General features: G+C 48.4%; 46 protein-coding genes and 18 tRNA genes. 9 read left to right on the forward strand and 55 right to left on the reverse strand.

Translation table 11 applies throughout. The annotated features are described in order from the left end of the window. Nucleotides 1–165 precede the first annotated feature (165 nt). The 27 genes from rpmF to EKM75_RS10845 form a co-directional block, all read right to left on the reverse strand. Complete coding sequence (gene rpmF, locus EKM75_RS10720) at nucleotides 166–354, reverse strand: 50S ribosomal protein L32 (RefSeq protein ID WP_048731903.1); 189 nt, start codon at nucleotides 352–354, stop codon at nucleotides 166–168. A 66-nt stretch (nucleotides 355–420) separates the two neighbouring features. Further along, on the reverse strand, nucleotides 421–972 hold the full coding sequence (locus tag EKM75_RS10725; protein ID WP_125694497.1) for a YceD family protein: 552 nt from the start codon (nucleotides 970–972) through the stop codon (nucleotides 421–423). Nucleotides 973–1,024: 52 nt separating this feature from the next. Beyond that, nucleotides 1,025–2,191: a nucleotidyltransferase gene (locus EKM75_RS10730; protein WP_125694499.1), complete on the reverse strand. Its 1,167-nt coding sequence runs from the start codon at nucleotides 2,189–2,191 to the stop codon at nucleotides 1,025–1,027. A gap of 1 nt (nucleotide 2,192) precedes the next feature. Next, complete coding sequence (locus tag EKM75_RS10735) at nucleotides 2,193–2,936, reverse strand: class I SAM-dependent DNA methyltransferase (RefSeq protein WP_125694501.1); 744 nt, start codon at nucleotides 2,934–2,936, stop codon at nucleotides 2,193–2,195. Continuing rightward, a complete protein-coding gene (gene rsfS, locus EKM75_RS10740) occupies nucleotides 2,933–3,289 on the reverse strand; it encodes a ribosome silencing factor (RefSeq protein ID WP_125683290.1) in 357 nt (118 codons plus the stop codon). Before rsfS ends, EKM75_RS10735 begins: the two co-directional genes overlap by 4 nt. Nucleotides 3,290–3,302: 13 nt before the next feature. Next, a complete protein-coding gene (yqeK, locus tag EKM75_RS10745) occupies nucleotides 3,303–3,911 on the reverse strand; it encodes a bis(5'-nucleosyl)-tetraphosphatase (symmetrical) YqeK (RefSeq protein ID WP_125694503.1) in 609 nt (202 codons plus the stop codon). Continuing rightward, a complete protein-coding gene (locus EKM75_RS10750; protein WP_125694505.1) occupies nucleotides 3,901–4,533 on the reverse strand; it encodes a nicotinate-nucleotide adenylyltransferase in 633 nt (210 codons plus the stop codon). Before EKM75_RS10750 ends, yqeK begins: the two co-directional genes overlap by 11 nt. 15 nt (nucleotides 4,534–4,548) lie before the next feature. Further along, complete coding sequence (locus EKM75_RS10755) at nucleotides 4,549–4,872, reverse strand: YhbY family RNA-binding protein (RefSeq protein WP_125694507.1); 324 nt, start codon at nucleotides 4,870–4,872, stop codon at nucleotides 4,549–4,551. Between the two features lie 2 nt (nucleotides 4,873–4,874). After that, nucleotides 4,875–6,017, reverse strand: coding sequence for a ribosome biogenesis GTPase YqeH (yqeH, locus tag EKM75_RS10760; RefSeq protein WP_125694509.1), 1,143 nt, complete (start codon nucleotides 6,015–6,017; stop codon nucleotides 4,875–4,877). Further along, complete coding sequence (locus EKM75_RS10765) at nucleotides 5,998–6,540, reverse strand: YqeG family HAD IIIA-type phosphatase (RefSeq protein ID WP_382338570.1); 543 nt, start codon at nucleotides 6,538–6,540, stop codon at nucleotides 5,998–6,000. The genes yqeH and EKM75_RS10765 overlap by 20 nt, the downstream gene beginning before the upstream one ends. Before the next feature lie 191 nt (nucleotides 6,541–6,731). Then, a complete protein-coding gene (gene rplT / locus EKM75_RS10770; protein ID WP_125575242.1) occupies nucleotides 6,732–7,091 on the reverse strand; it encodes a 50S ribosomal protein L20 in 360 nt (119 codons plus the stop codon). Nucleotides 7,092–7,160: 69 nt separating this feature from the next. After that, nucleotides 7,161–7,355, reverse strand: a complete 195-nt coding sequence (gene rpmI / locus EKM75_RS10775) for a 50S ribosomal protein L35 (RefSeq protein WP_045806761.1) — start codon at nucleotides 7,353–7,355, stop codon at nucleotides 7,161–7,163. A gap of 50 nt (nucleotides 7,356–7,405) precedes the next feature. Next, complete coding sequence (infC, locus tag EKM75_RS10780; RefSeq protein ID WP_125683392.1) at nucleotides 7,406–7,909, reverse strand: translation initiation factor IF-3; 504 nt, start codon at nucleotides 7,907–7,909, stop codon at nucleotides 7,406–7,408. Nucleotides 7,910–8,221: 312 nt separating this feature from the next. Then, entirely contained in the window at nucleotides 8,222–8,350 is a 129-nt protein-coding gene (locus EKM75_RS13030; RefSeq protein ID WP_263853499.1) for a hypothetical protein, read from the reverse strand. A 201-nt stretch (nucleotides 8,351–8,551) separates the two neighbouring features. After that, nucleotides 8,552–10,531, reverse strand: coding sequence for a threonine--tRNA ligase (gene thrS, locus EKM75_RS10785; RefSeq protein ID WP_125694513.1), 1,980 nt, complete (start codon nucleotides 10,529–10,531; stop codon nucleotides 8,552–8,554). A gap of 430 nt (nucleotides 10,532–10,961) precedes the next feature. Further along, nucleotides 10,962–11,888: a primosomal protein DnaI gene (dnaI, locus tag EKM75_RS10790; protein ID WP_125694515.1), complete on the reverse strand. Its 927-nt coding sequence runs from the start codon at nucleotides 11,886–11,888 to the stop codon at nucleotides 10,962–10,964. A 3-nt stretch (nucleotides 11,889–11,891) separates the two neighbouring features. Beyond that, on the reverse strand, nucleotides 11,892–13,265 hold the full coding sequence (locus tag EKM75_RS10795; RefSeq protein WP_125694517.1) for a replication initiation and membrane attachment family protein: 1,374 nt from the start codon (nucleotides 13,263–13,265) through the stop codon (nucleotides 11,892–11,894). 3 nt (nucleotides 13,266–13,268) lie between these two features. Further along, nucleotides 13,269–13,790, reverse strand: a complete 522-nt coding sequence (gene nrdR / locus EKM75_RS10800) for a transcriptional regulator NrdR (protein ID WP_125694519.1) — start codon at nucleotides 13,788–13,790, stop codon at nucleotides 13,269–13,271. Beyond that, nucleotides 13,790–14,419, reverse strand: coding sequence for a dephospho-CoA kinase (gene coaE, locus EKM75_RS10805; RefSeq protein WP_125694521.1), 630 nt, complete (start codon nucleotides 14,417–14,419; stop codon nucleotides 13,790–13,792). Before coaE ends, nrdR begins: the two co-directional genes overlap by 1 nt. Then, on the reverse strand, nucleotides 14,412–15,272 hold the full coding sequence (gene mutM / locus EKM75_RS10810; RefSeq protein WP_125694523.1) for a bifunctional DNA-formamidopyrimidine glycosylase/DNA-(apurinic or apyrimidinic site) lyase: 861 nt from the start codon (nucleotides 15,270–15,272) through the stop codon (nucleotides 14,412–14,414). Before mutM ends, coaE begins: the two co-directional genes overlap by 8 nt. A gap of 21 nt (nucleotides 15,273–15,293) precedes the next feature. Next, nucleotides 15,294–17,960, reverse strand: coding sequence for a DNA polymerase I (polA, locus tag EKM75_RS10815; RefSeq protein WP_125694525.1), 2,667 nt, complete (start codon nucleotides 17,958–17,960; stop codon nucleotides 15,294–15,296). Nucleotides 17,961–18,388: 428 nt separating this feature from the next. Next, nucleotides 18,389–19,093 (reverse strand): Bax inhibitor-1/YccA family protein, encoded by a 705-nt coding sequence (locus EKM75_RS10820; RefSeq protein ID WP_125694527.1) that lies wholly within the window; start codon nucleotides 19,091–19,093, stop codon nucleotides 18,389–18,391. A gap of 165 nt (nucleotides 19,094–19,258) precedes the next feature. Continuing rightward, nucleotides 19,259–19,984 carry a nicotinamide riboside transporter PnuC gene (gene pnuC, locus EKM75_RS10825; protein ID WP_125694529.1) on the reverse strand — a complete coding sequence of 242 codons (726 nt, stop codon included), beginning with the start codon at nucleotides 19,982–19,984 and terminating at the stop codon, nucleotides 19,259–19,261. Nucleotides 19,985–20,126: 142 nt separating this feature from the next. Next, nucleotides 20,127–21,458, reverse strand: a complete 1,332-nt coding sequence (murC, locus tag EKM75_RS10830; protein WP_125694530.1) for a UDP-N-acetylmuramate--L-alanine ligase — start codon at nucleotides 21,456–21,458, stop codon at nucleotides 20,127–20,129. A gap of 139 nt (nucleotides 21,459–21,597) precedes the next feature. After that, the gene (locus EKM75_RS10835; protein ID WP_125694532.1) at nucleotides 21,598–24,519 is read right to left on the reverse strand and encodes a DNA translocase FtsK; all 2,922 of its coding nucleotides are present in this window, start codon (nucleotides 24,517–24,519) and stop codon (nucleotides 21,598–21,600) included. A gap of 225 nt (nucleotides 24,520–24,744) precedes the next feature. Beyond that, complete coding sequence (ytpR, locus tag EKM75_RS10840) at nucleotides 24,745–25,383, reverse strand: YtpR family tRNA-binding protein (RefSeq protein WP_125694534.1); 639 nt, start codon at nucleotides 25,381–25,383, stop codon at nucleotides 24,745–24,747. 27 nt (nucleotides 25,384–25,410) lie between these two features. Then, complete coding sequence (locus EKM75_RS10845) at nucleotides 25,411–25,740, reverse strand: thioredoxin family protein (RefSeq protein ID WP_125694536.1); 330 nt, start codon at nucleotides 25,738–25,740, stop codon at nucleotides 25,411–25,413. A 177-nt stretch (nucleotides 25,741–25,917) separates the two neighbouring features. Here EKM75_RS10845 and EKM75_RS10850 point away from each other — a divergent pair, with 177 nt between their 5' ends. Beyond that, nucleotides 25,918–26,244, forward strand: a complete 327-nt coding sequence (locus tag EKM75_RS10850; protein WP_125683251.1) for a hypothetical protein — start codon at nucleotides 25,918–25,920, stop codon at nucleotides 26,242–26,244. A gap of 644 nt (nucleotides 26,245–26,888) precedes the next feature. On the opposite strand, the gene EKM75_RS10855 is transcribed toward EKM75_RS10850, so the two are convergent. After that, a complete protein-coding gene (locus EKM75_RS10855; RefSeq protein ID WP_125694538.1) occupies nucleotides 26,889–27,395 on the reverse strand; it encodes a universal stress protein in 507 nt (168 codons plus the stop codon). A 33-nt stretch (nucleotides 27,396–27,428) separates the two neighbouring features. Next, on the reverse strand, nucleotides 27,429–28,829 hold the full coding sequence (gene pepV, locus EKM75_RS10860; RefSeq protein WP_125694540.1) for a dipeptidase PepV: 1,401 nt from the start codon (nucleotides 28,827–28,829) through the stop codon (nucleotides 27,429–27,431). Between the two features lie 140 nt (nucleotides 28,830–28,969). Between pepV and EKM75_RS10865 the strand changes: the two genes are divergently transcribed. Next, a complete protein-coding gene (locus EKM75_RS10865) occupies nucleotides 28,970–29,803 on the forward strand; it encodes an NAD(P)H-hydrate dehydratase (RefSeq protein ID WP_125694542.1) in 834 nt (277 codons plus the stop codon). A gap of 82 nt (nucleotides 29,804–29,885) precedes the next feature. Here EKM75_RS10865 and EKM75_RS10870 read toward each other — a convergent pair whose 3' ends face one another. Next, nucleotides 29,886–30,566: a pseudouridine synthase domain-containing protein gene (locus EKM75_RS10870; RefSeq protein ID WP_125694544.1), complete on the reverse strand. Its 681-nt coding sequence runs from the start codon at nucleotides 30,564–30,566 to the stop codon at nucleotides 29,886–29,888. A gap of 10 nt (nucleotides 30,567–30,576) precedes the next feature. Next, nucleotides 30,577–32,217 (reverse strand): putative polysaccharide biosynthesis protein, encoded by a 1,641-nt coding sequence (locus EKM75_RS10875; protein WP_125694546.1) that lies wholly within the window; start codon nucleotides 32,215–32,217, stop codon nucleotides 30,577–30,579. Nucleotides 32,218–32,550: 333 nt separating this feature from the next. On the opposite strand from EKM75_RS10875, the gene EKM75_RS10880 reads away from it, so the two are divergent. Both EKM75_RS10880 and EKM75_RS10885 read left to right on the forward strand, forming a co-directional pair. Continuing rightward, nucleotides 32,551–32,871: a hypothetical protein gene (locus EKM75_RS10880; RefSeq protein WP_125694548.1), complete on the forward strand. Its 321-nt coding sequence runs from the start codon at nucleotides 32,551–32,553 to the stop codon at nucleotides 32,869–32,871. Between the two features lie 123 nt (nucleotides 32,872–32,994). Continuing rightward, nucleotides 32,995–33,759 (forward strand): flavodoxin family protein, encoded by a 765-nt coding sequence (locus EKM75_RS10885; RefSeq protein WP_125694551.1) that lies wholly within the window; start codon nucleotides 32,995–32,997, stop codon nucleotides 33,757–33,759. Nucleotides 33,760–33,876: 117 nt separating this feature from the next. Here EKM75_RS10885 and EKM75_RS10890 read toward each other — a convergent pair whose 3' ends face one another. From EKM75_RS10890 to leuS, 3 genes are all read right to left on the reverse strand, one after another. Continuing rightward, complete coding sequence (locus tag EKM75_RS10890) at nucleotides 33,877–34,548, reverse strand: AAA family ATPase (protein WP_125694553.1); 672 nt, start codon at nucleotides 34,546–34,548, stop codon at nucleotides 33,877–33,879. A 12-nt stretch (nucleotides 34,549–34,560) separates the two neighbouring features. Further along, nucleotides 34,561–35,319, reverse strand: a complete 759-nt coding sequence (locus EKM75_RS10895) for a hypothetical protein (protein ID WP_125694555.1) — start codon at nucleotides 35,317–35,319, stop codon at nucleotides 34,561–34,563. A 644-nt stretch (nucleotides 35,320–35,963) separates the two neighbouring features. Beyond that, entirely contained in the window at nucleotides 35,964–38,393 is a 2,430-nt protein-coding gene (leuS, locus tag EKM75_RS10900) for a leucine--tRNA ligase (protein WP_125694557.1), read from the reverse strand. Between the two features lie 394 nt (nucleotides 38,394–38,787). Between leuS and EKM75_RS10905 the strand changes: the two genes are divergently transcribed. The 3 genes from EKM75_RS10905 to EKM75_RS10915 are packed head-to-tail and all read left to right on the forward strand — an operon-like array spanning nucleotide 38,788 to nucleotide 40,361. Continuing rightward, a complete protein-coding gene (locus tag EKM75_RS10905; RefSeq protein ID WP_125694559.1) occupies nucleotides 38,788–39,426 on the forward strand; it encodes a phosphatase PAP2 family protein in 639 nt (212 codons plus the stop codon). Then, nucleotides 39,427–39,993 (forward strand): class I SAM-dependent methyltransferase, encoded by a 567-nt coding sequence (locus EKM75_RS10910; RefSeq protein WP_125694561.1) that lies wholly within the window; start codon nucleotides 39,427–39,429, stop codon nucleotides 39,991–39,993. Nucleotides 39,994–40,022: 29 nt separating this feature from the next. Continuing rightward, the gene (locus tag EKM75_RS10915) at nucleotides 40,023–40,361 is read left to right on the forward strand and encodes a hypothetical protein (RefSeq protein WP_125694563.1); all 339 of its coding nucleotides are present in this window, start codon (nucleotides 40,023–40,025) and stop codon (nucleotides 40,359–40,361) included. A 54-nt stretch (nucleotides 40,362–40,415) separates the two neighbouring features. Here the strand turns inward: EKM75_RS10915 and EKM75_RS10920 are convergent, their stop codons facing one another. From EKM75_RS10920 to EKM75_RS10930, 3 genes are all read right to left on the reverse strand, one after another. Next, the gene (locus tag EKM75_RS10920; protein ID WP_125694565.1) at nucleotides 40,416–41,135 is read right to left on the reverse strand and encodes an adaptor protein MecA; all 720 of its coding nucleotides are present in this window, start codon (nucleotides 41,133–41,135) and stop codon (nucleotides 40,416–40,418) included. 198 nt (nucleotides 41,136–41,333) lie between these two features. Further along, on the reverse strand, nucleotides 41,334–41,741 hold the full coding sequence (spxA, locus tag EKM75_RS10925; RefSeq protein ID WP_125694566.1) for a transcriptional regulator SpxA: 408 nt from the start codon (nucleotides 41,739–41,741) through the stop codon (nucleotides 41,334–41,336). Between the two features lie 207 nt (nucleotides 41,742–41,948). Then, nucleotides 41,949–42,689 carry an MBL fold metallo-hydrolase gene (locus tag EKM75_RS10930; RefSeq protein ID WP_125694568.1) on the reverse strand — a complete coding sequence of 247 codons (741 nt, stop codon included), beginning with the start codon at nucleotides 42,687–42,689 and terminating at the stop codon, nucleotides 41,949–41,951. A 126-nt stretch (nucleotides 42,690–42,815) separates the two neighbouring features. Between EKM75_RS10930 and EKM75_RS10935 the strand changes: the two genes are divergently transcribed. Continuing rightward, nucleotides 42,816–43,328 (forward strand): antibiotic biosynthesis monooxygenase, encoded by a 513-nt coding sequence (locus EKM75_RS10935; protein ID WP_125694570.1) that lies wholly within the window; start codon nucleotides 42,816–42,818, stop codon nucleotides 43,326–43,328. 140 nt (nucleotides 43,329–43,468) lie between these two features. Next, nucleotides 43,469–44,680, forward strand: coding sequence for a DUF2075 domain-containing protein (locus tag EKM75_RS10940; protein WP_225426711.1), 1,212 nt, complete (start codon nucleotides 43,469–43,471; stop codon nucleotides 44,678–44,680). A 172-nt stretch (nucleotides 44,681–44,852) separates the two neighbouring features. Here the strand turns inward: EKM75_RS10940 and EKM75_RS10945 are convergent. The 18 genes from EKM75_RS10945 to EKM75_RS11030 form a co-directional block, all read right to left on the reverse strand. Then, nucleotides 44,853–44,926, reverse strand: a tRNA-Asp gene (locus EKM75_RS10945). 2 nt (nucleotides 44,927–44,928) lie between these two features. Next, nucleotides 44,929–45,002: transfer RNA gene (locus tag EKM75_RS10950), tRNA-Met, on the reverse strand. A 25-nt stretch (nucleotides 45,003–45,027) separates the two neighbouring features. Next, nucleotides 45,028–45,100: transfer RNA gene (locus EKM75_RS10955), tRNA-Glu, on the reverse strand. An 11-nt stretch (nucleotides 45,101–45,111) separates the two neighbouring features. Next, nucleotides 45,112–45,199, reverse strand: a tRNA-Ser gene (locus EKM75_RS10960). 4 nt (nucleotides 45,200–45,203) lie between these two features. Next, nucleotides 45,204–45,278: transfer RNA gene (locus EKM75_RS10965), tRNA-Ile, on the reverse strand. 6 nt (nucleotides 45,279–45,284) lie between these two features. After that, nucleotides 45,285–45,355: transfer RNA gene (locus EKM75_RS10970), tRNA-Gly, on the reverse strand. A gap of 19 nt (nucleotides 45,356–45,374) precedes the next feature. Next, nucleotides 45,375–45,447, reverse strand: a tRNA-Phe gene (locus EKM75_RS10975). Nucleotides 45,448–45,501: 54 nt separating this feature from the next. Beyond that, nucleotides 45,502–45,575, reverse strand: a tRNA-Asp gene (locus tag EKM75_RS10980). Between the two features lie 2 nt (nucleotides 45,576–45,577). Further along, nucleotides 45,578–45,651: transfer RNA gene (locus tag EKM75_RS10985), tRNA-Met, on the reverse strand. 9 nt (nucleotides 45,652–45,660) lie between these two features. Continuing rightward, a tRNA-Ser gene (locus tag EKM75_RS10990) sits at nucleotides 45,661–45,750 on the reverse strand. Between the two features lie 33 nt (nucleotides 45,751–45,783). Then, nucleotides 45,784–45,857, reverse strand: a tRNA-Ile gene (locus EKM75_RS10995). Between the two features lie 14 nt (nucleotides 45,858–45,871). Beyond that, nucleotides 45,872–45,945: transfer RNA gene (locus EKM75_RS11000), tRNA-Met, on the reverse strand. A 27-nt stretch (nucleotides 45,946–45,972) separates the two neighbouring features. After that, nucleotides 45,973–46,046, reverse strand: a tRNA-Pro gene (locus tag EKM75_RS11005). 6 nt (nucleotides 46,047–46,052) lie between these two features. Further along, nucleotides 46,053–46,126: transfer RNA gene (locus EKM75_RS11010), tRNA-Arg, on the reverse strand. Nucleotides 46,127–46,164: 38 nt separating this feature from the next. Then, nucleotides 46,165–46,236 (reverse strand) — tRNA-Gly (locus tag EKM75_RS11015). 4 nt (nucleotides 46,237–46,240) lie between these two features. Further along, nucleotides 46,241–46,313: transfer RNA gene (locus EKM75_RS11020), tRNA-Thr, on the reverse strand. 51 nt (nucleotides 46,314–46,364) lie between these two features. Continuing rightward, nucleotides 46,365–46,437 (reverse strand) — tRNA-Lys (locus tag EKM75_RS11025). A gap of 3 nt (nucleotides 46,438–46,440) precedes the next feature. Then, nucleotides 46,441–46,513: transfer RNA gene (locus EKM75_RS11030), tRNA-Val, on the reverse strand. Between the last annotated feature and the right edge of the window lie 4 nt (nucleotides 46,514–46,517).

Here is a 46,517-nt window from a genome sequence, read left to right on the forward strand (position 1 = left end):
TCAAAATCAGAATACAAAAAAGAGGTCCAATTCGAAAGTGAATTGAACCTCTGAAAATCCCTTCATCAACACCGGTTGACAAAGAGCCACTTTTGTTTTCGATTTGAAACCACAAAAAAACTCCCAGAAGCCGCGGACTTCATGGGAGTTTTTTTAACTAATAAATTAGTTGTTTGCGTTCTTAACCGCAACGACCTGACGGCCATCGTAGAAACCACAACTTGGGCAAACCATGTGTGACTTACGTAATTCACCACAGTTAGGGCAAGCAGTTAAATTAGGCATAGTCAACTTGATGTGACCACGACGCATAGCCTTTTTCGTCTTAGACGTTTTCCGCTTAGGTACAGCCAAAGAAAACACCTCCTTCAAATAAAATTATATCCACTAGTGAAAAAATTTTAAGGCTTACAAAGAGGATTATTGATCATCCTGATCAGGGAAGAAATCCTTTAACTTTGCAAGACGTGGATCAACTGATTGATTTTCCTTCTCAACCTTTTCAAGGTCCTCTTCCGCGACGACTTCCCAGTCTTTACCGGTCGGCATCTCGGCACCTTGTTGCTCAGCTTTTGAAAGAATGTGCATCGGAATCTGTAAAAGAATGTTATCCCCGATAGCCTTATCGAAATCGATTTGGTCATCCTTAACTACCATCACAACGTCGGTCTTCTCAAACCGTTGCGTTGCGGCGGGGTCGGAAACATAAAATTCCGTCATTTTGAAATCTACAGGCAGGTCCACCGGTGTTAGTGACCGGCTGGATGGGACCGTTAAGTCCGCCTGAACCTGTGCATCTACAACGACGTCACCATCCACGACGGAAGCAATTCCCTTTACGTGGACGGGGCTTAAATCAAGCACATCATCGCCATAGCGTTCCATTAAGTCCGCCTTTAAATCCAATGTTTCTTCAAAAGAAAGCGGCTCGTTTCGGTAATTCTTGCGGAGCTCGGTCAACGACCATTTCATCGCAATCCCTCCAATGCAACGTGATAAATTATACCTGTCAAAAAATGTGATGTCAAGGTAATTTCCTTGATAGTCTATCTGAATCCGTTATTTTTACGGGAATTCGGCCATAATCTTGTGGAATTCCCGTTAGCATGGTCCGCAATTTACCTAACCGGTCATCAAATTCGCCCGGACCCTTTTGCCAATCACGATCAGCGCGACTGATCAACGGCAAAGTAACCTGCTTCTTAATTTGATGTAGGTAGGACTGACCTGCTGCCGAATACCCCAACACCCGCAAATACGTCGGTTCTGGATTCATTTCGGCCGGTTGCGCCTGAACCAAAAGGTAAGCTGCTTGCCGCTGCAAGCGCGTGTAAGTGTAGCGTTTGGTCTTCACCGTGTGCATGAATGCCTCAAAGCTATCACTGGTCAACGCCGCCCGTTTCAAGCGGTACTCAACTCCCTCTGTGATCTGGTAATTGCGCCGCAAATCGGCCACGTGCCCACTAAGCAACAGGTAGCGTAGAGCTGGCCAATAATGCTCCCAGGTCACTAATGGGCCTTGCTGAACCAATGCCAGTGTCCGGGGAGGCACCACGGATTGGACCTGCGCCCAATCTTGACGCAACACTGCCCGCCTAACCGCCGTAGCACTCGCGTACGCGTCATCTAGGGCAATCTTGGTATCGGCATGCTGACTCCCTTTTCGTGCCAGAGGAAGCAATTCTAGGGGGCCTCCTAGCCGCTGGTTCGCCAGGGCGTAGAAGAATCCTAGAATGTCATTTCCCAGATTCAAAGTAATACCCGTTTGTTCCCGGAGATACCCCTGAAACAAGGACGCGTAAGTCTGGTCAAATTGCTTAAAGGTCGTCGGATCATCCGGTAAGTGAGCCATCAGTCGCTGGTAATCCATATTCGGATGTTCCGTCCCAAAGGCTAGCCAGTGACACTGCATTGCCGTTAACAAGGCGACGCCCCCCTGTGCAAACAGGTGAGCTGGCTGCATTGCCGCGGCACCTGGTAATTCAATCACCAAGTCGACGCCACCGGCAACTGCTGCTTCTGCTCGCTGCCATTTGTCCAAAAGAGCCGGTTCGCCCCGCTGGACCCAGTTACCGCTCATTGCCGCCACAACCACGTCAGCACCCGTCTGGCGTTTGGCCGTGGCTACCTGATAAGCGTGCCCATTATGAAATGGATTATATTCCGCAATGATTCCAACAGCCTGTAGCATTCTATGCCTCCCGTGTGACCTCGAAGAACCACCGGGTGGTATCTGCGGCCACTTCATGTTCACCAAAATCAGCACTGACTCGTTGCAACGTTAACCCAGCATCCGCTAAGGCCGTCTGGTAATCAGTCAACTCATAGGTCCGCTCATGGTGCAATTCCGTCACCTTACGATACTGTCCAGTCTCATGGTCCAGCGTAAAGAAAGCCAGCTCATGTTCGGCAGCGTGAGCTTCATCTTCAATACCATAACTAGTCCAGACAAAAGCCCGTGTGTCATCGACGTAATTGTACATGTATCCAGGGTACACATCGTCCGTTTGATGCGGTGTAATCACATCAAATAAGAACTTCCCGCCAACGGCCAAATGGTCATGAACCTCGCGAAAGGCCTTGGTCACAGCTGCTAAATCAGGTAAATAACAAAATGAGTCCGCAAAACACGTAATCGTCTGATACGTCTCAATTTCGCTCAAGTCTAACATGTTTCCCGCCATCAATGGCATAGTCACATTGGCCTCTTCTGCGTGTTCAGCAGCCAGTGCAAGCATTTCCTCTGAGAGGTCTAAGCCACTCACATCATAGCCCTGTTCAGCCAATAAAACGCCTAGACGACCACTTCCACAGGCGAGATCCAATACAGCCCCACTCTGCGGTTGTACACGTTCAGCGACAAAATCCAGCCACTGATCGTACATGGCTGGATCAAAAAGTTCGTCGTAAAGCTCAGCAAAGGATTGATAAATCATGCTTCAACCCATTCGCCCAGGTCCATAGTTGGCGCATCAGACCACAGCTTCTCCAAGTTGTAATGGCTCCGTTGATCCTTCTGAAAGACGTGAACGACCACATCACCCAAGTCAATCAGGATCCAGCTAGCGGCATCCTTACCTTCAACGTCACGAACTTCAACGTTGTTAGCAGCCATTTGGTCCGTAATTTCATCTGCAATGGCTTGGACTTGCCGAGTCGAATTGGCTTCCATAATTAAGAAGTAATCAGCTAACAAGCTAACCTTGGTCATATCTAAGGCGGTTAATTCCTCTGCCCGTTTGTTTTCTGCGGCTTTAACCGCAATTTCTAAAATTTGTTTACTTTCCATGCCTTTTCTCCTCTCAAACGTTTGGATATTGGGGTACCCACGCATTGTAGGTATCTAGAGATTTTGGATAAATTGGTTGATTATTGTCAATCAGGTAAGCCAGTGTATGTTTGGCCTGATAAGCCACACCCATAGCCAATTCTTTGTCCGTTAACCGTCGCGCATCATCAACACCGGGAAAATCCCGGGCCGGCTCAATAAAGTCCGCCATGTAGACGACTTGCTCCAGTGGCGACATGTACGCAGCGCCAGTGGTATGGTGGCGAACGGCATTGAGAATATCTTCGTCATAAATTCCTAATTCATGCTTAATTAATTCAGCACCAACCACGCCATGCCAAATCGCGTTCCCGTAGTTCAACAACTCGGGTGCAAGTTGGTAGTCCTTGATGGTCTGAATAAAATCTTCAGCTGGCCGCTGCTTAGCGTAGTCGTGCGTCAGGCCAGCGATACTGGCTTTTTCCAAGTCAACACCGTTCGCCTCTGCTAACCGTAATGCAGTTTGCTCGACGCGTTGGACGTGCTTAAACCGTTTTGGTTTCAATTGTTTTTCAATTTTTGCTAACAATTCGTCCCGGGTTCCGGGAAAAATGTTGGCGTGATAGGTCAACTCAGTCACGATATAAGAGATGCTCCTTTATATAGAGATCAACCATGGTCGGCACTAAATAACGGACCGACTGGCCTCGCCGAACCTGATCCCGAACCATCGTGGAACTAATGCCAATCTGTGGCACATCCACCCATAGAACTGGATACGGTGATTGATGCGAAAAACCTTGGCGACAAACCCCCACAAATTGAACCAATTTTAAGAGTTCATCAATACGATACCACTTGGGTAAATAGGCAACCATGTCACCACCAATAATAAAGTAATATTGGTTCTCCGGATGAGCCCGCGTCAGCTGGACCATCGTGTCATAGGTGTAACTACGACCACCTCGCTCAACTTCCGCTAACTCTAAATCAAACCGAGGATTGTCCGCAATCGCTCCTTTAACCATGGCTACGCGATTCTTCGCGGGAATTGTCAATTTGCGGTCAACGTGAGGCGGCTCAGCATCCGGCATAAAAAGGACTCGATCCAATCCTAATTGGGTGGCAACCTGATCAGCGATGACGAGGTGTCCCAAATGTGGCGGATTAAACGTCCCCCCTAAAATACCGATACGCCGTTTCTTGGCGGTCGCTGTCATTTCAGTCACGACCTGTGTACTCGTCCGCTCTTGAATTTTTACCACGACTGCAAGACCTCCCTACATGTTTTCCACGATTGGTGAAATCTTTTGATTTTCTTGGTCCGTCGCAACCCGGTACAGGACTAAGACCCGACCGATTGTTTGAACCACTTGAATGTCCGTATTATCTTCAATAAAGGCCTTCGTTTCATCAACGGAGACTTCCGCACTCTGCTGTAAATTAATCTTGATCAGTTCCCGGTTTTCCAAGGCACCAGTCAATTGATCCAGCCAAGCACTCGTTAAACCATTTTTCCCAATAGAAAATAATGGTCGCATGTTGTGGGCATGAGCCCGTAAGTAACGCTTCTGTTTCCCTCGTAACAAGTTGTCGTCCTCCATTTTTAAATCATTGCGCGACGTAACAATACGCCAACACCTGCTGGTGCCCAGCCCGTCACATGGGCGCCGGCTGGAACGGTAATCCAACCCAATCCTTCAAAGACCAAATCACTCTTCGTAGTGGTCTTGAATTCATGTGGCACTAACGGTGGGAAGTCATCCTTATTCTCGGCGCGTGGTGGTGTCAACAACTGGCCCAGCTGCCGTTCATAGAAATCATCCGCGTTTTCCAATTTAGTCCGGTGAAGGTACAAATTGTTCTCGAAGTACGCCGTAAATCCCGTCTTAGGACCCTTGGTGTAATCAAAACGCGCAACACCACCTAAGAATAGGGTTTGTTGTTCATTTAACTGGTAATTTTTAGGTTTAACTGGCTTCTGTGGCGTGACGATCTTCAGATCTTTGCCATCAATGAAGTGCGCCATTTGTTGGTTTTGAATGATTCCAGGGGTGTCGACCAAGACGTGGTCGTCATCCAAAGGTAATTCAATCTTGTCCAACGTTGTCCCAGGGAACCGGGAAGTCGTGATCAAATCCTTAACCCCAGTGTTTTGCCGGATAATTTGATTGATCAACGTCGATTTCCCAACATTAGTGACCCCAACAACGTACACGTCACGGTCGCCCCGGTACTTGTTGATCAACTGAAGCAGACCATCAACGGATTGATTGGTCTTAGCACTCAACAGCGTCACGTCGATTGGCCGCAATCCTTGTTCATTGGCACGTTGACGCAGCCAGTCTTGTAGCTTGCTGCGTTTCAGGGAACGGGGTAGCAAGTCTTCCTTGTTCCCCACCAGTAAGATAGGATTGCTCCCAACGAACCGATGCAGACCAGGAATGACACTCCCATTGAAATCAAAGATGTCCACGACGTAAACAATCAGGGCGTTGGCGTCCTGAATCTGGGTCAATAGGTTCAGAAAGTCATCATCCGTTAAGCCAACGGGGACGATTTCGTTATAGTGACGCAACCGGAAGCACCGCTGACAATAGACCTCTTCCTTTTCCAATCCCTTATCTAATGCAGATTGCGGCGTGTAACCCGGTGCCGTCTTATCCGTCGTTTGAATCTCTGCACCACACCCAATACAGTGTAATGGCTCACCGTCAATTAAGACGGGTTCAATGTTTTTGTCGTTCATCAAGATCCTCCTGCCAAGTTAATTCGGGATAGTCATGCCGTAAACGCCACATAACCACCTTTTCTAATAATCGATTACCCTTTGTGATCCACGCATCTGACTTTAAAATGGGTTTCACTAAAACGCTACGAACACCACTATGATGTGCTGCCCAAACGTCAGTCAATAGCTGATCACCCACCATGACCACTTCATCGCGGCGTAAATGCCAACGGTGAAGTGCGCGATTCAACCCCCAAGGTAGTGGTTTTAACGCGCGCTGAATGTAGGGCAGCTCAAACGGTGCCACGGCCCGGTCGACCCGGGCACGACTGTTATTCGACACCACGATGACCTGAATATCCGCCATTTCGAGTAGTGTCAACCAGTGGCGTAGCTCTGGTGTCCCATCAGGATTATTCCAGGCAATCAACGTATTGTCCAGGTCGGTCAACACCGCCCGGACCCCGTTTGCTTTTAGCTGCCCCGGTGTCAAATCGTATATGTTCGTAACCATCCACGTGGGTTTGAATCCAGAAACCATGCGGGTGACTGCCCCCCTTCGTCCTATTGCCGTTACCGGCATGTCTAGCTTTTCATTATACGCAATCTACGTCCATTTTACCACCAGGAACGGTTAGGTTTGCATATCTAGCTGAAATTGATTCCGGATTGAACCATTTCCTAGAATCTAAAAAAGACTCCGCATACGCGAAGTCTTTTCCAATCGACTGATTAAGCAGCCAAAGCTTCCTTAGCTTGGTCAGCTAAAGCCTTGAATGCAGCAGCATCGTTCACTGCTAAGTCGGCTAACATCTTACGGTTAACGTCGATGTTGGCTAACTTCAAACCGTGCATCAACTTGCTGTAGCTCAGACCGTTCATCCGGGCTGCGGCGTTGATCCGGGCAATCCAGAGCTTCCGGAAGTTACGCTTAGTGGCTTTACGGTCACGGAAGGCGTATTGACGACCCTTCATGACTTGGTCCTTAGCAACCTTAAATAAACGGTGCTTTGAACCACGGTAACCCTTAGCTAACTTTAAAACTTTCTTGCGACGTGCGCGTGTAACAGTACCGCCTTTAACTCGTGGCATAATCTTTTCCTCCTAAATCAATTCAAACATTATGTCGACTCTTCGTCGACCCGAAAATTGTTGACCCGCTTACTTTTGTAACAGAGAACGGTAAGTCTTGATGGTCGTTTCGTTCATCATCCGGGTACCACGAAGGTTCCGGCGTTGCTTCTTGGTCTTACCGTGGAAACGGTGAGACGTGTAAGCGTTGGCACTCTTGATACCGCCCTTGGCAGTTACTTTGAAACGCTTAGCTGCGGCGCGGTTAGTCTTCATCTTTGGCATAATACGAAATATCCTCCTTAAATCGGTAGCCGGAGCTACCACAATCAACTCTACTTATTCTCAGCGATGGGCGACAGCATCAAGAACATGCTTCGACCGTCCATCTTTGGCCGTTGTTCAACGGTAGCGACATCAGAAGTTTCCTGAGCCATTCGGTTGAGCACCTCACGACCAATGTCTTTATGAGTGATGGCCCGACCTTTAAACCGAATCGATACGCGAACCTTTTCGCCCTTAGCCAAGAACTTTTTAGCGTTCTTTAACTTGGTATTAAAGTCGTTGGTATCAATCGTAGGACTTAACCGTACTTCTTTGACACTGATCACTTTTTGCTTCTTACGAGCTTCACGTTGCTTCTTTTGCAACTCAAAGCGGTATTTCCCGTAGTCCATGATCCGGGCTACTGGTGGCTTAGCTTTCGGTGCAACCAAAACTAAATCGAGGTTTGCTTCTTCAGCAATTTTTAAAGCTTCGCTTTTAGACTTGATACCCAATTGTTCACCGTCGCCGGCAATCAATCGAACCTCACGTGCGCGAATCCCCTCGTTGACAATCGTGTCGTTTGCTATGGTAATCCACCTCCAAAAAATTCTCGAGAACTGCAGAAATCTCACTCACAAAAAAATGCGGGAACCTCTGATCAACAATCAAACGGCTCCCGCATGAAATCCAACTAAAATAGTCGAACTAACGTGCATATCCAGCCCAGCAGCGTTAGCCACAGGGCGAGAAGCGGAAGCCTCTGCTTAATTTCTCAACTTATTTATCATACCAGCTAACCGGTTACCTGTCAACGGGCGTTTCAAAATACTTACGGAAAGACCCGTTAAATTTTACCAGGACTCCCTATCAGGTGTGCACCCAGGCTACTGCTCGGATTTAACACCAAGTATCTCACTGCTGCGATCAAAGCGATTGATCACAACGGCCAAGACCACAATCGCAGATTCAATCGCATAATAGTGTAAAGCGTAACACAGATTAATCAATCGCACTAGTCCCTCTTTAAGGACCAGCAAAGCAAGTTTGTCATGGTTGACGACCCCGTTTTGAATATATCATTGATTTGACCTCCGAAACCTACCTACATAAAACCAGCCACCCCGAACTCAATCGAAGGTGGCTGGAAGAAATCTATTTACTTGTTTATATAATAGGAAGGAAGTAGTTTTTACATGTAGTTAGTTAGCAAGTAATTAGTTTTCCAGTTTTTGTTCAACGGCGCTTTCTTCGGCGTCAGCATCACGACTGTAAGAAGCAATGTCAGCTAAGACTTGCTTAACGAAGGCATCGCTACTTTCGGAAACAGAGTCTTCTTCACCGTACTTACGTACAGAAACACTACCGTTATTCATTTCGTCGTCACCAACAACCAACGTGTATGGAATCTTGTGCGTTTGAGCATCCCGAATCAGGTAGCCCATCTTTTCACCACGCTTGTCGACGTTGACCCGAACATCAGCAGCCTTCAATTCAGCAGCCAGCTTGTCAGCGTATGCCCCGTTCTTTTGTTCAGAAACTGGGATGATCGTAACTTGCTTAGGAGCTAACCAGGTTGGGAAGGCACCCTTGTAGATTTCCGTCAGGTAGGCAACGAAACGTTCCATCGTTGAAACTAACCCACGGTGAATCATAACTGGACGGTGTTCTTCACCATCGGCACCAACATAGTGTAAGTCGAAGCGTTCTGGCATCATGAAGTCTAATTGGATAGTTGATAACGTTTCTTCGTTACCCAAGGCAGTCTTCGTTTGTACATCCAACTTAGGACCGTAGAATGCGGCTTCACCTTCAGCTTCAACATAGTCAAAGCCTAATTCGTCCATGGCACCCTTCAACATAGCTTGTGCCTTGTTCCACATTTCATCGTCATCGAAGTACTTTTCAGTGTTCTTAGGGTCACGGTAGCTCAGACGGAAAGTGTAGTCCTTGATGTCAAAGTCATCGTAAACCTTAACCATCAACCGTAAGATACTCTTGAATTCTTCTTGAATTTGGTCAGGAGCAACGAACGTGTGACCATCGTTCAACGTCATTTCACGAACACGTTGCAAACCACTCAGGGCACCAGACTTTTCGTAACGGTGCATCATCCCTAATTCAGCGATCCGCATTGGTAATTCACGGTAAGAACGGATGTGGTGGTTGTAAATTTGAATATGGCTAGGGCAGTTCATTGGCCGTAATTCAAGTTCTTCGCCATCACCCATATCCATTGGTGGGAACATGTCTTCACGGTAGTGAGCCCAGTGACCTGATTGCTTGTAAAGATCAAGGTTAGCTAATACTGGGGTGTAAACGTGTTGGTAACCGTTAGCAACTTCTTTGTCAATGATGTAACGTTCAATGACACGACGGATGGTTGCACCGTTTGGCATCCAGTATGGTAAGCCGGCACCAACTTTAGGATCAACGAAGAACAGGTCCAATTGGTTTCCGATAACCCGGTGGTCACGTTCACGTGCTTCTTGACGCTTCTTCAAATCTTCATCCAAGTCAGCTTGGTTGTAGAAAGCAGTCCCGTAAATCCGTTGTAACATTGGGTTTGAAGACTTGCCTTGCCAATAGGCACCAGCAACTGAGAGGAACTTGAAGTGCTTAACATCACCAGTGTTTACTAACTGAGCACCGTCACTAAGTACTTGGTATTCACCAATTTGGAGGAAGGAAACTTCGTCGCCATCAATGGCTTTAATTAATTCTGAACTGTATTGGTCGCCCTTTACTGAAGCCAAGGCGTCATCTTTGCTTAAGGAGATCCGCTTGATGTCTAACTTGTCAGACACGAGCTTTTCAACGATAACGGCTAAGGAGTCTAATTCATCAGCACTAACTTGTTGGTCGTCCTTGTCAGTATCAACGTAGAACCCATCTTCGTCGGCACTAACTTCACCTAAACGAATAGCTGGGAATGCTTTCTTTAACGCGATCCGTAATAAGGCAGCGGTAGTATTCCGTAAAACAGCTAAGCCTTCGGCATCCTTCTTGGTGACGATTTCGATGCTCCCATCATCAGAAAGTGGTGCTAAGTAATCAACCAGCTTGCCGTTAAACTTAGCGGCAACAGCTTCTTTTGCTAAACTGATGGAAATTGACTTTGCGACATCTGCTGCGGATGAACCAGCTGGGAATGCCTTTACTTTACCATCAGGGAACTTAATAGAAATATCTGCCATAATACATGATCTCCTTCTTGTTATGATTTGGGGGAAAGAACGAAAAAGTCCCCAGTATCATCATAGATACTGGGGACGTCGCAACGTGGTTCCACCCGATTTTTCCACAGAACTTAGTTCCATGGACTCAACTCGTTAATAACGGAACGACCCGACCGGAAATTTCCTCCCGATAGCTAGAGAATGGTAATAATCATCAGCACACGAGCCGGCTTCCAAGCAAGACCAGCTCTTCCTGTGAGTGCTAAGTGGTTATTGTGTTTCTCATCACCGCTTCAATACATACAGTAAACACCATTCCAGAATTATTGTCAAGGACAATATTAAAATAAATTGTGAAAAGTTTTAATTAACTATTCGTTCACAATGGCAAACCATTACAGTACCATGGTTTTAACCCAAATCAGCCGCATCCCCGATATAACGGAATTTATTGTGGCCGTCGGTTAATACCAACCATTGTGATTTCTCGTGCTAGAAAACGGATTCGCTGCATCAGACGTTGTGCTTTCAAGGGTTCGTCGTCCCCACGCGTCGATATTCTTAGATGTTCTTTCTCTAACTGAGCCATCGAAAAATTCGAACTGAAGAAGGTTGGGAGCTCCTCTTGCATCCGATATTCCAGGATAACACCTAAGACATCATCGCGAACCCAGGCAGACATGGCATCCGCCCCAATATCATCAATCATTAGGATGGGGGCCCGCTTCAAAGCATCTAACTTGTCCGCGACCCCGTTCTGTGCGATGGCATTCTTCATCTCCACCGCAAAGCTGGGAAAATGAACCAACGTCGTGGAAAATCCATCAGCCGCTAACTGATTGGCAACTGCGGCCAACAAATAGGTCTTCCCAACCCCAAAACTGCCAGCTAAGTAGAGCGCCTGGTGCCGCCGTTTGGGACTGGCCTCATAGGCATCTACAAAATCCAATGCGGCCATTAAAGCCTCCGCTCGGTCAGAATCCTGCTCAAAATTATCCAGGCTCGCCTCACGGATACTCTTAGGCATAGCAATCGACTTCACCCGCTGACGAAGCTGTTGTTGAGCTTGTTTTTCTTGGGTCTCTGCCGTTGGCACGTAGGCCACATCGATTAAATGATTGGAGACGATCAACTGCGGCTCGTAACCAGTTGCAAAGGTGGTTCCACCCTTAGCCAACTTTTCACGTTCCGAAACAAATTCGTAGAGTTTAGCAGCGGAACGAGTCAAAACGTCCTCAGTTAATTCTTCCTTATGCGCCTGATAAAAAGCCGTCACCTTGGGATCATCGTAGACTTTGGCCATCAATTGTCGATAGTTGTCGTTCAAGTGACGAGAACTCATCAATTGTTGCATGGTTTTACTAAGATCTTCCATCGGTTATTCCTCCTTCCCTTGTGCATTGCGATCTTTGAGTTTCGCGATTCGCGCTTGTAATTGCGTCTGCTGTTCCGGCGTCAACTTGGCCGTCGCCGACTCTTCGTTTGCCGCGGGTTTCTTAGCCCAGTCTGGCAACGTTTCCTTAACCGTTGGCTGACGGGAACGCGATTGACGTGGCTTACGAGCCGCCTGTTGCCGTTCCCGAATCTTCTGAATCGCTAACTTCGGTGTCGTGATCTTAGACCGACTCCAATCATTCGCAATCGTATCTAGCAAATTTTTATTCAGAGTTGGTCGGTCCTCGTCCACCAAGACGTGGTAAATCATTAAATTCAAGACGGACTCCGGAAATAACTGACGGCTGACCAAATCACGAACAATCCGTTGTTCCCCGTCCGTGACATATCCCCCGCTCTTTTGTTTAATGGCCTGCAAAAAGACTGCGGGCGCCGTCTTACTGGCAACATGGAGCAAAGCTTGTTCTGCAGAGTTCGCCCGTGAACCCTGGCTTGCTGGTTGAGCCGCCGACGTGGCCGAGACATTCACGGCCGCCGTCCCCCGGTGTTGTTGCCCAAAATGCTGGGCGATGATCCGTTTAAACTGTTCGGCATTGAATTGATTCGTAGCCAGGTCCGTCGCCTCACCGACATACCGGGCCATCGTAACCTCGTCCAGACCATAGGTCGCATGCTCAGTCAAAAGTAACTGACGCTGGCCCCGAAGTGCCTGCGTATCAATGAATGAATGTTCTAGGATTTCACCCAAGAGTTTGAAATCAAAGTCCTCAGACTGCGTCGGTAAAATTGCCGGTGCTGAGCTACTGGTCGGCAATATTTCGCGCGTCGCAGTGATTGCGGCCGGTAAACGGCTAAGTTCTTGTCCATCAACATGAAAAACATCCAAGAAATTTTTGGTGATGTCTTGCTCATCATTGGCTGGTAGTGGCTTAGACGTCGTATTGGTAACAAGTGTCCGATACAACTCCTCACCCACAACTCCTAAAAGCTGAACGCTGAGCAAGTCATCTTTGAAAAAGTCCGCTGGCAACAGGGGGGCGTGCAGCTCATACGTAAAGCTGGTGAGTTCATCACGCGTTTTGTAAGTTGTCACCAGGAGTCCGGTTGCTTCGAGCCGTAATCGTGCCTGATAGAAGTGGGCCAAGTCCATCCCCAGTAAGCCTAGAATCGTGGCATGCCGCTTATAACTAGCCCGTTCAGGGAGCCAAAAAAGGGCCGAGTAGAGCCCCGCGGCACTCGGTCCAATGATCGGCTGGTAAAGCTGCGTCAAAGTTTGCCAACTTTGATCGGTCAACCGGTCTGCCAACCGAACCAAAAAGCCGGTCTTTGGTTGCAATTGGTGCCAGGAATCCTCCATGCCTTATTTCGCCTCGCTTTGGTGGTTCGTTCGCTTTTTACTTGAATCCTTTTCTTTAGTCGCCTTAATCTTATCCTTGTCCAGCATATCCTTTAATTCGTTAAAGAAGACACCAGTATCCTTGAATTGCCGATAGACACTGGCAAAACGAATATAGGCAATCTCATCGACGTCCACTAACCGGTTCATCACATATTCCCCGATTAACTGACTCGAAATTTCATTAACGCCAAGCGCCCGAATCTTATTTTCAACCTCATCGACAACGCTCGTCATGACGTCCATACCGACTGGTCGCTTTTCTGCTGAACGAATAATCCCCCGCAAAATCTTTTCGCGGTTGAACTCTTCGCGAGTCCCATTCTTCTTGATCACCAACAACGGCGTCACTTCGACCCGTTCAAACGTCGTGAAACGAAAGCCGCAGCTCTCACACTCCCGGCGCCGGCGAATAACTCGTCCGTCGTCTGTGGGCCGGCTATCGACGACCCGCGATCCATTATGATGACAGTGCGGACACTGCATTATTGGTCACCTCGTTTAATTTGTTGACTTTTTCCAAAATTGTTCGTGTCAAGCCATTTTACCACTTGTTGTAGCGTTTGGGCAATCGTTCCCCCGTTATCAATGACGACGGTTGCACGGGCCATCTTCTTCTCGATGGGCCATTGCTGCGCCATACGGGCCTGAGCATCCGCCGCAGAGAGGTTGTTTCTAGCCATTAACCGTCGCTGTTGTGTGACTGGATCGGTGGCCACCACTAGGATATGATCAACGAGATCGACCAAGTAGCCCACCTCAAAAAATGTCGGGGCATCAATCACGACGACGGGTGCATTAGCCGCACGATAGGCAGCCAATTGGCGTTGAATCTCCGCTTGAATCAGCGGAGTCGTGATGCTTTCTAGTTGGTGCAGTTGGTCGGGATCATGAAAAACAAGCTGCCCCAGTCGCTGCCGATCCAACGCACCATCGACGATAAATTTAGCGCCAAAAGCTTGTTCAATTTGGGCAAGTCCGTTTGTTCCGGGCGCCACCACTTGGCGAGCAATCACGTCTGCATCAATGATTGGTAATCCGGCCTCACGTAACCACGCACTAACCGTTGATTTACCGGTGGCAATACCACCAGTCAGGCCCCAAACCTCACTCATCGGTCAAATCCTCTAAGGCTTCGGGTGGCAGCGGTTGACAGTGTGGGCAGTAGTGCGTACCACGTTGGGCCACCTTAATCTTAACCAATTCAGTCCCGCAGCGTTCACAGGCTTCACCCTCCCTACCATAAACGTGAAGTTGGTTTTGGAATTGACCAGCCTCACCAAAGGCCGTCGAAAAGGAGTGCACGGTTGTCCCGTGTCCCTGAATCGCCATGGCCAGCTCTTGGATGATGTTTTCCCTTAACGTTTCTAATTGTGCTTTCGTTAACTCATCGGCTGGCGTCAGTGGGTTAATCTTGGATAACCACAGGACCTCATCCGCATAAATGTTGCCCAAGCCGGCAATTTTCGTTTGATCTAGCAAAAATGGTTTCACGATTTTGTGAGACTTACCAAAAATCTTCTCCATGTAAGCCAAAGTTAACGAATCCTCGGTCGGCTCTGGCCCTAGCTTACCTAACGAGGGCAGGACCGTCCCCTCAGTACCGGTCGGCACTAACCGCATCCGGCCAAACTTACGGGTATCCGTGTAGCGAAGCTCTCGATTGTCCGTCAAATGAAAGACCACGTGGGTGTGCTTTAAGACCGGGCTACCTTCTGGTTGAACGTCGTACTTCCCCTCCATCCGCAGGTGCGAAACCATTGTCAGATCACCACTAAATCGAAAAAGAAGGTACTTTCCTCGTCGATCGATTCGTTCAATCTTTCTGCCAATTAGTTCCGCAGTAAACACCTCTGCCTCAGGTGTCACCATTTTGCGATAAAAAACCTCAACGTGATCAATGGTGGCGCCCTCAACCAGACGGGTCAATCCCCGTCGAACTGTTTCAACTTCAGGTAATTCTGGCATACTGACCTCTCCTTTTACCGACTACTTCGCGTCATACCAGGTTGGTCCGTAATGACTTTCCACCTTTAACGGAATTTCCAAGTCAATGGCAGAGTCCATCACACTTGGCACCAATTTAGCCAACGTTTCAATTTCTTCAGCCGGCGCTTCAAAAATCAATTCATCATGGACCTGTAGCAACATGGTTGCCTGCAGGCCTTTCTCCTTCAAAGCAGCTTCCATATGAATCATGGCGATCTTAATAATATCAGCGGCACTTCCCTGAATTGGCGTGTTCATTGCCGTCCGTTCGGCAAAGGAACGCTGATTAAAGCTGCGCGAATTGATGTCCGGCAAATACCGCCGCCGGTGGGCAATCGTTTCCACGTAACCGAGCTCATGCGCTTGTTGGACCATTCGCTCCGTGTACGCCTTGACCCCAGGGTACTCTTCAAAGTAAGTGTCAATAAAGTTCTTGGCCTGCTTACGCGAAATACCAATATTTTGTGACAACCCAAAGTCGCTGATACCGTACACAATTCCAAAGTTCACGGCCTTAGCTTGTCGCCGAATGTTCGGCGTGACCTCTTCATCAGGTCCCATCTTAAAGATCCGACGCGCAGTTGCCGCATGAATGTCTTGACCCTCGCGAAAGGCCTCTTGCATATTAGCGTCATGACTCATATGAGCTAACACCCGCAATTCAATTTGCGAGTAGTCAGAGGAAAAGATCTCCCAGTCCGGATGCCGTGGAACGAAGGCTTTACGAATGGCCCGGCCCTCTTCATTACGCACAGGAATGTTTTGTAAATTTGGGTCAACGGATGACAACCGACCAGTCTGCGTCAACGTTTGGAGATAGCGCGTGTGAACCTTATGGTCATCTGGATGAATCACCTTCAACAATCCTTCAACGTAGGTGGACTGAATCTTCGCAATCTTCCGATACCGCAGGATATTTTCGGCAATGGGTGCCTCCGCAGCCAGTTTTTCCAGGACACCAACGGCCGTGGAATACCCCGTCTTGGTCTTCTTGATGACGGGTAACCCCATCTTTTCAAACAGAATATGCCCGAGTTGTTTAGGTGAACCAATATTAAATTCCTCGCCCGCTTCGTTGTAAATGGTCTGCTCAATTTCAGCCAGCTGTTCCGTGAATTTACTGCCCATAGCTTCCAGTTCTGAGGCTTGGACCGTAATACCGGTAACTTCCATTCGTGCTAAAACAAAGGCCATTGGTAACTCAATTTCACGGTAAAGTTTCGTCTGTTCATTTTCCTCTAGCCCTTTAAATAACTGTGGCCGCAACTGCTCAATGGCCCGTGTCTTCCGTGCTAGATGCTTAAAGAAGACATCATCGTCCTCAGGAATGGCTTCTTTAGCGCCCTTCCCGTAAACATCTTCGTCCGTGGCGACTTGGTGATAGCCGTGTTCCATCGCGACCCGACCCAAATCATTGCTATTGTCGTAAGTGTTCAAGAGATATGAGCTCAGAAGTAGGTCGAAATCGACCCCCGCTAAGGTAATGCCTAAGCGTTGTAAGGCCACGTACGTCCGCTTGGCGTCAAAGACTTGTTTGGCGACCTTAGGCGACTCTAAAAGGCCCTTTAAAGGTGCCTGCTTTAGAAGGCTGGCATCACGACTGACCCACCAATGGTCTTCGTTACCAATCGCAAACCCCGCAAAGTCGGCCAGGTGATAATTATCCGCCAACATTTCTAAATAAAACTCACAGCCATTTTCAAATGCAGGTAGTTTTGGTAAGTTATCCGCCGTCAAAATAGTGTACGTAATTTCTTCCAAACCTGGCGTTGCCGTTGGGGCCTCACCATCTATACTCATTTTACTTAAGAACTGATTGAAATTCATCCGTTGATAGAAAGCCACTAAAGTGTCCGGATTGTCGCCGGTGTAAACCAAGTCCTCAACGTGTTTAGTGACGGGAGCATCCCTTTTAATCGTGGCCAGTTGTTTGGCTAAGAGCGCCTGTTCGTGATCTTCAAGCAAATGCTCCTTTAACTTTTTAGCAGTAATTTCATCAATGTGATCATAGATGTTTTCAATGCTACCGTACTTACCGATCAAATCAACAGCACGCTTAGGTCCAACACCAGCGACTCCTGGATAATTATCCGAGTTATCACCCTGTAGGCCCTTGATGTCGATGATTTGTTCCGGCGTCACACCCATTTTTTCTTTCACGTAAGCGGGCGTATAGTGTTCAATCTCACTAACCCCTTTTTTAGAAATTGACACCGTCGTATGCTCATCAGCCAGTTGCGTTAAATCCCGATCACCGGTCACGATGGTCGTGGTAAACCCATCTTCTTCAGCCTGCCGAGCCAAGGTCCCGATAATGTCATCCGCCTCAAAGTCAGGCAATTCGTAAGTTTGAATGCCCCGTGCGGCTAACAGTTCCTTAACGTAAGGAAATTGTTCTGAGAGTTCTGGTGCCGTCTTAGCCCGACCGCCCTTATAGTTGTCATACATTTTTGTCCGAAACGTTGTTTTCCCAGCATCAAAAGCTACTAATGCGTGTGTGGGTTTGACCACGTCTAACATCGTTTCCAACATCGTATTGAAGCCGTAAATGGCGTTGGTATGGAGACCTTCACTGTTGGTGAACTTCCCCAGTGCCGTGTATAGCGCGAAAAAAGCCTTAAAAGTGACACTGTTACCATCAATCAATAATAAACGTTTTTCCGCCATGTTCCGCTCCTTTCGAGTCATGCTAACCATGCTCGAGTATTCTAAGTCTATTTTACCAAAAAACTGTCCAAACCCGAAACAATAACGGTAATCCGTTGGAAATTACGGTAGTGGCCCCCATCAAAGGGCGAGGCTGATGACCACTGTGGGGGACGGAGAAAGCCAAAGAACGGTCTTTCTCCTCGACTTGAGTTGTCATTGGTGCACCAAACTAGCACCACTGACAACATATTATTTCACACCTTCAAAGTCTATTGTCCAATACCGACACGTTACCTATCGCAGCCTAATTCCAGTCGTCACACTCGCTATTTTATACACGATCAATAGGCACTCCCCGCACCCATCCAACCGTAAGTATTGAAGGCGGTGAGGAAAAGAAAAAAGGAGCCGAGACAAGTGTCTCGACCCCTTGAGGTACCGGACGGTTAATCGTTGTTGCCACCGAACATACCAAAGATTTGTAAGAGTTGTAAGAACAAGTTAACGAAGTCCAAGTACAGTTGCAAGGCTCCGTTAACAGCCAAGCCAGTGACAGAAACTTGATCACCATACTTGAGATACATCTGTTGCATCCGCTGCGTATCAAACGCCGTCAAAACAGAGAAAATGATCACGGCAACGAACGAGAAAATCAACGTTAAGAAACTGTTCTGTAAGAACATGTTGATGACCATTGCGACAATCAGCCCAATTAATGCAGCTGTGGCCTGAGTCCCAAATTTACTGAGATCACGCTTCGTGAAGAGACCGATACCAGCCATGGTCACAAAGATGGCCGCCGCCGAAACGAATGCACTAGTCATGGCTTCCTTCGTAAAAATCAAGGAATACGTGGACACGACGGCCCCCGTCACGGCCGCATAAACGAAGAGTCCCACTAGAGCCACGGTTGGCCGTTTCATGGACTGTCCACTAATTACGAACGGTAGGATAAACCAAACAATGATTGGAATCCACAGGCTACCACCATGTAAGCTCTGCAAGAGAGTTACCTGAGTGGACATATAAAACGCCGTCACAGCGGAGACCAACACGGCCGCACCCATCCAACCAAACATCTTGGTTAAAAAGCTATTGAGGCCGACCTCGGTGTTGACCGTCGTACGGGGTTGCTGATCAAAGTTGTTCATTGAAACGCTCCTTCTTTCAATCAATTCCCGACTTAGTCGCCACTAAAATCACAATCAGTTTCGGGGTTATTAGAGTATATTCTAACAAAACTAATCGTAAACACAAGTAATCAGTCGTCCTACCATTAACTTTACCCTAATACCTTAGATTAACAGAAGCTAACTCTACTTACCGGCACCACCTTCATTATCGGCTTCTCCACTGGCCCAGACCTTGTTCGCATAGACGGCGTTGAATAGCAGCGCCAGTTGTAAAGCTACCTGAGAAAGACTCGCCCCTATCGTACCGACCTGAGCGGTTCCCATCAAGGCTTGACTGGTCAAAGCTCCCCAGTAGATGACGTTGGCAATATTAACAACGATCCACAGTGACCAGTTTTCTTTGAACTTCAGAATGTATAACAATTGCGCAATCAAGCTAACTACAAAATTAATGGAATCGAAATATGGTAATTGACCGTGTAACAACGATAGGACTACCCATCCCACTAACCAAGCGGCAAATGCGCCGGCAAATATCCAGCGCTTCGTGGTCGGCTTAAACGAGCGAGTTGCCTCGTCTTGCCCCCACATGATCCACCCAATTGGCTGGGAAATCACGTAAATAATATCCATGGCAAATGACCCATACGCGTGACTGATCCAAGCGATGTAGGTCATGGCGAGACACTGGACTAATCCAAAAATAAAGGAAATTTTACGTCCCTTCATCCCGTAAACCAGACACAATACCCCTGCAACACCTGAAACCATCCCAATAATGCTGTCAGGTGCGATGAAATATACCATAATTTGTAAGAGAATCAGGACAATTACGTAACCAATCTCAAACTTCTTCCAATTCGTAAACAGTTGGTTTTTCAGCCAACTACCTTCTGTCTTTGTTTCCAAGTTTAAACGCCCCCAAATATGTAATAAGCCTAAGCATACAACTCCGCTAAAGAAAGGCAATTCTTATCATACTAATTGAATCAGGACGTTCAATACAAAAACGCCGAACAACTAATTCGACTAGTTGTCCGGCGTTCTAACTTTAGTTATCTTTTAAGGATAAGTGACTCAGTAGTTCTTCATAAGACCGTTCGTACTTTTGTACGTCACCGGCACCCATGAAGACCACAACGGCATCATGAAAATCCAGTAATGGCGACATATTGTCCACCGTTAGGATTTCGCCACCCTTAGCAATCTTTTGCGCAAGGTTCTTACTTGAAACCGCCCCTTGGGTTTCACGAGCCGAGCTGAAGATGTTGGTCAAGAAGACCTTGTCTGCCAGATTCAGGCTCTTAGCAAAATCGTCCATCAAGGCAATGGTCCGACTGAAAGTATGTGGCTGGAAGACCGCAATTATCTCCTTATCCGGATACTTTTGCCGAGCAGCATCCAACGTGGCTTTGATTTCAGAAGGATGGTGCGCATAGTCATCGATGATGGTCATGTCAGCCACTTTCCGTTCAGTGAACCGACGCTTGACGCCCTTGAAATCCAAGAGTTCGCGCTTGATTTCATTCATGTCGACTTTTTCAAAATAAGCCACGGCGATAACGGCCAAACTGTTCAGCACGTTGTGTTCACCATACAAATGAATTTCAAAGTTACCTAAAGATTCATCCCCGTGCATCACGTCAAACGATGAACCAGTGGTTGAACGTTTGACATTAACAGCTTGGAAGTCATCTCGTTCGCTAGTCCCGTAGTAATATACGGGGACATCCGTCTTGATTTTCCGCAACTCAGGGTCATCCCCCCAAGCGAAAATACCCTTTTTAACCTGCTTGGACCACGTCTCAAACGCGTTGAAGACATCATCGATCCCGGTGTAGTAATCAGGATGATCAAAGTCAATGTTGGTCATGATAGCGTAATCTGGCTTAGTGGCCAGGAAGTGGCGCCGGTATTCATCTGCTTCGTAGACGAAGAAACGGGCGTTAGGGGTTCCCTTACCACTTCCATCCCCAATCAAATAGGAAGTTGGGGCGATACCACCCAACACGTGGGCCAGCAATCCAGTAGTACTGGTCTTTCCGTGAGCGCCAGCAACACCAATACTGGTGTAACCTTCGATCAAGTGGCCTAAGAATTCATGATACCGGTAGACGGGTAATCCCATCTCCCGAGCCTTTTTAATTTCAGGATGATCATCCGTAAAGGAGTTCCCCGCAATGACGGTGAGCCCTTCGTGAATATTGGCTTCATCAAACGCCATTACGTCGATGCCGGCCTGTTCCAGCCCACGTTGTGTAAACGTGTACTGGGTGATATCTGAGCCTTGTACTTTAAAACCCTTATCATGCAAAATCAGAGCGAGTGCACTCATCCCTGATCCTTTAATTCCTACGAAGTGGTAAACCGTTGCGTTGTCCATTAAATGATCCTCTTTTCTACTCAGTGAGGCTGAGGCGCAGTTTTCCCAGCCAGTCGAGTGATTACAATTCTTATTTTAGCATATCCCCTACCGCCGGAAAAGGATTCCTCAAGGATAGAGAACGTGGCTTAACAATGACTTAATGGGTGCCCCCCGCGTGAGGTTCAGGCAAATCCTTGTCTAAATCTTCAGGTGTTAAATAAACTTCCCGGGGTTTTGACCCGTGTTGTGGGGACACATAGTGGTGCTGTTCCAAATCATCGATCAGATTAGCCGCTCGGTTATAGCCAATGGAGAAGACCCGTTGCAACTTCGAGGTCGATACGGATTTTTCTTCCGCAATGTAGGCTAAGACCTTCGGCAATAACTCGTCTTGGTTCTCTTCAGCCGTCTCCCGTTGTAGCAATCCCTTGGGTTCAAACGCGTAATGGGGTTGACCCTGTGTTCTGACATAGTCGGTAATGGCATCCACTTCTGATTCCACGAATGCTCCTTGCAACCGCATCGGTTGACTAGCGCCGTTGCCCAGGTACAGCATATCTCCACGACCCAGCAGATTTTCAGCCCCGGCCGTATCTAAGATAGTCCGTGAATCGATCTGACTTGAAACCATGAAGGCAATTCGCGTAGGAATGTTGTTCTTAATCGTTCCAGTCACGATATCAACACTTGGCCGTTGCGTGGCTACCAGCAAATGAATCCCGGCCGCCCGCGCCTTTTGCGTGATTCGCACAATATAATCCTGAACTTCACTAGCTGCCATCATCATCAAATCAGCTAATTCATCGATGATGATTACAATGTATGGCATCTTCAGCGCTGGTTCATCATTGGCATCCGCGCGGTCATTAAACTGTTCAATGTTTCGGACTCCTGCCGCAGCAAGCTTTTCGTAGCGTTGATCCATTTCAGTCACGACCCACTTCAAGGCCGCCGCAGCCGCCTTGGGGTCAGAAATAACTGGTGACAGCAAGTGAGGTAAGCCATCGTACGGCGCCATTTCAACGGCCTTAGGGTCGATCAAGAGCAACTTGACCTGAGCCGGCGTGGCTTTATACAAAATTGACAGCAGCAGTGAATTGATAAAGACACTCTTCCCAGAACCAGTGGCCCCGGCAATCAACCCGTGCGGCATCTTCCGCAGATCTGTGATCTGGGGCTTACCAAAGAGGTCGACCCCTAACGCCACGGTCAACGGCGATTCACTGTTCTTGAAGGCCGCGGAATTCAAAATTTCAGACAGCATGACTGGTCGCGACTTCAGATTAGGAATTTCAATACCGACCGTGGTCTTCCCAGGGATTGGTGCCTCAATTCGAATATCCTTCGCTGCCAGGGCCAGCTTCAAGTCATCATTTAAATTGGTAATCTTATTGACCTTGACTCCCAATGCCAAACTGATCTGGAACTGCGTGACGGTTGGACCGACCGTCCAATCAGTCACGTGGGCGTCCACGTGGAAAGCACTCAACGTGGCGTCCAGAACCTCAGCTTGGTGTTCGATCCACTCATCTAAAGCAGCTTCATCAGGCACTACGGGCTTAGGCAAGAGTGCCACGTCAGGGAAATGGTAGCCCCGCGTCGTGTCCAGAGGTTTCTCCTCAGACGTAGCGGTAACTTCTGGGCGATCAAAGAGTGCCAAACTCCGTTGATCATTACCTTCCTCTTGCATGATATCGCCCAGTGAGTGGCCCAGGCCGCGGGCAGGTTTAGCCTTAGCCACCTTGGGTGCTGGCCTTACAGGTTCAGGCCGCTTATCCGCAGGTAAACCAACTTGATCGGACGCATCCATCGAAGCTACGGATTCAGACGTATCCGTTTGATCATCCATAGCGCGGTTCAGCAATTCTTGGACCTCCGCCGGTTGAGCCGATGCGTCTTCGGCTGGTTTGTGGTCGGCATTGGTGTTTCCTTCGACATCAGCTTCAGTGTTATCCTCATCGTTAACTACCGGTTCAGTCTCTACTAAGTCAGAATTCTGATCATCAGTAGGGGCTTCTGGGGCTTCTGGGGCTTCTGGGGCTTCTGGGGCTTCTGGGGCTTCTGGGGCTTCTGGGGCTTCTGGGGCTTCTGGGGCTTCTGGGGCTTCTGGGGCTTCTGGGGCTTCTGAGTCACTCATTTCGGTCTCTGAAGCCGTTTCAGGGCTCTCCCCTACCCTAACTTGCTTGTCGTCGACTGACGTTCCCACAGGCAAATAAGCGGCCTGCCGAGGGTCAACCGTCTCGTTCTTAGTCGCTGTTGATTCAGCCTTCAATGGGTGCTCGTCCTGAGCTGAATCTTCTTCAGATAAAACTTCTTCGACGTCTCCAATGGTGGGACCTTCCGGCTCGCGATTTTCTTCGTTAGCTTCACTATCTTCTGACACTGACGGCTGACTCACAGTATCTGACGTGGCTGCTTGATCAGCAATGGCCGATACGTCGTCACTTGCGTCATCTGCCTGAACGGGTTCCTTAGCTGCGTACTGTGGATAGAACACGACAGTTGGAGCAGCTGGTGTCGAAGTCTGATCCTCTTCCGGCACAGTTTCCGGCTGGTCAGCTACCGTCGCTGGCACTGACTGTGTGTCCGTCACCGTCAAGGTCCCCGGCGTGGTCACGGCCATCTCTCCTGGCTGACCAATCAGGAAGAAACTGTCAGCGGGCTTTTGGAGCTGCGCCACTAAGCGCTGGTAACGTTGTCGGGTCTTCGAAACCGACCGCTGTCGGTGCAATTGCTTAGGAATCGGGGTAATTTGAAAAGGCCGATAGCTGGCACTGCCAGCAACTGGTTCCTTTTGGGCTTCTACAGGTTCAGCCGGCTTGCTAACGGTCGTTCGACTGGGCCGTTGGTCACGAACTTCTGATTGTCCTTTGGTGACTGATTGCTTAGGTGTCACGACCGGTTGGATTGCTGCCTGTCGTTTCAGTTCCCGTTCCTTTCTGATGCGCAGGCGTTCATTGCGTTGCTCGCGTTGTTTGACCAGCCGTTCTGCACGTTGGTCCATTGTATCTTCTAACTGTTCCGGGGTCGGTTCCACCGGAAACTTCCGGAAAAAGGCCGGTCCGTCATAGTGCTCCATGTGTTTCTTCCTCCTTGACGAGCGTACTCGTCGATTTTCATGGTGTGGGAGGAGACGCCGCCGTTCGACGGCCACTTTACTCATTCCCCAAGTGTTTTTATGTCTAGCCACGGGGGCTAGTTTATATTTTAAATTATTGGCTATTAATCTCTTGATAGTCAGTCTAGTCTATTGTACACAAAAAAGCGGGCTGACGACAAGGTCAGACCCGCTTTGTAATATTTCTTAACCATTAAAAATGGATTGACCACGTTCAAAATCAAACGCGTCACCAACTTCATAATCATCGGGCAAAATCAAGGCACCTGGGCGTTGTGGCGCATTTGCTAGGCCCAATTCACGGCCTGAACAAATCATCCCATCACTCTTGACCCCGCGTAATTCACCGGGCCAAATAATGAGTCCACTAGGCATCATTGCCCCAACTTTTGCAACAACGACCTTAATATCGGCCTGCATGTTAGGTGAACCACTAACGATTTGGACGGATTGGTCATTATCAACCACAGTCTCCGTCACCAACAGGTGATCGGAGTCTGGGTGTGGCGTTGCCGTCTTAACATACCCAACGACGAACCGAGAACTCGTTTCAGCTTCCAATTCACCGGCAAAACCGGCATCCTCGAGAGCGGTGTTTAAAGCCGCCACGTCGTCCTCAGTCAGGTGTACCTGACCAGCACCCGTAATGTCCGGTAAAATGCTGGAGACGGCCAGAAAATTGTATCCTAGGGTCTTCTCAGTATCTGGGTCGTAGATCCGCGCAATATTTTCACGAACGGTGTGTGCCTGCTTGGGGGTATCTTGGGCAACGATAACAATCAATGCATCCCCTAATTCTTGGGGATTGTAACTAGCAATTAACATGTCTGAATCCTTTCCAACGGGGTTATATTAAGCGTTGGTCGCTAAAGAATTGATAAATTCTTCAACCTCTGCTTTTGTCTTACGATCTTTGTTTACTAACCGACCGATTTCTTGACCATCGGCGTAAGCAATGAAACTAGGAATGCCGAATACGTTAAGTTCAGCGGCTAAGTCGATGTTTTCGTCACGATCGACAGCAATAAACTTAAAGTCGGAGAAATCCGCTTCGATCTCAGGCATAGCTGGCTTGATGAACGTGCAATCTGGGCACCAGGTTGCGGAGAAGAAAAGCATCGTTTTGCCATCCTTCACGACATCTTTCAGTTCAGCGGCTGACATCTTGGGTAATTGTTCCATGGTTAGCACTCCTTTATTAAAGAATAAAATTTTGACAAAGTCCATTATAGCATGGATGAAAGAATTTACACGATTTTTGCCTTTTTACGGGAACTTCCCTCCAATCATTGGTATACTGAGGGCAGAAGTGATGGGGTTGATGCCCAACTGAAACAACTTGCTTAGGAGGCGGTAGTTATGGCTGCAAAAAATGGACAATTATATCAACTAAGTCTCACCGGCGTACTCGGTGGGTTAATGGGCATTTTCATCACGCGATTCTTCGGTAGCGCGTCTCGCTTAGATCCAGATATCATTCTGAATCAGGTCAAGCACCAATTCCGGCAAGAATCGCCGATTGAGGGTGCCTGGATCGAAAAACGAGCGGTTCCCTTCCAAAAATATGCAGTCAAAGCGCGTGTCTACTATGGTGGCATCACGCGCTACGAAGACGACCAACTGGTTCAATACCAGTTCATCGCCGACGCCGCAACCGGGAGCGTTCTGGACATTCACCGGCTTTAATCGTGCATTCGCAATCATATAAACTCGGAACACCAGTTGTGGCTGGTGTTTTTTTTGTGTCGTCAAGTTCAGCTTCACCAGCCACCTGCGGCCTGAGAAGCGGTTCTTCGGCTCGGTTTGAAGCCTGGAAAAACCGCCAGTCTTCAAACACGTCCCACGCTGTAAGCCGAAAATCGGCTAACACCGTCGACACAGCTGGCTCCACCTCTGACCACCTCCGGTTAAACGGGTTCTTGGAAACTAAGCTAGCTTAAGTGTTTGAATGACATCACTTGCTCAGTACTTTTAGCGCGCCACTAGGTAGCCGAGAGTGAGTCAAATTTGGGCTCAACCGTGGGATTTTCAAGTGATTTTCTTGAAAATGGCGACCTGAAGACGTGCTTTACGGCTTCAAGCGAGGGGCAAGACCGCCTTTGGGCTTGTCCCGTCCTCCCCAGCATGTTCCGGTCCAAATTTCGCGAACGGTAAGGCGGCTTTTTTCCCACTATGTTTGACTAAAACTCAACATCCGATTCTCGTTGTGTCAAGCATAGTGGGTATTTCAGTGTTCTCAACCTTTAGATTCAACACAAAAAAGATGAAACCAGGCTAACCACGTTAACCAAGCAACATCTTTTACAAGTCATTATGACTGTTAAACCTAACTAGGCCGTTGGCAAATGCTTCAGGTTCGACGCATGATTCTCTAAATCAGTCCGAACAATCAGCACGTCACAAACAGCGTTCGCGACCACGTAACTCGCCGTGGATCCCATCAACATGCGCTCCACAACGTTGACCCCGGTGGCTCCAATCATAATCAGGTCCGCGTGATAGTCCTTAGGCAATGTCCGCGCCAAGTCGACCTTCGCGTGACCGTAGTACACGGAAGTAACCACCTGCTTGACACCCGCCTTTTGGGCCCGTTGCCGGTACTCGTCGACTGTTTTTTCTTGAATCTGCCGTTCTTCATCCATTACCTGTTGGTCGACGTAGCCAAAGCCGACCCGGGTGTTGTTCCCCAGGCCCACGTAGTCGCCGCCGCTCATAATGGTGATAATGATCAGTTCAGCCTCATTTCTGACTGCCACCGCAATGGCCTTGTCCAATGCCCGTCGTGCCTGCTTAGAACCATCCACACCAACGAGAATGTGTTGATATCTTTCCGTCATCCCTACCACTCCTTTGACCAATTTTTAGGTAAACTACTTGGTCAATTCGTAGATGGCTTGACCATAAATGGCCATCGCCTTCAACAAATCAGCTTCTGGTTGGAATTCATCAGCTTGATGCATCGTGTCCTGAGTTCCAGGGAACAATGCACCGAAGGCCACGCCCCGTTTCATCAACCGACCATACGTCCCGCCACCCACGACTTCTGGTTGGGCGGTCAAGTCACCAGTCTGTTGCCGGTAAACGTCCATCAAGGTTGCCACGATTGGGTCTGCTGGATCAACGTAGTGTGGCACCATTTCTCGACCCTGCTTTAGCGTCACGGCCATTTCAGCCTCAGCTTTCTCCAAACCAGCCTTGATATCAGCAGCACCAGTCCCAGTTGGGTACCGGAAATTAGTGTTGATCAGGCCACCTTCATCAGCCTTAAAGGTCATCACGCCGACGTTCATGGTGAGGTCGCCCATCACCTCGTCCGTGTAGGCAATCCCCAACTTGGTTGCGCGAGAATCATCATGGAGACTATTTGCCAACAGACCGAGGAAATCAGCAGCATCCCCACCAAAATCGTATTGGTTCAGGAACGTTGCTAAGAAAGTCCCGGCATTGATGCCATTCTTAGGTTCCATGCCGTGTGCTGCTTTACCGATCACCTGTAAGTGAACACCATCGGCTACCTGTTCAGCTTCACCGGTGACGGGAACTTTTGTCAGGAAGGTCGTAAAATCAGCGATAAGCTGTTCCGGTTTGCTGCCCACAACCGTGGCCTCAGCATCTCGCGGAACCATGTTTTCCCGTAAGCCGGCCTCAAAGTCGCGTAAGCTTACGGTACCACCGTTACTACCGCTAAAGTGGGAAGTGAAGGTGACATTACCCTTTTCACCATTGATCAGTGGAAATTCGGCGTCAGGTGAGAAGCCCAACGTTGGTGCGGGTTCCAGGTCAAGGTAGTGGTTCATCCCCGTCCAGTCGCTCTCCTCGTCGGTACCAATGATGAACCGAATCTTGATTTTAGGGATAATTCCCTCGTCCTTCAACATCTTCAAACCGTAGTAGGCTGCTAGAGCTGGCCCCTTGTCGTCGGACGTACCACGACCGTACAGCTTGCCATCCTTCTTAGTCAACGTAAAGGGATCCGTGTGCCACCCCTTACCACCAGGCATCGTGTCGGCGTGGCCCAGGATGGCGAGCGTGTCATCGCCCTCACCATATTCCACGTAACCCACTAAATTATCTAAATTTGTCGTCTTAAAACCGTCACGCTTGGCCAAGTCTAAAAATGCGAGCAAGGCCTTGGCGGGACCAGGACCCAATGGATAATCATCGGTGGCCTTGGAATCATCTCGTGAACTATCGATGCCGACCAACGTGGTTAGGTCTGCAACGTAGTCCTGGTGATACTTTTCTGCTAGCTTTTGCCAATCAATTGCCATGATTGGACCTCCTTCATTTTATTCGGACCAAACGTCCAGGTTAACTGTCTCCAATTTTAGCATACCCCCCGCCAAATGTAAGCCGATTTCACGGCGGAACATGCTATACTGGAAAAGATACATAAGAGGAGGCTAATCGCATGCAAGAAGCACAACCTTTAACTGAAAATATTCTGGCGGCAACAATCCAACAACGCGCCGCCGATAGCTACAAGGGAACCTACGGCCGGGTGACCTTGATTGGTGGTAACCGCAATTTTGGAGGCGCTATCATCATGGCCAGTGAAGCCGCCGTTTATTCCGGTGCTGGCCTGGTAACGACCATCACCGACGCCAGCAACCAAGACGCTCTTCACGCTCGGTTGCCGGAAGCCATGTTCGCCGACATTACCGACTTCGACCAATCCCGTGAACTCATCAAGGGATCTGACGTCGTGGTCGTAGGCCCCGGTCTCGGAACCGATGATGAAGCCGCAGCCGTTTTGGCAGACGTCTTCAACGTGATTCAATCCGACCAAATTTTGGTCATTGACGGTTCTGCAATCACCCTAGTTGCCGAACGCCACCTACCTTTGCCAGAGACGCACCTCATCATGACACCGCACCAAATGGAGTGGCAACGATTGAGTGGTATTGCCATCGACAAACAAACGGTGGATTGGAACCTAGCAATCATCGACCAGCTGGACGCGACCATCGTCCTGAAATCTCACCGCACCCAAGTCTACACGGATAACGGTGTCTACGAGAATACCATTGGTACTCCCGCTCAGGCAACCGGTGGCATGGGCGATACATTAGCCGGCATGGTCGGTGGTTTCACCGCTCAGTTTAAGGATACGGACCAAGCGGTCTTAGCCGCGGTCTACAGCCACAGTGCCATCGCTGAGAAACTGGCGAAGACGCAGTACGTAGTCTTACCACATCAAATCGTGGCGCAATTACCGCAATTTATGAAAGCCCACGAAGGTTAATAAACTTATCATTTAAAATATGGTACAAAAAAACTGTGCGGCCCAATTTAGAGCCTACACAGTTTTTTATTAACGATTAAATTTACTTTGTAGGAATGCCTTCGCCCAACAAACTGTCAATTTCACTGGCAGTCAGTCCGCGATAGGTTCCAATCGCTAAGTCAACAGGGCAGCTTAGTGGCCCCAGCGCCGTCCGTTCAACCGGACCAGTCACACCAGTTAGTTGGCTCAGAGTCGCTACCGCTGCGGCTACGTCAGCCGTTTGCAGACTGATAGTCATGGTCTGACTAATCTGATCAACTTGGGTCGTTAAATTTTGAAAAGCCGGATTAGTGGCTATTTCAGGAACGGTGACCCCGGTCAACTGTACCCGACAGGTACTGAGCCAGTTCTGGGCATCCACGTCCATCAAGAATTGCGTATCATCACTGGCAATGACGGCACCCACGGCTTCCCGAGGCAAATCAGTCAGCGCTTGTAACTGCCACTGTTGATCGAAGCCATTTAACAGGCTTCCCAAGCTCCGCGGCGCCGTAGGGTCCAGACTCAGCTGAAACCCCATGGGCTTATTAAAGACGTAGTATTGTGGCTGACGACCAGCAACAGCCAACTTGTCAACGCGAACGTCATCCTGGCTCGTCACTAGTTTACGAGGAGAATCAACCACGACGTCATTGACCGTAACTCGACCCTGTCGTAGCAGTCGAAAAATTTGTCCGGGTGTCCCCTGACGGTGTTCCGTTAAGTAACGTTCAATGTTCATGTTTGACCTCCTAACGAATGTGTAGGCGCCGACGCAGACCGGCAACGCGTGACCCGAGAATAGCATCGGCCAGTCGTGACTTCAAAACAGAGTAAACGTAGAAGTAGCCCCCGATAACCGCAGCCACTGCCACAATCAAGAAGTTGATGACCCGACCCTGACTCCCCAGCAGACCACCCAACAGAGCAACACCGCGGGCTAATGCAAAGGTTCCTAAGGCTGACAGTAGGATACCGTTAGTCTTTTTGGCAATGCTTGCGTAGTTAATGCCAAATTGGTTATTCAACCAGTGAACAATCAGGTAACAAGCGACCAGGAATCCACAACCAGTCGCAATCAGCGGACCAAAGGCACCAAAGAAGTAAACCAGCGGCCACTGGACGATAAATTTCACAATAGTCCCGACTAAGAAGTACCGAACGGCACGTTTGTTCTGAGAGATTCCCTGCATCAACGCTGCAACGACCGTGTAAAGCCCCAACAAAATCGACAGGTAAGAAGAGAAGGCGAGCAACGACGCGGCCAAAGCCTCATGCGTCGTCCCGTAGAATACCAGGTTCAGTGGGCGGGCAATTGCGGCCATCCCCAGCGCACTGGGAATCATGACGAATTCAAACATCATGAAGGCATTCGTTAATTGTGCCGAAATATCCTTTTTATTGCCCTGCGTATAGCTTTGAGAGAGCAATGGCACCACGGTAACGGCTAGTGCTGACGATAAGGAAATCGTAATCATAATTAATTTATTGGCGTTCACCCCGAACAGCGCGAATAAGTCGTTCAGGTGAGCGGCCGTATAGGTACCAGCCAGATGCATAATGGGTGCAAAGGTGTATTGGTCAATCAGTTGAAAAATCGTGATCCCCGCACCTAAGACAATGAATGGAACGGCTTGTGCGATGATTTCTTGATACAATTGCTTGGCCGGCACCACCATTTCATTGTTACTGTTAGCTACCAGCGAACGGAACTCATGCCGCCGCCGCCAATAGTAGACACCGAGAATCGACAGACCCCCGAAGGCCCCGACTGCGGCCGCAAAGGTTGACTGTGAAACCGCGGTGATCCAGTTGCCCTTCAGGACCCGCATAATGATAAAAGCGGCACCCAACATATAGATGACCCGAACCAATTGCTCCACAAACTGGGAGATGGCGGACGGTGCCATTTGCTGGAAACCCTGGAAGTAGCCCCGCGTCAGACTCATGGTTGGAATAATCAGAATTGCCCACGCCAACGAGTGCAGGACGGGAACCAGGTTTTGGTCGCCCCCCGTAAAGAGCGGCGCCCCAAAGTACATCAATGAGGCAATCACGACCCCGGTTAAAATAGCTATTTCTAGTCCTCGTTTATAGAGGCGGACACTGATACCATACTCATTTAATGCGTTATAGTGAGCCACCTGCTTGGCAATTGCGGAAGGCACCCCGGCGATCGCCGCAATCAGGAAGAAACTATAGATGTTGTACCCTTTTCCGTATAACGCGTTTCCTTGCAAATAAAAGGCTCCAAACCAAATATTCCAAGGGATAATGTAAACCGCTCCGAGAATCCGCGAGAGAATACTTCCCGCCGTCATCCACGCTGACCCCGCAACCATCTGGTCCTGCGTGCTGGCTTGGTTTCCAGAATTTTCTGAACTTGCCGCCATTTGACACCCTACTTTCAATTTGTAAAATTCAACGTAATCCGGGCTTGGATAATTCCAAGCTAATCAAACAAACATTATACCATAGCTTTTCCCCCGCAAAAGTCAGAATTCCGTTAAGATTTTGATATCGGTCGCAGGTTCTATCGTGGTAACCGGTGAAATGAGACCCACCGCGTTTAGATGATTTTTACCACCAAACCGCTAATTTCGTCAAAATAACGAGACTTTTCAGGCAAATCACCCAAAGCGCCAGCAGAATTCTTACCGAACATCCCGAACAGTGGTATGCTGGAAGTAGGCAAAGACACAGTATATTCAAGGAGGAATGCCAATATGACGCAGGCAACAGCTGGTTCCACCGCAGCACCAAAGATGCAGATGTCACCAGAACGGGCAAAACAAGTCGTGAAGATGACCAAGAGCATCCGGGGAAACTTCCCAGAGTTAGAGGCGATTTCTGACGCGCAATTAATTTATTCGACCTGGCGCAGTTTCAAGCGGATCGACCAAACCAACGATAGTGATTACACCACGATGGCTGACGTCTTCTTCCACGAATTTGACCGACACGTTTTAAACTACCAATTCTCTAAGACGGGGCAAACGGAAACCATTCGTCATCGGTTCTTCGCCATCTTAACTGAATTGCTCTAACCTAAATCAACTGGACCCGCAGACTATCTGCGGGCCTTTTTGTTTGCCAACCTTCCTTTTGTCCAACCAAATTGGATGCGGTATACTGAAGAGATAATTAGTTTAGAGAGTGAGGCGATTCAATTGCGTTATTTAGCGTTACTCGGTAGTCATGAGCGCCACGGCATCACTGCTGGTTACTTGGATGCCGTTACCGCGGCCCTCCCCGATTCAGCCAATGTGGAGACCGTCTTCCTGCGCGACTACGATATTTATCCCGACACGAAGGAACAAAGTTGTCCCGCGTTAGACGAAATTGAGGCTAAGATGGCGGCCAGTGATTTTTGGATTATCTGCGCGCCAACCTATTGGGGTGGCATGTCTGGTGTCATGAAACAATTTTTTGATTGTATGCGGTTCCGGTTGGTCCGCATGAACTCTGTGGCGGACACCCTACCTGGTAAATACAAAGATAAACACTACTTAAGTATGACGAGCTGCTTCATCAGCTCCACTGAAAATCTGGCGACTGGTATTACCGATCAAACCTTTGTGACCATCGACCGCGTGTTGACCGGTGCTGGTCTGATAAAGGTCGGTGAATTCGTCGGAACCGGTACCTGGGGAACTAAGAAACCACGGCCTGAAAAGCTTGCTGAATGCACCCGCTGGGGGAAAAAGATTGCCAACCGGCCACGAAAGGATGATAACACTTTGAAACGATATATCTTATTATTCATCATGATTGCCGTCATGGCTCTCATTACGATGGGCCTCCAGGCTTGGTGGTTTGGCGTCTTTGCCGCCGGAAAATTCTGGCTGACCTACGCCACCTTCGTGGTCATCTTCTACGTTTTACTTGCCAGCATTCTGCACTTCTTTACCTTCGTCCGACACCGTCGACGGTAAATTAATTCATTTACATACAAGGGGCCGGGATAAATTCCCAGCCCCTTTTTTAACGCTAAATTTGTTTTACTGAAACGGATATTCACAGGTAGCCAACCGTCTGCTGGCCCCTCTATCTCAACTGACTCCTTTGAGATAAGCAGCCTCTAAACTCCCGGTCTGAGTCTCCGCCATAAATTCGGCTGGTGTTCCTGCAAACGCAATACACTGACCAGCCAGGACCAACACCTGAGTGTTCCCCTCTGGTAAAGCCCGCAGCTGATGAGTCGTCATGATAACCGTTCGTCCAGACGAGGCTAGCCGACTGATCTGCGCCATGACCCTTTTAACCGCACGAAGGTCCAGCCCATTTTCTGGTTCATCAAACAAGTAAAGGTCACGTCGCAACTGGCAAATCCCAGTGAATAAAACTAATCGCCGTTGCCCGCCAGAGAGAGCTTTAAAGCGAGTATGCGCTATCGCTTGTAAGTCCGCCGGTAGGTCCGCCACTTCGAGGGTTGCCGCAGGGTCATCCAACACCCGCATCATCTGTAAGGCTTCCAATACAGTGACGTTCCCCGTAAAGGGGGCTCCCTGCATCTCATAACCAATATGGCCCATGGTTGGAAAACCCAGGAGATGTGACCGATCGCCGGCACGCACTCCCGCAATTAGGTCCAGCAACGTCGTCTTCCCCACACCGTTAGCACCCAATAAAATATTAACCTTACCCGGCACAAATTCTGCGGTAAGCCGATTAAAGAGCTGCCGCCCATCTGGTAATACCAGTGAATAATCCTGAATTTGCATGACACGTCCCCCTTAGTATCGACTAGTCTGTGACTGTAATCGCATGTGACGGACCGGATAGTAGCCCACCATGAGATAGAAGAGACCCACTACCACTAACATCGTGCCATTAAAACCAGTCGTTGCGTGAGCCAAATTTAGAAATGCCGCATAAAATAACACAACGTATGAACACGGATTAAGACTGGTTAATAAGATATTCAGGGCCCATTCGTTCGGAAGGCTGACGTTGATCAGCAGCATCCCCACCGCGATATAGCCCATCACAATCAACGCAATAGTATTCCCCTTAATGGGCATCAGTAAGAAAAAGTTGGTGAACCCAGCAATGATCGGAACTAACAAAAAGTTTAACAGTAGAGCGGCCGCCATGTCTGGTAAATACTGAATTGTAGTCGGATCAAGGGCAACGACCACGGCATCAAAGCACACCATCTCAATCTGAATAAATAACGTTTGAATTGCCAAGTTACTGTAAAAAATTAACCGTCGATCACCAGCAATCACCGTAAACATTTTCAAAAAATTGGTCTCTCGCAAGTTGATCAGACCAAATTCAAAACCATTTAACACGCCCACCAAGACGATGTAGGCCCAGTAACCGGTGAGCTGGACTAATGCGTTACCAGTTCCCAACGGATGACCATTAGTATTCACTGCCGCCACCACAAAATAAATCGTGGGCGCAATCAGTGTAAAGAATAGGATAGACTTATCTGCCCAGGTCATCTGCCACTCAAACTTACTTAGCGTTCGCAGTTTTCGCCACATACGCGACCCCTCCCCCTTAATGAGTCTCATTATGACCACTGCCAGTCGAATTGCACGACTAAACCCTTCATTAGTTTGGCCACCACGCTATTAGCCAACTGAACGTTAAAAAAGTTAAGCAAGTACCATCCCTCTGCCTTACCGGCCGCCAGATATGGGCTGGAACGGTGCAGACACAACTTGAAGCCTCGAAAAAACCGAGTCTACAAGCTTGGTCTTCTGCTAAGCCAGTAGGAAACCCATCTACTAATTAAGCAGAACGATGCACCTGAGCCCATATCTGACGACCTATCGGCTGACGCGGTATCTTGTTGTCAACTAGGTTAGTCATCATGAACACATTTAACATCTTTTACCGTGATTAAGGTTAACCAGCGATCACCACGTCTGAATCCTCTGGTCTCTGGCATGTAACCAATTTACAGAAGATTAGTGGTAACGACGCTTGCTAATACTGGATCGAAGTAAATAATTTATCTCCAGCCTTCTGTTACCCACTTTTAGAATTATCAAGATATGAGCCACAGTATCTTGCCCTCGGCACCCATGTCAGCAAGATAAAATTGACGCTAAAAAGGGTCCGAGACTTTTGTCTCAGACCCTTAAAGTATACTTAGACTAAACCTTCCAACAAACGCTTATGCTTAGTTAGCCACAATGTTGACCAATTTGCCTGGAATCACAATGACCTTACGAATCGTCTTGCCATCGGTATGGGTCTTGACCACATCGTCAGCCAGAGCAGCTGCTTCGATATCATCCTTGGCTGCATCCTTCGCAACCTTGAGGTGTGCCCGAACCTTACCGTTCACTTGAACGACCATTTCAACCACGTCTTCAACCAATTGCTTTTCGTCGTAGGTTGGCCACTTAGCGTAGGCAATCGTTTCATCGTGGCCCATCAATGACCAGAGTTCTTCGGCGATATGTGGCACGATTGGTGAAATCAGCTTGACGAAACCTTCCATGTAGATCAATGGCAGACTATCGGCCTTGTAAGCTTCGTTAACGAAGACCATCAATTGCGAAATAGCCACGTTGAAGCGCATCGCTTCAAGGTCTTCACTTACTGTCTTGACCGTCTGGTTGTAGATTTTATCCAACGCACCATCGTTGATCATCGTCACCCAATCACGCAAATGGTTGTTGTCATCGATCAGCAGACGCCAAACTCGATCAAGCCAGCGACGAGAACCATTGATACCCTCAGTACTCCAAGGCTTCGAAGCTTCAATTGGCCCCATGAACATTTCGTAAAGACGAAGCGTATCGGCCCCGTCCTTTTCGACGATTTCATCAGGATTGATGACGTTCCCCTTAGACTTGGACATCTTTTCGTGGTTCGTTCCCAGGATCATCCCCTGGTTAACTAACTTCTGGAAAGGTTCCTTGGTTGGCACAACCCCGAGGTCATACAGGAACTTGTGCCAGAACCGAGCGTACAGTAAATGAAGAACGGCATGTTCAGCCCCACCAATGTAGAGATCGACTGGCATCCAGTACTTCAATTTGTCTGGGTCGGCAATGGCTTCATTGTTCTTAGGATCAACGTAACGCAAGAAGTACCATGAACTCCCGGCCCATTGTGGCATGGTGTTCGTTTCACGCTTCCCTTTACGCCCGTTTTCATCCACGACGTTAACCCAGTCATCCAGGTTTGCCAGTGGACTCTCACCGGTTCCTGAGGGTTCCAGTTGTTTGGCAGCTGGTAACTTGAGTGGTAACTCGTCTTCCGGAACCAGCGTTGTTTCGCCGTCTTCCCAGTGGATAACGGGAATTGGTTCACCCCAGTAACGTTGACGAGAGAAAATCCAGTCTCGTAACCGGAAGTTGACCTGTTTGTGGCCGACATGGTTTTCTTCCAACCAGTCGATGGCCTTAGAAATGGCCGTCTTCTTATCCAACCCATCCAAGAAGCCCGAGTTGACGTGTGCACCATCACCGGTGTAAGCAGCTGCTTGCACATCGGTGTCATCGTCACCAGCAATTACTTGAACGATTGGCAGGTTGAATTTCGTAGCAAAGTCGTGGTCCCGGTCATCATGAGCCGGCACGGCCATGATAGCCCCGGTCCCGTAGGATGCCAGCACGTAATCACCGATCCAAATTGGCACCTTGGCACCGCTCAATGGGTTAACACCGTAAGCACCGGTGAAGACCCCGGTCTTATCCTTGTTCAAGTCAGTCCGTTCCAAATCTGACTTACTTTCAATCGCTTCTTTATAATCCTTAACAGCCTCAGCCTGTTCTGGTGTCGTAATCTGATCAACCAGGGCATGTTCTGGTGCCAAGACCATATAAGTAGCTCCAAATAACGTATCCGGACGAGTCGTGTAGACCTCAACCTTGGTGTCTTCTTGCCCATCAACTGGGAAGAAGACACTGGCCCCTTCAGAACGACCGATCCAGTTTCGTTGCATTTCCTTGATGCTTTCTGGCCAATCCAGATCATCTAGGTCATCCAGCAACCGGTCAGCATAAGCCGTGATCTTTAAGACCCATTGGCGCATTGGTACGCGGTAAACAGGGTAACCGCCCCGTTCAGTCTTGCCATCAACGACTTCTTCGTTGGCCACAACGGTCCCACCCATAAAGTCAGGTGCCCAATTGACCATGATTTTATCTTCGTAGGCTAAGCCCTTCTTGTACATCTGTTCAAAAATCCATTGTGTCCACTTGTAGTAAGATTCGTCAGTGGTGTTTACTTCACGACTCCAGTCGTAAGAAAAACCTAATGAGCGAATTTGACGCTTAAAGTTTTTGATGTTGTGGGCAGTGAAATCTTTAGGATTGTGTCCCGTCTTCAAAGCGTACTGCTCAGCAGGCAGGCCAAAGGCGTCCCAGCCCATTGGGTGCAGAACGTTGAAGCCTTGCATCCGCTTCAAACGGGCCATGATGTCGGTTGCCGTGTATCCTTCTGGATGACCCACGTGCAGCCCTTGGCCTGAAGGGTAAGGGAACATATCTAAGACATAGTATTTCGGTTTATTCTGATTGTCAGCGGTCTTGAAAGTCTCATTGACGCGCCAGTAGTGTTGCCATTTGCGTTCGATAATTTGGTGTTTGTATGCCAAAAGTCTTCGCTCCCTTTATTAAGTCTACGTTGTGCCACAAAAAAAGCCCCCAGAAGCCCAAAATGGGCCTCTGCAGGGCGTTTTAGCGCGGTACCACCTACATTTCCCCAACCATCTGTTGGGGCTCATTCCGGCTGATAACGTCGCCAAACGCCCACCTTGCGGCAGAGAAAAACTCGGAGACAAGTTCGTCTGGCACGGTAACGGATTCACATCACCCATCCGCTTGCTGGATACCCCGCCTGACTACTACTTCTCGTCAACGTTTTGCATAATCAAATTGTTTTCATCTTAGCAAAAGCCTCCATGAAAAGCAAGGGGAACACGGGTAAAACCCAATTGCGAACGGGGGTGTGCTATACTAAATTCATAAAAAGCTTAAGGAGGTCCACCATTGACGACCATTTCTAAATTACGCTGGCGTTGCACCTGGGGCGCTGGCATTCTCTTTTTACTGGACCTTTTTGGCGTGGTCACCCAGCAAAATTGGCTCAAGGCCATTGACCAGACAATTATTCACCTGATTCGGCACCCACTGCCCCATTCACTGACTCACCTGATTATCGCCATCACCAATTCCGGCAATCCACGGCCAGTGACCTGGGTCACCTTACTCTTAATTGCTGCTCTGGCAATCTTGCAGCGGTATCGGGGCGCCCTATTTTTGACGGTCAACGTCCTGATTTGGGCTGGCATTGGCAACAGCTTGATCAAGCATATGGTCCAGCGTCCCCGACCCACAGTTGATCGACTGGTCACCGCCGGTTCGTTCAGTTTTCCAAGTGGCCACTCGATTACGGCCATGCTCCTGTGGGGTTCGGTCATTGTGTTGCTGGGCTGGTCGCTCCGTCGGCATCGTAACTGGCGTTGGGGAGTCACCCTACTGTTGAGTTGCTGGATCGTTATTATTGGCCTATCGCGAATCTACGTCGGCGTGCACTACCCAACCGATGTGATTGCGGGTTGGTCACTGGGCTTTGTCCTGCTGACCTTGAGCCAGTGGTTCTTAACGCGTTATGGAGATGGATTATAAATGAATTTACCAAATGCTTTAACGTATAGTCACACGTTACTTACCGAATGTGTGGGACCCGGTGCCACCGTAGTTGACGCTACTGTTGGTCAAGGCCACGATACCATTTTTCTGGCAAATCTAGTTGGGCCAACTGGTCACGTCATTGGCTTTGATATTCAACAAGCTGCCCTGGATGCCACCCAACAGCAGCTAGCGTTGACTGGCTTGGGCAAACAGGTCGACCTGCACGCGACTGGACATGAAAATGTGGCCACGTATCTGGCACCTGAGACTCAAGTTACCGCGGCCATCTTCAACCTAGGATATTTACCGGGTGGCGATAAGTCCGTCATCACAAAGCCCAATACCACTTTGATGGCAATCAAAGCCTTGCTGCCCCACCTCCCCCGCGGTGGCCGCATTATCTTAGTGGTCTACTACGGTCATCCTGGTGGCCAAACGGAACGGGCCGCGGTCGTTGATTTTTGTGAGCACCTGCCACAAAAAACTTACCAGGTTCTGCAGTACGGGTTTATTAATCAAATTCACCAGCCACCATTTTTACTGGCGATTGAACGCCGGTAACTTAATCTTTAGTTAAAGGAGTACGGACAATGAAAAAAATTCTATTGTTACTGATTGCGATGACTGCGGTCGGTATTTCCACCGCCCTACCCGCACCTGTGCAAGCAGCCACCTGGCATTCAACGGCCATTCCTCACAAGATGCGCGGCTACTGGACTGCTCGTGATAACCACAGTCAGGGCGTCCACATCTACAAACATAAAATTCATTATACTGGTGAAAAGACCGTCAAGGTTAAGTGGCGGTACGTTGGGAACCACAAGTACCACTTTAAATATGCACATTCCCAGGGTTTTACAATCAACCTGCACTATTATGGCCGGCATAAGATAACCATGAATTCCTATTGGCATAACTACTATCGATAGCAATTTGACCACAAAAAAAGCTGAAGCAAAATTTGCTTCAGCTTTTTTTACTTGTTAATCGCTTAAAAAATGGAACCGAGTCAGCTCTAACGCACTGTTTTCCATGATCATTTGACCATGTTCAGCCAAGACGTCAGGCGCTACCTTGGTCTTATCCCCATATTCGTACGCCACGGCGAGTTCATCCTTAATGGATTCGCGGGAAGATTCGTTTACAAAGAAGACCAGTTCCAAGTAAAAATCATCGTTGTAACGGTATAAATTGGAAGCTGCATTTTCTAAACGCAACACCCGGGCAAGGTTAATCATATCTTCAAACGAGTGGAGTTTAACCACCCGTTTAGTGGTCGGTTGACCACTATCACTCAAATAGTCTTCGATATCGTTCGAATCGCTAGTAGCTGATTTAAACGTGGAGAAGAGATCCTTTTGGCCATCTTTTTCCAATAAATGCTCCTTAATTTGATCCGATACTTGATCGGGGTGATCACTATCGACGCTAGCATCGGCATCTGCCTCTTCCGCTGCGTCCTCGTCTGCATTCTTACTGATAAACAATTCTAGACCATTACGGTTAGGCAGCACCTGGAAGGTAACTGCCTCATTATCTTGAAATTGATGATCAACGTCGACTTCTTCCAAAATACTATAGAAAAAGCCCTCAATTTGCTTGTGGTTACCCAACAAGTCTAAGACGGTGATACCGCGTTCGCTCAGGTCATCGTTACCGATAACCACCCGAATCGTATTTTCATTGATTCGTTCCATCTCCATGAATAACACCCCTTTCTCGTGGGTTTTGGGTATTGTCCTTGATACTCATTCTAGTCATTTAAACTTACTTGTAAAGTCATCATACCAAAAAACCGGACTGCAAGTAATATTTTCTCACAAATCCGATTAGATGCAACTAATTAAGCTTACAGATGAGGTTTCCATAAGTTTTTTATTGAATTTCCCAATATTTGCCATTTATCTAGACCCATTAACCAGCCGTTGCGCCCGTTCCAATTCCATTGCACGGACCTGACGGGGCAGAAAACGCCGAATTTCTTCTTCATTAAACCCAACTTGGAGCCGCTTATCGTCCACCATAATTGGTCGACGCAAGATTCCCGGATTCTTTTGAATAAGATCATACAGCTCACGTAAGGGTAAGTCATCTAGATCTACGGTTAATTCTTGGTAAGCCTTAGAACGGGTTGAAACAATTTCTTCAGTTCCATCTTCAGTCAACCGTAAAATCGATTTGATCTGATCAATTGTCAAGGGTTCGGAGAAGATGTTTTGTTCACGATACGCGATACCGTGTTCTTCAAACCAAAGACGGGCCTTGCGGCAAGAGGTACAACTGGGTGATGTGTAAAGTGTGACTGTCATAATCTTTTCCTCCCTCTCGAGCTCTTTGTATAAATCATTTAATAGTTCTATTATACAGGGTTTTCTGAGAATTGGAAGAGTTTTTTAGAAATAAATTAATAAACAATATTACCCGACATGACTATTTCCTCCCGTCACTATTACACAATCAGCATTTATTGTTAATCAGATGGTTTCGGTCAATTTACTTTTATCGAATAAAAACAATTAGATTTTATATGTCATTCCCGGCTGAACGACTTCTACTGGAATAGCCGTCCCAGCCGCCGCTTGCGCTTCTACCTGAAGCTGGTCTAAGCGACCTGTTTGAGGTAAATGTGTCAGCAGCAAGCGTTTAACCGCTGCATCACACGCTAACTGGCCCGCTTGTGTCGATGTGAGGTGCCAAGCCGTCCCCTGATGATCAGCGTAGAAATTAGTATCAGCCAGTAACACGTCCACATTCTGAGCCCACGGGGTCAGCCCCTCAAAGGCAGCTGTATCCGCCGTAAAGGCTAAAGTTTCGCCCGTTTGGACCTCGGTAATTCGTGGGGCATATGCTGGAACCGGGTGATGAGTCTCTAGAAAATCAATCTTAAATGGTCCTAAGTTCAACGTCTGCTTTGGATCATAGGCCTGTCCAACCGTAGCGTTCGGCCAAGTCAGCGCGCCAAAATTCAATGGATCAGCCGTATGGCCATAAATTGGGAGGACGGGTTCAGCCTTTGCCCCAGCTGCCAACTGCCAAAGGTACTGAAGAACACCCACATCGGCCGTGTGGTCATGATGGTAGTGCGTCAGTAAGACAGCATTCAATTGCAGCGGATTCAAAACCTTTTCCAATGCCAGTAATGCCCCACTGCCACAGTCTAAGAGTAAATGGTAATCACCACTGGTCAAGAGATAACTACTCGTTCCCACCCCGTTGTGGGGGTAACCGCCGTAACAGCCTAAAATTGTGAGTTGCATAATGTCATCCTTTCTGGTTCTTGTAATTGTTACCAGTGTAGCGCGTCGGCTTCGGAGTGTAAACGTTTCGCTTTTCGTTGGAAGTCTCTTATACTAAGGGTAACAAAGTTGTTAGGAGGGATGGATATGCTTCACGAATTATCATTTTCATTTGGAAGTCCTGCTGTACTGAAAAAGATTGTCGCTGAGAATCCAGATCGTCAGTTTAAGTTGCTCGCCAATTCGGGTGGTAACGCAGAAGAGTCCTTACAGCTACTAGACATTTCTGGGCAACCGAGCCAATTCACCACTGAGCTCGACTACGATGTCCAACTGCACGCTGGCGTATCAACTTGGGATGGTTTCTATAGCTATAACTACTTCACGTTCGACGCAGATGCTGCCAAAGTATTTGATGCCAAAGCAAATTTACTAGCAATCAACGACCTGCCAATGGGCTTGCGGGCGATGTACGTTTTGACCAAGAAGAAAAACCCTAGCGACTACGTACTCTTGACCATTTGGGAAAGCAGTCAAGCCTTTTCACTTTGGCGTAATTCTGATGCATTCAAGCCCTTCAATCTTTACGCAACTAGTGCCAATCACCACCACTCGTCAACTTACGAACCGACCCGTTTTCCAAAAGAAGACGAAGAATAGTTTGCCATCATTTGTGAATATTATCATTTGGCAACCGATCAATCTCGGTTGCCTTTTTTCATTGGATTTTCACCAGATTTTTGATTTCACCAAAATTCGCGGTACAATGGGACTATTCTGTTTAGAAAGATGGCGATAATTTGACCAGTCAGGTTTCAAATGCAGCGACGGATAAAATTTCGCCCAATCTGCCCCTCACTGATGAACAAGCACAGCTGGTGGCACACATCATGGCTTTTACGGAGCGGGAGATCGTTAACCCGGGTCCGGCTATCTTCACCATCTATGGCGACGCAGGCACCGGTAAAAGCGTAGTTCTAGCCCACCTCTTTGCACAAATTCAGGCCGCTGCCCGAACGGACACAACAACACCGTTGGCCGGTACGGAAAATTATTTTCTCGTTAATCATCCAGAAATCCTCAAAGTGTACAAGAAAATTGCGGGGTCGCAAGCACACCTATTCAAAAAGGATTTTCAGCGACCAACGTCCTTGATCAATCAAATTGCTCAGGGTAAGAAGCAAGCCGATGTTTTGGTCATCGACGAGGCGCATCTTTTATTATCACAAGCCGATCACTATAACAATTTTTACGGATCGAACCAGTTGACCTCTCTGTTACAGACAACCAAAGTAATTATTCTCGTCTTCGATGAAACGCAGGTACTGCGGATGAAAAGCTTTTGGACGGAGGCCCGCTTAGAGAAACTGCTGGCACCCTATCGCCAGGAAACTTACCGTCTGACCCATCAATTTCGAATGCAAGCCAGTGACGAACTTGTTGCGTGGATCAATGCGTTTAGTCATGGGCAACTACGACCTCTCCCACACAATGTTGGTTCATCATATGACCTCAGAATTTTCACGGATGCTGAGCAAATGCGGCAGGCTATCGTTAAACGTAATTCAGCGGTGGGTCTCTCACGCATTGTTTCCACATCGGGCTATCCCTCCACTCTGGACGGTGGCCATCATTATATCCAAGAGGGGCGGTTCCGAATGCCTTGGGATCAGTATAATTATACAAGCACTCCCTGGGCTGAACTCCCACAGACCATCAATGAAGTCGGTTCAATTTATACTTGCCAAGGATTTGACCTTAATTACGTCGGTCTCATTTTAGGACCACCGGTAAGTCTAAATGCACACAATCAGCTTCAGGTTAACCTTGACCGATATACAGACGTTGAAGCTTTCAAACACCGAGCTGATTTAACTGACCCAACTGAATTAACAGCGGTTAAAAAGCAGCTGATTCTCAACTCCATCAACGTCTTAATGAAACGAGGCGTTCATGGTCTCTATATTTTTGCTCATGATGAGCGCTTGGGGCGCTATCTGGCCCAAGATTAACAATAACCTAAACGTAAACGGCGCCACAGCTAATTCCTGCAGGAATTGCTGTGACGCCGTCTTTAAATGTATCTTATCTCTATCTAGGACACCGCTCCCCTAATTAGCATCTGGGGGGCATCACTAACTGAAGATACAAAAAAAGCCTTCCCCACAGGAAGACTTTCACTGACGGTCCGTACGAGACTCGAACTCGTGATCTCCTCCGTGACAGGGAGGCGTCCTAACCAACTAGACCAACGAACCAATTGCGGGAGCAGGGTTTGAACCTGCGACCTTCGGGTTATGAGCCCGACGAGCTACCAGACTGCTCCATCCCGCGATAATATAATATTAAAATGTGGTGATGACCCGTATGGGATTCGGACCCATGTTACCGCCGTGAAAGGGCGGTGTCTTAAACCACTTGACCAACGGGTCAAAACTAAAAACGGAGAAGGAGAGATTCGAACTCTCGCGCCGCTTCCGCGACCTATACCCTTAGCAGGGGCACCTCTTCAGCCACTTGAGTACTTCTCCATAATGGGCCTAAATGGACTCGAACCATCGACCTCACGCTTATCAGGCGTGCGCTCTAAACCAGCTGAGCTATAGGCCCAAATAAAGCGGGTAACGAGAATCGAACTCGCGACAACAGCTTGGAAGGCTGTGGTTTTACCACTAAACTATACCCGCATTATTTGAGTAAATTTAATGGCGCGGGACGGAATCGAACCGCCGACACATGGAGCTTCAATCCATTGCTCTACCGACTGAGCTACCGAGCCATTTGCCATTTAGATTAGATATGGTTACAACACTTGGACGAACAAGTACTGCAACGGTCCGTACGAGACTCGAACTCGTGATCTCCTCCGTGACAGGGAGGCGTCCTAACCAACTAGACCAACGAACCAATTGCGGGAGCAGGGTTTGAACCTGCGACCTTCGGGTTATGAGCCCGACGAGCTACCAGACTGCTCCATCCCGCGATAATATAAAGGAGGATGAGAGATTCGAACTCTCGCGTGATTTTACTCACCTGACGGTTTTCAAGACCGTTCCCTTCAGCCAGACTTGGGTAATCCTCCATAATGAAACAAATACAAGTGCCCCTCTGGTAATGGACCTTGTAGGACTCGAACCTACGACCGAACGGTTATGAGCCGTTTGCTCTAACCAACTGAGCTAAAGGTCCAGTCCAAGTCCAAATCGCGGCGGGGGGGATCGAACCCTCGACCTCTCGGGTATGAACCGAACGCTCTAGCCAGCTGAGCTACACCGCGAAGTGTTAAATAAAGTTATTTATTTAATCGGGAAGACAGGATTCGAACCTGCGACCCCCTGGTCCCAAACCAGGTGCTCTACCAAGCTGAGCTACTTCCCGTTAAAATGCACCCAGTAGGAGTCGAACCTACAACCTTCTGATTCGTAGTCAGACACTCTATCCAATTGCGCTATGGGTGCAAAATATGAAGTTAATTGCTTAACACCTTTCGGTGCTAAGCGGAAGACGGGATTCGAACCCGCGACCCCCACCATGGCAAGGTGATGTTCTACCACTGAACTACTTCCGCAAAATGCCGACTAGAAGATTCGAACTTCCGACCCCCTGTTTACAAGACAGGTGCTCTGCCAACTGAGCTAAGTCGGCATAGCCAGTATTGACGTTCAATATCCAAATGTCACTCACCTAAACGGTGAATGAGCCGTGACAGGCTCGAACTGTCGACCCTCTGATTAAAAGTCAGATGCTCTACCAACTGAGCTAACGGCTCATATGGAGGATACAGGGCTCGAACCTGTGACCCTCTGCTTGTAAGGCAGACGCTCTCCCAACTGAGCTAATCCTCCAAAA

This window comes from Levilactobacillus tongjiangensis, assembly GCF_003946345.1.
Classification (GTDB): Bacteria; Bacillota; Bacilli; order Lactobacillales; family Lactobacillaceae; genus Levilactobacillus; species Levilactobacillus tongjiangensis.

Excerpts from the sequence above, each read along its gene's own strand:
- dnaI (WP_125694515.1), bottom strand. The coding sequence starts at position 11,888 with ATGGAAGATCTTAGTAAAACCATGCAACAATTGATGAGTTCTCGTCAC.
- mutM (WP_125694523.1), bottom strand. The coding sequence starts at position 15,272 with ATGCCAGAATTACCTGAAGTTGAAACAGTTCGACGGGGATTGACCCGT.
- EKM75_RS10875 (WP_125694546.1), bottom strand. The coding sequence starts at position 32,217 with ATGGCGGCAAGTTCAGAAAATTCTGGAAACCAAGCCAGCACGCAGGAC.
- EKM75_RS10895 (WP_125694555.1), bottom strand. The coding sequence starts at position 35,319 with ATGTGGCGAAAACTGCGAACGCTAAGTAAGTTTGAGTGGCAGATGACC.
- pepV (WP_125694540.1), bottom strand. The coding sequence starts at position 28,829 with ATGGCAATTGATTGGCAAAAGCTAGCAGAAAAGTATCACCAGGACTAC.
- EKM75_RS10765 (WP_382338570.1), bottom strand. The coding sequence starts at position 6,540 with ATGGTTTCTGGATTCAAACCCACGTGGATGGTTACGAACATATACGAT.
- nrdR (WP_125694519.1), bottom strand. The coding sequence starts at position 13,790 with ATGCAGTGTCCGCACTGTCATCATAATGGATCGCGGGTCGTCGATAGC.
- EKM75_RS10935 (WP_125694570.1), top strand. The coding sequence starts at position 42,816 with ATGCTTCACGAATTATCATTTTCATTTGGAAGTCCTGCTGTACTGAAA.
- ytpR (WP_125694534.1), bottom strand. The coding sequence starts at position 25,383 with ATGTTAATTGCTAGTTACAATCCCCAAGAATTAGGGGATGCATTGATT.
- EKM75_RS10855 (WP_125694538.1), bottom strand. The coding sequence starts at position 27,395 with ATGACGGAAAGATATCAACACATTCTCGTTGGTGTGGATGGTTCTAAG.
- polA (WP_125694525.1), bottom strand. The coding sequence starts at position 17,960 with ATGGCGGAAAAACGTTTATTATTGATTGATGGTAACAGTGTCACTTTT.
- EKM75_RS10865 (WP_125694542.1), top strand. The coding sequence starts at position 28,970 with ATGCAAGAAGCACAACCTTTAACTGAAAATATTCTGGCGGCAACAATC.
- EKM75_RS10880 (WP_125694548.1), top strand. The coding sequence starts at position 32,551 with ATGACGCAGGCAACAGCTGGTTCCACCGCAGCACCAAAGATGCAGATG.
- rsfS (WP_125683290.1), bottom strand. The coding sequence starts at position 3,289 with ATGGAAAGTAAACAAATTTTAGAAATTGCGGTTAAAGCCGCAGAAAAC.
- thrS (WP_125694513.1), bottom strand. The coding sequence starts at position 10,531 with ATGGCAGATATTTCTATTAAGTTCCCTGATGGTAAAGTAAAGGCATTC.
- EKM75_RS10725 (WP_125694497.1), bottom strand. The coding sequence starts at position 972 with ATGAAATGGTCGTTGACCGAGCTCCGCAAGAATTACCGAAACGAGCCG.
- EKM75_RS10890 (WP_125694553.1), bottom strand. The coding sequence starts at position 34,548 with ATGCAAATTCAGGATTATTCACTGGTATTACCAGATGGGCGGCAGCTC.
- EKM75_RS10755 (WP_125694507.1), bottom strand. The coding sequence starts at position 4,872 with ATGGAGGACGACAACTTGTTACGAGGGAAACAGAAGCGTTACTTACGG.
- EKM75_RS10845 (WP_125694536.1), bottom strand. The coding sequence starts at position 25,740 with ATGGAACAATTACCCAAGATGTCAGCCGCTGAACTGAAAGATGTCGTG.
- EKM75_RS10795 (WP_125694517.1), bottom strand. The coding sequence starts at position 13,265 with ATGGAGGATTCCTGGCACCAATTGCAACCAAAGACCGGCTTTTTGGTT.
- EKM75_RS10920 (WP_125694565.1), bottom strand. The coding sequence starts at position 41,135 with ATGGAGATGGAACGAATCAATGAAAATACGATTCGGGTGGTTATCGGT.
- EKM75_RS10730 (WP_125694499.1), bottom strand. The coding sequence starts at position 2,191 with ATGCTACAGGCTGTTGGAATCATTGCGGAATATAATCCATTTCATAAT.
- yqeH (WP_125694509.1), bottom strand. The coding sequence starts at position 6,017 with ATGAACGACAAAAACATTGAACCCGTCTTAATTGACGGTGAGCCATTA.
- EKM75_RS10915 (WP_125694563.1), top strand. The coding sequence starts at position 40,023 with ATGAAAAAAATTCTATTGTTACTGATTGCGATGACTGCGGTCGGTATT.
- EKM75_RS10820 (WP_125694527.1), bottom strand. The coding sequence starts at position 19,093 with ATGAACAACTTTGATCAGCAACCCCGTACGACGGTCAACACCGAGGTC.
- EKM75_RS10850 (WP_125683251.1), top strand. The coding sequence starts at position 25,918 with ATGGCTGCAAAAAATGGACAATTATATCAACTAAGTCTCACCGGCGTA.
- rpmI (WP_045806761.1), bottom strand. The coding sequence starts at position 7,355 with ATGCCAAAGATGAAGACTAACCGCGCCGCAGCTAAGCGTTTCAAAGTA.
- EKM75_RS10870 (WP_125694544.1), bottom strand. The coding sequence starts at position 30,566 with ATGAACATTGAACGTTACTTAACGGAACACCGTCAGGGGACACCCGGA.
- spxA (WP_125694566.1), bottom strand. The coding sequence starts at position 41,741 with ATGACAGTCACACTTTACACATCACCCAGTTGTACCTCTTGCCGCAAG.
- EKM75_RS10735 (WP_125694501.1), bottom strand. The coding sequence starts at position 2,936 with ATGATTTATCAATCCTTTGCTGAGCTTTACGACGAACTTTTTGATCCA.
- coaE (WP_125694521.1), bottom strand. The coding sequence starts at position 14,419 with ATGAGTGAGGTTTGGGGCCTGACTGGTGGTATTGCCACCGGTAAATCA.
- murC (WP_125694530.1), bottom strand. The coding sequence starts at position 21,458 with ATGGACAACGCAACGGTTTACCACTTCGTAGGAATTAAAGGATCAGGG.
- EKM75_RS10835 (WP_125694532.1), bottom strand. The coding sequence starts at position 24,519 with ATGGAGCACTATGACGGACCGGCCTTTTTCCGGAAGTTTCCGGTGGAA.
- rplT (WP_125575242.1), bottom strand. The coding sequence starts at position 7,091 with ATGCCACGAGTTAAAGGCGGTACTGTTACACGCGCACGTCGCAAGAAA.
- EKM75_RS10910 (WP_125694561.1), top strand. The coding sequence starts at position 39,427 with ATGAATTTACCAAATGCTTTAACGTATAGTCACACGTTACTTACCGAA.
- EKM75_RS10930 (WP_125694568.1), bottom strand. The coding sequence starts at position 42,689 with ATGCAACTCACAATTTTAGGCTGTTACGGCGGTTACCCCCACAACGGG.